The sequence below is a fragment of the Streptococcus oralis ATCC 35037 genome (assembly GCF_900637025.1).
Classification (GTDB): Bacteria; Bacillota; Bacilli; order Lactobacillales; family Streptococcaceae; genus Streptococcus; species Streptococcus oralis.
On record NZ_LR134336.1, the window covers coordinates 57672 to 114164 of the forward strand.

General features: G+C 40.7%; 62 protein-coding genes and 2 pseudogenes (1 of these 64 cut by a window edge). 47 read left to right on the forward strand and 17 right to left on the reverse strand.

Features of this window, described 5'->3' with window-relative positions; genetic code table 11:
- Positions 1-155: 155 nt before the first annotated feature.
- From EL140_RS00280 to EL140_RS00350, 15 genes are all read left to right on the forward strand, one after another.
- The gene (locus EL140_RS00280; protein ID WP_000196629.1) at positions 156-1943 is read left to right on the forward strand and encodes a glycoside hydrolase family 35 protein; all 1788 of its coding nucleotides are present in this window, start codon (positions 156-158) and stop codon (positions 1941-1943) included.
- Positions 1940-2416: a PTS sugar transporter subunit IIB gene (locus EL140_RS00285; RefSeq protein ID WP_000156968.1), complete on the forward strand. Its 477-nt coding sequence runs from the start codon at positions 1940-1942 to the stop codon at positions 2414-2416. Before EL140_RS00280 ends, EL140_RS00285 begins: the two co-directional genes overlap by 4 nt.
- 26 nt (positions 2417-2442) lie before the next feature.
- Complete coding sequence (locus tag EL140_RS00290) at positions 2443-3348, forward strand: PTS mannose/fructose/sorbose/N-acetylgalactosamine transporter subunit IIC (RefSeq protein WP_000616991.1); 906 nt, start codon at positions 2443-2445, stop codon at positions 3346-3348.
- Entirely contained in the window at positions 3335-4156 is an 822-nt protein-coding gene (locus EL140_RS00295; protein WP_000185287.1) for a PTS system mannose/fructose/sorbose family transporter subunit IID, read from the forward strand. Before EL140_RS00290 ends, EL140_RS00295 begins: the two co-directional genes overlap by 14 nt.
- A gap of 3 nt (positions 4157-4159) precedes the next feature.
- Entirely contained in the window at positions 4160-4564 is a 405-nt protein-coding gene (locus EL140_RS00300) for a PTS sugar transporter subunit IIA (RefSeq protein ID WP_000045700.1), read from the forward strand.
- Positions 4565-4668: 104 nt separating this feature from the next.
- The gene (locus EL140_RS00305) at positions 4669-5835 is read left to right on the forward strand and encodes an SIS domain-containing protein (protein ID WP_000936006.1); all 1167 of its coding nucleotides are present in this window, start codon (positions 4669-4671) and stop codon (positions 5833-5835) included.
- 10 nt (positions 5836-5845) lie between these two features.
- Positions 5846-6841, forward strand: a complete 996-nt coding sequence (lacD, locus tag EL140_RS00310; protein ID WP_002875405.1) for a tagatose-bisphosphate aldolase — start codon at positions 5846-5848, stop codon at positions 6839-6841.
- Between the two features lie 145 nt (positions 6842-6986).
- Entirely contained in the window at positions 6987-8024 is a 1038-nt protein-coding gene (locus tag EL140_RS00315) for an aldose epimerase family protein (protein WP_000649402.1), read from the forward strand.
- 110 nt (positions 8025-8134) lie between these two features.
- Positions 8135-8989: a VOC family protein gene (locus EL140_RS00320; RefSeq protein ID WP_000220449.1), complete on the forward strand. Its 855-nt coding sequence runs from the start codon at positions 8135-8137 to the stop codon at positions 8987-8989.
- A gap of 313 nt (positions 8990-9302) precedes the next feature.
- Entirely contained in the window at positions 9303-9875 is a 573-nt protein-coding gene (locus EL140_RS00325; RefSeq protein ID WP_000381574.1) for a hypothetical protein, read from the forward strand.
- 1 nt (position 9876) lies between these two features.
- Entirely contained in the window at positions 9877-10539 is a 663-nt protein-coding gene (locus EL140_RS00330; RefSeq protein WP_001226095.1) for a hypothetical protein, read from the forward strand.
- A 121-nt stretch (positions 10540-10660) separates the two neighbouring features.
- Positions 10661-11332, forward strand: a complete 672-nt coding sequence (locus EL140_RS00335; protein ID WP_001226099.1) for a hypothetical protein — start codon at positions 10661-10663, stop codon at positions 11330-11332.
- A 2-nt stretch (positions 11333-11334) separates the two neighbouring features.
- On the forward strand, positions 11335-11991 hold the full coding sequence (locus tag EL140_RS00340; RefSeq protein WP_002875406.1) for a hypothetical protein: 657 nt from the start codon (positions 11335-11337) through the stop codon (positions 11989-11991).
- A 76-nt stretch (positions 11992-12067) separates the two neighbouring features.
- Positions 12068-12625: a DUF3592 domain-containing protein gene (locus EL140_RS00345; RefSeq protein ID WP_001031653.1), complete on the forward strand. Its 558-nt coding sequence runs from the start codon at positions 12068-12070 to the stop codon at positions 12623-12625.
- Between the two features lie 199 nt (positions 12626-12824).
- Positions 12825-13082, forward strand: a complete 258-nt coding sequence (locus EL140_RS00350) for a metal-sensitive transcriptional regulator (RefSeq protein ID WP_000185160.1) — start codon at positions 12825-12827, stop codon at positions 13080-13082.
- A gap of 221 nt (positions 13083-13303) precedes the next feature.
- On the opposite strand, the gene EL140_RS00355 is transcribed toward EL140_RS00350, so the two are convergent.
- From EL140_RS00355 to EL140_RS00365, 3 genes and pseudogenes are all read right to left on the reverse strand, one after another.
- The gene (locus EL140_RS00355) at positions 13304-13600 is read right to left on the reverse strand and encodes a rhodanese-like domain-containing protein (protein ID WP_000450169.1); all 297 of its coding nucleotides are present in this window, start codon (positions 13598-13600) and stop codon (positions 13304-13306) included.
- Positions 13575-13940, reverse strand: a pseudogene (locus EL140_RS09690) (rhodanese-like domain-containing protein); the annotation flags it as partial. The pseudogene EL140_RS09690 and the gene EL140_RS00355, both read right to left, overlap by 26 nt.
- 9 nt (positions 13941-13949) lie before the next feature.
- Positions 13950-14255, reverse strand: coding sequence for a rhodanese-like domain-containing protein (locus EL140_RS00365; RefSeq protein ID WP_000468863.1), 306 nt, complete (start codon positions 14253-14255; stop codon positions 13950-13952).
- A gap of 174 nt (positions 14256-14429) precedes the next feature.
- Here EL140_RS00365 and EL140_RS00370 point away from each other — a divergent pair, with 174 nt between their 5' ends.
- The gene (locus EL140_RS00370; RefSeq protein ID WP_000200258.1) at positions 14430-14993 is read left to right on the forward strand and encodes a sugar O-acetyltransferase; all 564 of its coding nucleotides are present in this window, start codon (positions 14430-14432) and stop codon (positions 14991-14993) included.
- A 272-nt stretch (positions 14994-15265) separates the two neighbouring features.
- Positions 15266-16501 carry a carbohydrate-binding domain-containing protein gene (locus tag EL140_RS00375; protein WP_000837422.1) on the forward strand — a complete coding sequence of 412 codons (1236 nt, stop codon included), beginning with the start codon at positions 15266-15268 and terminating at the stop codon, positions 16499-16501.
- A 61-nt stretch (positions 16502-16562) separates the two neighbouring features.
- Here EL140_RS00375 and EL140_RS09785 read toward each other — a convergent pair.
- Positions 16563-16706: pseudogene (locus EL140_RS09785) on the reverse strand (low temperature requirement protein A); the annotation flags it as partial.
- A gap of 222 nt (positions 16707-16928) precedes the next feature.
- Here EL140_RS09785 and EL140_RS00385 point away from each other — a divergent pair.
- The 16 genes from EL140_RS00385 (at position 16929) to EL140_RS00465 (ending at position 29868) form a co-directional block, all read left to right on the forward strand.
- Positions 16929-17645, forward strand: a complete 717-nt coding sequence (locus tag EL140_RS00385) for an ABC transporter ATP-binding protein (protein WP_000854375.1) — start codon at positions 16929-16931, stop codon at positions 17643-17645.
- A 1-nt stretch (position 17646) separates the two neighbouring features.
- Positions 17647-18729, forward strand: coding sequence for an ABC transporter permease (locus EL140_RS00390; protein WP_001259059.1), 1083 nt, complete (start codon positions 17647-17649; stop codon positions 18727-18729).
- Positions 18730-18768: 39 nt separating this feature from the next.
- On the forward strand, positions 18769-19392 hold the full coding sequence (locus EL140_RS00395) for a TetR/AcrR family transcriptional regulator (protein ID WP_000361924.1): 624 nt from the start codon (positions 18769-18771) through the stop codon (positions 19390-19392).
- 284 nt (positions 19393-19676) lie between these two features.
- The gene (locus EL140_RS00405) at positions 19677-20441 is read left to right on the forward strand and encodes a nucleoside phosphorylase (protein WP_000615012.1); all 765 of its coding nucleotides are present in this window, start codon (positions 19677-19679) and stop codon (positions 20439-20441) included.
- A 33-nt stretch (positions 20442-20474) separates the two neighbouring features.
- On the forward strand, positions 20475-21854 hold the full coding sequence (locus EL140_RS00410; RefSeq protein ID WP_000897934.1) for a TrkH family potassium uptake protein: 1380 nt from the start codon (positions 20475-20477) through the stop codon (positions 21852-21854).
- 13 nt (positions 21855-21867) lie between these two features.
- Positions 21868-22533 carry a potassium channel family protein gene (locus EL140_RS00415; RefSeq protein WP_001283880.1) on the forward strand — a complete coding sequence of 222 codons (666 nt, stop codon included), beginning with the start codon at positions 21868-21870 and terminating at the stop codon, positions 22531-22533.
- Between the two features lie 154 nt (positions 22534-22687).
- Positions 22688-24775, forward strand: coding sequence for an SSURE domain-containing protein (locus tag EL140_RS00420; protein WP_000671342.1), 2088 nt, complete (start codon positions 22688-22690; stop codon positions 24773-24775).
- A gap of 80 nt (positions 24776-24855) precedes the next feature.
- Entirely contained in the window at positions 24856-25554 is a 699-nt protein-coding gene (locus tag EL140_RS00425) for a response regulator transcription factor (RefSeq protein ID WP_000751225.1), read from the forward strand.
- Positions 25551-26585 carry a sensor histidine kinase gene (locus tag EL140_RS00430; protein ID WP_000769390.1) on the forward strand — a complete coding sequence of 345 codons (1035 nt, stop codon included), beginning with the start codon at positions 25551-25553 and terminating at the stop codon, positions 26583-26585. Before EL140_RS00425 ends, EL140_RS00430 begins: the two co-directional genes overlap by 4 nt.
- 202 nt (positions 26586-26787) lie before the next feature.
- The gene (gene rpsD, locus EL140_RS00435) at positions 26788-27399 is read left to right on the forward strand and encodes a 30S ribosomal protein S4 (RefSeq protein WP_000092756.1); all 612 of its coding nucleotides are present in this window, start codon (positions 26788-26790) and stop codon (positions 27397-27399) included.
- An 823-nt stretch (positions 27400-28222) separates the two neighbouring features.
- Complete coding sequence (locus EL140_RS00440; protein ID WP_000780389.1) at positions 28223-28405, forward strand: hypothetical protein; 183 nt, start codon at positions 28223-28225, stop codon at positions 28403-28405.
- Between the two features lie 75 nt (positions 28406-28480).
- Positions 28481-28696 (forward strand): hypothetical protein, encoded by a 216-nt coding sequence (locus EL140_RS00445; RefSeq protein WP_000089901.1) that lies wholly within the window; start codon positions 28481-28483, stop codon positions 28694-28696.
- Positions 28697-28768: 72 nt separating this feature from the next.
- Positions 28769-28996 (forward strand): hypothetical protein, encoded by a 228-nt coding sequence (locus EL140_RS00450; RefSeq protein WP_009013763.1) that lies wholly within the window; start codon positions 28769-28771, stop codon positions 28994-28996.
- Between the two features lie 113 nt (positions 28997-29109).
- Positions 29110-29397 carry a hypothetical protein gene (locus EL140_RS00455; protein ID WP_000542380.1) on the forward strand — a complete coding sequence of 96 codons (288 nt, stop codon included), beginning with the start codon at positions 29110-29112 and terminating at the stop codon, positions 29395-29397.
- The gene (locus EL140_RS00460; RefSeq protein ID WP_000177340.1) at positions 29398-29589 is read left to right on the forward strand and encodes a hypothetical protein; all 192 of its coding nucleotides are present in this window, start codon (positions 29398-29400) and stop codon (positions 29587-29589) included.
- A 66-nt stretch (positions 29590-29655) separates the two neighbouring features.
- Positions 29656-29868 (forward strand): hypothetical protein, encoded by a 213-nt coding sequence (locus EL140_RS00465; RefSeq protein WP_000710706.1) that lies wholly within the window; start codon positions 29656-29658, stop codon positions 29866-29868.
- A 506-nt stretch (positions 29869-30374) separates the two neighbouring features.
- On the opposite strand, the gene EL140_RS00470 is transcribed toward EL140_RS00465, so the two are convergent.
- The 3 genes from EL140_RS00470 to rpmF form a co-directional block, all read right to left on the reverse strand.
- A complete protein-coding gene (locus EL140_RS00470; RefSeq protein WP_000814951.1) occupies positions 30375-31271 on the reverse strand; it encodes a hypothetical protein in 897 nt (298 codons plus the stop codon).
- 561 nt (positions 31272-31832) lie between these two features.
- A complete protein-coding gene (rpmG, locus tag EL140_RS00475; RefSeq protein WP_001265622.1) occupies positions 31833-31982 on the reverse strand; it encodes a 50S ribosomal protein L33 in 150 nt (49 codons plus the stop codon).
- 15 nt (positions 31983-31997) lie between these two features.
- Positions 31998-32180: a 50S ribosomal protein L32 gene (gene rpmF / locus EL140_RS00480; protein WP_000290417.1), complete on the reverse strand. Its 183-nt coding sequence runs from the start codon at positions 32178-32180 to the stop codon at positions 31998-32000.
- A gap of 230 nt (positions 32181-32410) precedes the next feature.
- Between rpmF and ilvD the strand changes: the two genes are divergently transcribed.
- Positions 32411-34114, forward strand: a complete 1704-nt coding sequence (gene ilvD / locus EL140_RS00485; protein WP_000137340.1) for a dihydroxy-acid dehydratase — start codon at positions 32411-32413, stop codon at positions 34112-34114.
- A gap of 60 nt (positions 34115-34174) precedes the next feature.
- Here ilvD and EL140_RS00490 read toward each other — a convergent pair whose 3' ends face one another.
- Positions 34175-34516: a metal-sulfur cluster assembly factor gene (locus EL140_RS00490; protein ID WP_001206380.1), complete on the reverse strand. Its 342-nt coding sequence runs from the start codon at positions 34514-34516 to the stop codon at positions 34175-34177.
- Between the two features lie 167 nt (positions 34517-34683).
- Here EL140_RS00490 and hisS point away from each other — a divergent pair, with 167 nt between their 5' ends.
- The 9 genes from hisS to EL140_RS00535 all read left to right on the forward strand — a co-directional run bounded on the left by hisS (position 34684) and on the right by EL140_RS00535 (position 41302).
- Positions 34684-35964, forward strand: coding sequence for a histidine--tRNA ligase (hisS, locus tag EL140_RS00495; protein WP_000775843.1), 1281 nt, complete (start codon positions 34684-34686; stop codon positions 35962-35964).
- A 146-nt stretch (positions 35965-36110) separates the two neighbouring features.
- Positions 36111-36314, forward strand: a complete 204-nt coding sequence (locus EL140_RS00500) for a helix-turn-helix transcriptional regulator (RefSeq protein WP_000916944.1) — start codon at positions 36111-36113, stop codon at positions 36312-36314.
- Entirely contained in the window at positions 36314-36517 is a 204-nt protein-coding gene (locus EL140_RS00505; RefSeq protein WP_001046121.1) for a hypothetical protein, read from the forward strand. The genes EL140_RS00500 and EL140_RS00505 overlap by 1 nt, the downstream gene beginning before the upstream one ends.
- Complete coding sequence (locus tag EL140_RS00510; RefSeq protein ID WP_000657659.1) at positions 36514-36864, forward strand: PspC domain-containing protein; 351 nt, start codon at positions 36514-36516, stop codon at positions 36862-36864. The genes EL140_RS00505 and EL140_RS00510 overlap by 4 nt, the downstream gene beginning before the upstream one ends.
- A gap of 14 nt (positions 36865-36878) precedes the next feature.
- A complete protein-coding gene (locus tag EL140_RS00515) occupies positions 36879-37580 on the forward strand; it encodes a DUF3169 family protein (RefSeq protein WP_000414264.1) in 702 nt (233 codons plus the stop codon).
- A gap of 9 nt (positions 37581-37589) precedes the next feature.
- Positions 37590-38231, forward strand: coding sequence for a CPBP family intramembrane glutamic endopeptidase (locus tag EL140_RS00520; RefSeq protein ID WP_000698074.1), 642 nt, complete (start codon positions 37590-37592; stop codon positions 38229-38231).
- An 18-nt stretch (positions 38232-38249) separates the two neighbouring features.
- A complete protein-coding gene (locus EL140_RS00525) occupies positions 38250-38468 on the forward strand; it encodes a hypothetical protein (RefSeq protein WP_000832198.1) in 219 nt (72 codons plus the stop codon).
- Between the two features lie 151 nt (positions 38469-38619).
- Positions 38620-40383, forward strand: a complete 1764-nt coding sequence (gene aspS / locus EL140_RS00530; protein WP_000830919.1) for an aspartate--tRNA ligase — start codon at positions 38620-38622, stop codon at positions 40381-40383.
- Positions 40361-41302 (forward strand): YitT family protein, encoded by a 942-nt coding sequence (locus EL140_RS00535; protein WP_000806296.1) that lies wholly within the window; start codon positions 40361-40363, stop codon positions 41300-41302. The genes aspS and EL140_RS00535 overlap by 23 nt, the downstream gene beginning before the upstream one ends.
- 76 nt (positions 41303-41378) lie before the next feature.
- Here EL140_RS00535 and EL140_RS00540 read toward each other — a convergent pair whose 3' ends face one another.
- The 8 genes from EL140_RS00540 to EL140_RS00575 form a co-directional block, all read right to left on the reverse strand.
- Positions 41379-41900, reverse strand: a complete 522-nt coding sequence (locus tag EL140_RS00540) for an ATP-binding protein (protein ID WP_000875131.1) — start codon at positions 41898-41900, stop codon at positions 41379-41381.
- 1 nt (position 41901) lies between these two features.
- Positions 41902-42285, reverse strand: coding sequence for an ASCH domain-containing protein (locus EL140_RS00545; protein ID WP_000645808.1), 384 nt, complete (start codon positions 42283-42285; stop codon positions 41902-41904).
- The gene (locus EL140_RS00550) at positions 42263-43306 is read right to left on the reverse strand and encodes a hypothetical protein (protein WP_000426609.1); all 1044 of its coding nucleotides are present in this window, start codon (positions 43304-43306) and stop codon (positions 42263-42265) included. Before EL140_RS00550 ends, EL140_RS00545 begins: the two co-directional genes overlap by 23 nt.
- A gap of 222 nt (positions 43307-43528) precedes the next feature.
- Complete coding sequence (locus EL140_RS00555) at positions 43529-44515, reverse strand: LacI family DNA-binding transcriptional regulator (protein ID WP_001145430.1); 987 nt, start codon at positions 44513-44515, stop codon at positions 43529-43531.
- A gap of 9 nt (positions 44516-44524) precedes the next feature.
- Entirely contained in the window at positions 44525-45325 is an 801-nt protein-coding gene (locus EL140_RS00560) for a DUF1189 domain-containing protein (RefSeq protein WP_000938236.1), read from the reverse strand.
- 180 nt (positions 45326-45505) lie between these two features.
- Entirely contained in the window at positions 45506-46348 is an 843-nt protein-coding gene (locus EL140_RS00565) for a sugar ABC transporter permease (RefSeq protein WP_001065654.1), read from the reverse strand.
- Position 46349: 1 nt separating this feature from the next.
- The gene (locus tag EL140_RS00570; protein ID WP_000431414.1) at positions 46350-47642 is read right to left on the reverse strand and encodes a carbohydrate ABC transporter permease; all 1293 of its coding nucleotides are present in this window, start codon (positions 47640-47642) and stop codon (positions 46350-46352) included.
- A 126-nt stretch (positions 47643-47768) separates the two neighbouring features.
- A complete protein-coding gene (locus tag EL140_RS00575; RefSeq protein WP_000095463.1) occupies positions 47769-49040 on the reverse strand; it encodes an extracellular solute-binding protein in 1272 nt (423 codons plus the stop codon).
- A 474-nt stretch (positions 49041-49514) separates the two neighbouring features.
- Here EL140_RS00575 and malQ point away from each other — a divergent pair, with 474 nt between their 5' ends.
- The gene (gene malQ / locus EL140_RS00580) at positions 49515-51032 is read left to right on the forward strand and encodes a 4-alpha-glucanotransferase (RefSeq protein WP_000747314.1); all 1518 of its coding nucleotides are present in this window, start codon (positions 49515-49517) and stop codon (positions 51030-51032) included.
- 24 nt (positions 51033-51056) lie between these two features.
- On the forward strand, positions 51057-53315 hold the full coding sequence (gene glgP / locus EL140_RS00585) for a glycogen/starch/alpha-glucan family phosphorylase (RefSeq protein WP_000937156.1): 2259 nt from the start codon (positions 51057-51059) through the stop codon (positions 53313-53315).
- A gap of 62 nt (positions 53316-53377) precedes the next feature.
- Here the strand turns inward: glgP and EL140_RS00590 are convergent, their stop codons facing one another.
- Complete coding sequence (locus tag EL140_RS00590; RefSeq protein ID WP_001095540.1) at positions 53378-54226, reverse strand: putative RNA methyltransferase; 849 nt, start codon at positions 54224-54226, stop codon at positions 53378-53380.
- A 151-nt stretch (positions 54227-54377) separates the two neighbouring features.
- On the opposite strand from EL140_RS00590, the gene EL140_RS00595 reads away from it, so the two are divergent.
- Both EL140_RS00595 and EL140_RS00600 read left to right on the forward strand, forming a co-directional pair.
- Positions 54378-54656: a DUF6110 family protein gene (locus EL140_RS00595; protein ID WP_000910905.1), complete on the forward strand. Its 279-nt coding sequence runs from the start codon at positions 54378-54380 to the stop codon at positions 54654-54656.
- 1 nt (position 54657) lies between these two features.
- Positions 54658-56493, forward strand: partial view of a heavy metal translocating P-type ATPase gene (locus tag EL140_RS00600; RefSeq protein WP_000008773.1) — the 5' portion only. Its footprint extends 225 nt past the window's final position; only the first 1836 of its 2061 coding nucleotides appear in the window; the start codon lies at positions 54658-54660; its stop codon lies off the right edge, out of view.

Genomic DNA, 56493 nt, shown 5'->3' on the forward strand with positions numbered 1-56493 from the left:
TCATGCTATTTTTAGATAATTTCGGTAAACGGTAAGTAAAAAAATAGAAAAATTTTAAATAATTTTCTAAAACCTATTGACAAATGCAAAAGATTTGATTATAGTTAATATTATAATAAATGAAAGCGCAAACTTAATTCGTCAGAGGTAATAACATGACCAGATTTAAAATTGAGGACGATTTCTATTTAGACAGAAAACCGTTCAAGATTTTGTCCGGCGCCATTCATTATTTTAGGATTCCAGCAGAGGATTGGTATCATTCTCTCTATAACTTAAAGGCACTTGGCTTTAATACAGTCGAGACCTATGTGGCTTGGAATTTACACGAACCTGTTGAAGGGGAGTTTGATTTTGAAGGTGCCAGAAATTTGGAGAGATTTCTTCAAATTGCACAAGATCTAGGTCTCTATGCCATTGTACGCCCGTCTCCATTTATCTGTGCGGAATGGGAATTTGGTGGCTTGCCGGCTTGGCTCTTGACAAAGGACATGCGAATTCGCTCGTCCGACCCGGCCTACATCGAGGCTGTTGCTCGCTATTATGACCAATTATTGCCAAGGCTTGTGCCTCGCTTGTTGGATAATGGTGGAAACATTCTTATGATGCAAGTCGAAAATGAATATGGCTCTTATGGAGAAGATAAGTCTTATCTACGAGCAATTCGGAAATTGATGGAAGACCGAGGGATTGATTGCCCACTCTTTACTTCAGATGGCCCATGGAGGGCTACTCTGAAAGCCGGAACCTTGATCGAAGACGATCTCTTTGTGACAGGAAACTTCGGTTCTAAAGCTCCGTACAACTTTTCACAGATGCAGGAATTCTTTGATGAGCATGGCAAGAAATGGCCCCTCATGTGTATGGAATTCTGGGATGGTTGGTTCAACCGTTGGAAAGAACCCATCATCACTCGTGATCCTAAAGAATTGGCAGAAGCTGTTCGAGAGGTATTGGAGCAAGGCTCTATCAACCTTTACATGTTCCATGGTGGTACAAACTTTGGTTTCATGAATGGTTGCTCGGCTCGAGGAACTCTGGATTTGCCGCAAGTCACATCTTACGACTATGATGCCCTTCTCGATGAAGAAGGAAATCCAACTGCTAAATACTTAGCAGTCAAGAAGATGATGGCAACCCACTTCCCAGAGTATCCACAGTTGGAACCACTCTATAAGGAAAGCATGGAGATAGGGTCCATTCCATTGGTCGAAAAAGTTTCCTTGTTTGAAACCCTGGATAATCTCTCTAGTCCTACTGAAAGCCTCTATCCAAAAGCGATGGAAGAACTTGGTCAAAGTTATGGCTACCTTCTCTACCGCACGGAGGCAAGTTGGGATGCAGAAGAGGAACGTCTCCGTATCATCGATGGACGTGACCGAGCTCAACTCTTTGTAGATGGTCAATGGATTGCTACTCAATACCAGACAGAGATTGGCGAAGACATCTACTGTCAAGGCAACCGAGAAGGCTTTTCAGAGATTGACATCTTGATTGAAAATATGGGGCGTGTCAACTACGGACATAAGTTTTTGGCAGATACGCAGCGTAAAGGAATTCGAACAGGTGTCTGCAAGGATCTACATTTCTTACTGAATTGGAAACAATATCCACTGCCACTGGATAATCCTGAGAAGATTGATTTTTCAAAAGGATGGACAGAAGGACAACCAGCCTTTTACGCTTTCGACTTTACTGTTGAAGAGCCGAAGGATACCTACTTAGACTTGTCTGAGTTTGGTAAGGGAGTTGCCTTTGTCAACGGGCGTCACCTAGGGCGTTTCTGGAACGTCGGCCCGACCCTCTCACTTTATATCCCTCATAGTTATCTCAAGGAAGGTGCTAACCGCATCATCATCTTTGAAACTGAGGGCGAATATAAAGAAGAGATTCATTTAACTCGTAAACCTACACTAAAACACATAAAGGGGGAAAACTTATGACAATTGTAGGATGCCGTATCGATGGACGTTTGATCCACGGTCAAGTAGCCAATCTTTGGGCTGGAAAACTAAATGTTTCACGCATTATGGTTGTAGACGACGAAGTTGTTAACAACGATATTGAAAAGAGTGGTTTGAAACTTGCGACACCACCAGGTGTGAAACTCAGTATCTTGCCAGTTGAGAAAGCAGCAGCAAATATCCTTGCTGGTAAATACGATAGCCAACGTCTCTTTATCGTTGCACGTAAACCAGACCGTTTCCTTGGTTTGGTCGAAGCAGGTGTTCCGCTTGAAACACTCAACGTCGGCAATATGTCTCAAACACCAGAAACTCGCTCTATCACACGTTCTATCAACGTGGTAGACAAGGATGTGGAAGACTTCCACAAACTAGCAGAAAAAGGTGTGAAACTCACTGCTCAAATGGTTCCAAATGATCCAGTTTCAGACTTTTTGAGCTTATTAAAATAGGAAAAAATTTTTAGGAGGTCATTGTTATGATACAATGGTGGCAAATTTTACTTCTCACTTTGTACTCAGCTTATCAAATCTGTGATGAGTTGACAATCGTTTCATCTGCAGGTTCCCCTGTATTCGCTGGTTTCATTACCGGTTTGATCATGGGAGATGTGACAACTGGTTTGTTTATCGGTGGTAGCTTGCAGTTGTTCGTTCTTGGGGTTGGTACCTTCGGTGGTGCTTCTCGTATCGACGCAACTTCTGGTGCAGTTCTTGCAACAGCATTCTCTATCTCTCAAGGTATTGATACAGATCTTGCGATTACAACAATCGCTGTACCAGTAGCAGCACTTTTGACATACTTCGACGTTCTTGGACGTATGACAACTACTTTCTTTGCACACCGTATTGATGCTGCGATCGAACGCTTTGACTACAAAGGTATCGAACGCAACTACCTACTTGGTGCGCTTCCATGGGCTCTTTCACGTGCCCTTCCAGTATTCTTCGCTCTTGCTTTTGGTGGTGCTTTCGTACAATCAGTAGTAGACCTTGTTAAAGAATACCAATGGGTTGCAGACGGTTTGACACTTGCAGGTCGTATGCTTCCAGGTCTTGGATTTGCAATCTTGCTTCGTTACCTTCCAGTTAAACGTAACCTTCACTACCTTGCAATGGGATTCGGTTTGACAGCTATGTTGACTGTTCTTTACTCATATGTAACAGGTCTTGGTGGCGCTGTTGCGGGTATCCTTGGTACTCTTCCTGCTGATGTTGCTGAAAAGATTGGCTTTGCTAACAACTTCAAAGGTTTGTCTATGATCGGTATCTCTATCGTAGGTATCTTCCTTGCAGTTGTTCACTTTAAGAACAGCCAAAAAGTAGCTGTAGCAGCACCTTCTACACCATCAGAAAGTGGGGAAATCGAAGATGACGAATTCTAATTACAAACTTACAAAAGAAGATTTTAATCAAATCAACAAACGTAGCTTGTTTACTTTCCAATTAGGTTGGAACTATGAACGTATGCAAGCTTCTGGTTACCTTTACATGATCTTGCCTCAATTGCGTAAAATGTATGGGGATGGAACTCCTGAATTGAAAGAAATGATGAAAGTTCATACTCAATTCTTCAATACTTCACCATTCTTCCACACTATTATCGCTGGTTTTGACCTTGCCATGGAAGAAAAAGATGGTGTGGGTTCAAAAGATGCCGTTAACGGTATCAAGACAGGTTTGATGGGACCATTCGCTCCTCTTGGAGATACAATCTTTGGTTCACTTGTACCTGCTATCATGGGATCTATCGCAGCAACTATGGCTATCGCTGGCCAACCATGGGGTATCTTCCTTTGGATCGCAGTTGCAGTTGCTTATGACATCTTCCGTTGGAAACAATTGGAATTTGCCTACAAAGAAGGGGTTAACCTTATCAACAACATGCAAAGTACCTTGACAGCTTTGATTGACGCTGCATCTGTACTTGGTGTCTTCATGATGGGTGCTCTTGTAGCAACAATGATCAACTTTGAGATTTCTTACAAATTGCCAATCGGTGAAAAGATGATTGACTTCCAAGACATCTTGAACTCAATCTTCCCACGCTTGCTTCCAGCAATCTTTACTGCCTTTATCTTCTGGTTGCTTGGTAAGAAAGGTATGAACTCTACTAAAGCGATCGGTATCATTATCGTTCTTGCAGTAGGTCTTTCATTCATCGGTAAATTCTTGCTTGGAATGGGCGCATAATTTATGAGTAAATCATTAATTTTGGTGAGTCATGGTCGTTTCTGTGAAGAACTTAAAGGTAGCACAGAAATGATCATGGGTCCACAGGACAACATTCATGCAGTGGCTCTTCTTCCAGAAGATGGTCCAGAAGAATTTACTGCAAAATTTGAAGCTGCTATCGAAGGGTTGGATGATTTCCTAGTCTTTGCGGACCTTCTCGGCGGAACACCTTGTAACGTGGTAAGCCGTTTGATTATGGAAGGCCGCGACATTGAACTCTACGCAGGGATGAATCTTCCAATGGTGATTGAATTTATCAATGCAAGCCTTACAGGTGCAGATGCGGATTATAAGAGCCGTGCTGCAGAAAGCATCGTAAAAGTCAATGATTTGTTAGCGGGCTTCGATGATGACGAAGATGAATAAGATGTGACTTAGAGCATCTTATATAGAATATACATGGGAATGGGAGTCACTCCCATTCCCATATTTTCAATAGGAATGAAACAACAATAGATTAGAGGAACTCTATGCTAAATTACACAAAAGAAGAATTACTTGAACTGGGTGCAGAAATCACGACTCGTGAAATCTACCAACAGCCTGATGTATGGAAAGAGGCTTTTGAAGCTTATCAAGCGAAACGAGAAGAAATTGCAGCCTTCCTACAAGGAATTGCTGATAAACATGACTATATCAAGGTTATCTTGACGGGTGCTGGTACTTCTGCTTATGTGGGAGATACCTTGGTACCATACTTTAAGGAAGTCTATGATGAACGCAAATGGAATTTCAATGCTATTGCGACAACAGATATCGTTGCCAATCCAGAAACTTATTTGAAAAAAGATGTGGCGACTGTCCTTGTTTCCTTTGCTCGTAGTGGGAATTCACCTGAAAGTGTGGCGACGGTTGATTTGGCCAAAGCCTTGGTTGATGACCTCTATCAAGTGACCATTACATGTGCTGCAGATGGTAAATTGGCTCTTCAAGCTCATGGCGATGACCGCAATCTTTTGCTCTTGCAACCAGCTGCCTCTAATGATGCTGGATTTGCCATGACTTCTAGCTTTACATCTATGATGTTGACAGCACTCTTGGTTTTTGATCCTACAGAATTTGCTGTGAAAGCTGAACGTTTTGAAGTTGTGTCTAGTCTTGCCCGTAAAGTTCTAGACAATGCAGAAGATGTCAAAGAGCTGGTTGACCTTGACTTTAACCGTGTTATCTACCTGGGCGCTGGTCCTTTCTTTGGACTTGCTCATGAAGCTCAGCTCAAGATTTTGGAACTAACAGCTGGTCAGGTGGCGACTATGTATGAAAGCCCAGTCGGCTTCCGTCACGGTCCAAAATCTCTTATCAACGAAGATACAGTTGTTTTGATCTTTGGTACAACGACAGACTACACTCGCAAGTACGATTTGGACTTGGTTCGTGAAGTGGCTGGTGATCAGATTGCTCGTCGTGTTGTGCTCTTGAGTGATCAAGCCTTTGGTCTTGAAAATGTCAAAGAAGTAGCACTTGGTTGTGGCGGTGTCTTGAACGATATTTACCGTGTCTTCCCTTACATCGTTTATGCCCAACTCTTTGCCCTATTGACTTCACTCAAGGTAGAAAATAAACCAGATACACCGTCTCCTACTGGCACTGTAAACCGTGTGGTACAAGGTGTGATCATTCATGACTATCAAAAATAAGGAAGTGTCTATGAGTAAATTACAATTAAGTCCCAATAAAGTAGCTTGCTTGCAAAAACTCTCTGACGAGAACGGCATTATCTCAGCTCTTGCCTTTGACCAACGTGGCGCTTTGAAACGCCTCATGGCTCAATACCAAACAGAGGAACCAACAGTAGCTCAAATGGAAGAACTTAAAGTATTGGTTGCAGATGAATTGACAAAATACGCATCCTCTATGCTTCTAGACCCAGAGTATGGTCTTCCAGCTACAAAAGCGCTTGATCCAAATGCTGGTCTTCTCCTTGCTTATGAGAAAACGGGTTATGACACAACAAGCACCAAACGCTTGCCTGACTGCTTGGATGTTTGGTCTGCCAAACGCATCAAGGAACAAGGTGCAGATGCTGTCAAGTTCTTGCTTTACTATGACGTAGATAGCTCTGACGAACTCAACCAACAAAAACAAGCCTACATCGAACGCATCGGTTCAGAGTGTGTGGCGGAAGACATTCCGTTCTTCCTTGAAATCCTCGCTTACGATGAAAAAATAGCTGATGCAGGTTCAGCAGAATACGCAAAAGTGAAACCACACAAGGTTATCGGTGCTATGAAAGTCTTCTCAGACCCACGCTTCAACATCGATGTTTTGAAAGTGGAAGTTCCAGTCAATGTCAAATACGTTGAAGGCTTTGGTGATGGAGAAATCGTGCATACTCGTGAAGAAGCGGCAGCCTTCTTCAAAGCTCAAGATGAAGCAACTAACTTGCCATACATCTACTTGAGTGCAGGTGTGTCAGCGAAACTCTTCCAAGAAACACTTGTCTTTGCCCACGAATCAGGCGCAAACTTCAACGGCGTTCTTTGTGGCCGTGCTACATGGGCTGGATCAGTTGAAGCCTACATCAAAGATGGTGAAGCAGCAGCTCGTGAATGGTTGCGTACAACTGGATTTGAGAACATTGACGAACTCAACAAGGTTCTTCAAACAACAGCGACTTCATGGAAAGAACGTGTGGAAGCATAAAACAAGTATAGAAGAATCCCTTTTTGTTAAGCAAATACTTAAGGTTTTGTGACAAAGGATTCTGAAAATAAAACTACAACCATAGATGGTGCATACACTCTCTATGGTTTGTTTACTTAAGAGAAATGGATCAAAGGAGAGAAGAATGAAAGCATACACAGAGCGTGTATTTGGAAATCATGAGGGTAAGGATGTCTTGGCCTATCGCTTTGAGACTGACGGCGGCTACCAGCTTGAAGTTATGACTTATGGTGCGACCATTTTGCGCTATGTCACACCTGACAAGGTTGGAAATTTTGCCAATGTGATCTTGGGCTTTGATAATTTTGATAGCTATGTAGGCAATAGTCCCAAGCATGGAGCAAGTGTAGGTCCTGTAGCAGGCCGTATTGCAGGTGCGACATTTGAACTCAATGGTCAGACCTACAATCTTGAAGTCAACAACGCTAGCAACTGTAACCACAGTGGTTCAACAGGTTGGGATTCGAGTTTGTTTGAATTGATCGAGGTTAGCGACCATGGCTTGACCCTCTACACAGAGCGTACAGACGGGACAGGAGGATTTCCTGGTAATCTCAAGATTTGGATTAGCTACCACTTGGAAGAAACTGGTGCCTACGAAGTCAGCTATAAGGTGACAACAGATCAGGATACGCTTGTCAATCCAACTAATCACAGCTACTTCAACTTGTCTGGTGATTTCACGCAGACAGTTGACCGCCATGTCTTCCAGCTAAATACGGAGGGCATTTGCCCAATCGCTCCGGACGGTGTTCCAGCTAAGACTCCAGATGCTGATCGTGATGTGGTGAAACACATCTACAATGGTGCTTTGCTCAAGGATATCTTTGCGGAGGACGATGAGCAAATCCAGCTTGTATCTGGTTTGGATCACCCATTTGCTCTTCCTGCCGGTCATGACAATGCTGGTTTCCTTTATGACCAAAACTCAGGTCGTTTCCTGCTGTTCAAGACAGAGGCCCCTTGCTTTGTGGTCTACACAGCAAACTTTGTGGATGAGAGTGTCATCATAGGAGACCAACCAATGGTACAGCACAATGGGATTGCCCTTGAAGCGCAGGCTTTACCAGATGCCATTCATAGCGACCTCAAAGACCAAGTCATTCTCAAAGCAGGGGAAACTTTCACCAGCAAAACTCGTTACGAGCTTGTTGTCAAATAAAAAGAAGAGCTGGTTTCCAGCTCTTTTGAGTTGTCTTCGTTGACATTTTATCTCAATAGTGTATAATTGATGTAATTAATAAAGTTACAACAAACAAAAGGAGACACCCTATGACTTATGCATACCAAAGCCACATTTACCTAGCGGAGGCGGTTTTAAATGTCAAGGATTTGACGAGTCAAACGGCTTTTTATCACCAAATTATTGGCTTGGAGATTTTATCCCAAACAGAGACAGAAGCGATTTTGGGACTTGGTCGAAAAGCCTTGGTTCACTTGATTCAGGCAGAAAAGTCTGGCGAAGTAAGGGAGCATTATGGGCTCTACCATCTGGCGATTCTGTTGCCGACACGAAAAGCCTTGGCAGATGTCTTGAAACACCTAAGTGATTTGCGGATTCCTCTGGTCGGGGGTGCAGATCATGGATACAGTGAGGCTATTTATCTAGAGGATTTGGAAGGAAATGGCATTGAACTCTACCGTGATAAGCCAGTGTCTTCATGGGATATTCTAGAAGACGGCCGCATTATCGGTGTGACCGAGGCTCTTGCGGCACAGGACATCTATGAATTAGGGGAAAAGGTAGATCCCTTTATCCTAGCTGAAGGGACGAGAATGGGGCATATCCATCTATCGGTTAAGGATAGTCACGCAGCAAGTCAGTTCTATCAAAAGGTGTTAGGACTAGAGGATAAATTTAGCATTCCTAGTGCTAGTTGGATAGCGGCTGGTCAGTACCATCACCACCTGGCTGTCAACGAATGGGCTGGAAAGGGGCTAGCTCCGCGTGAGCAAGGCTTGCCAGGCTTGGCCTACTATGTCCTTGAGGTCGAAAGCAAGGAAGAACTCTTGGACATCGTTCAGCAAGCACAAGAGCTAGAAGCACCGATCAAGTGGTTACATTCGAGTGAGTTGAATCTTATAGACCCAGACGGCATTGTGACCCGCATTCGCTTGGCACGATGAAACGAGGAAAACACATTATTTATTTTAGAGACATAGGAAAAGGCGGACAAGCTCGCATTCTGTTTTTAGAATGCGGACTTGTCCGCTTTTTTATGAAATGACGAATCATTTCTTGTCTTTAGCAATGGTATCTGCCGGGGATATTTCCCCTTTTCTGGGGGGTTCATGCTATAATACTAATAAACTTTTCTTTCTCTAGGAAGGAAAATGCTAAAAATCAGCTAGAATGCTGGCAATCGTCGTCACGATGCTTTTAAGAGAAAGTAGAACTTTGTTTGAACATCCGTATTGAGTTTAGGAGACGGGAAATAAGATGGACACAAGTGTAAAAAATTTAATCAGTATGGGCCCTCTGGAGGACTCTTTTATCTATTACGATCTGAAGAATCAAGTATTCTACGGTGTAAAACAAGGCATGAATTATTCAGCTATTGCAGCCCCTATTGCAATCTATTCCTTGCAACGGCTGTCAAAGTTGCTCAACCAAACCTTTGGAGATGTCTCATCCCCTCTTAATCTAATCTTCTTTATCTTGATGTCGCTGTTTTTAGTTTTTGGGACCATTCTCCTTGCCAAGTCTACCCGACGTAACATGAAGACAGATAGATTTAGAAAAGTCCGGCTGACAAAAGCCAATATCAAAACACTTAGGAGAAAATCAAGGGCGTTGACAGTAGTTGGCTACATTTTTGTTTTAATAACGATTTTTTCAGCCTATCGTTATCTGGCTGTTTCTGATTTTCAATTTTTAATTATGTACATGTTAGGGATTGGTATTCTTACATATATAGTTTATGATTTTCGGATGAAAACGCGCAAACGACTGTTCAAGGAGCTGATGGAGACATTACAGGACGGTAGCCGAGGGAAAGAGGGAGAAATGTAAGATGAGAAAAATAATCTTTATTGGACAGAGCGGTGATGAAGCTGTCTACTATAACACAAGAACAAAAGAGGCTCTGGTAGCCGATAAGAGCGCCTTATTAAATACAGAAGGAGCTAGGAAGACCAATAAGGCTATTATTCCTTTGATATTACTTTTTGCGTTATTTGGTGGAGGTGTTGGACTTGCTATTTTTTCCTTTACTTCTCCATTTAGATTAAACGAGAGGATGATTCCAATCATTTTACTAGCCATATTTTTAGTTTTTGTTGGAAGTATTTATATGTTGGAAAAAGCATTGTATAAAAATGTTCGTTCCACAGTTTTGGCAAACGAAGAACAATTTAAAGCTGCAGTGAATGGAAATTTATTTTGGGAAGGATTTTCCGATAAGAAAGCAACATTAGGTAAAATTTTCTTTTTCTCGTTTGTTATCTTGGTTCTTCTGTTTTGTTTAGGAATTGTAAGTTTATTTGGAATACCAGGAATGCTTATTCCTTATTATAACCATGAGTGGTTTGATCTTTCATTATTATTTTCACCAGTGGCAGGGGTACTTCCAGCAGTGGTCGTAATTGCTCTATTTCAAAATAACCCAATCCGCTGGCTCTTAGCCGTACGAAAGTATGAACAGAGGAAAGTGATATTTAGGGAAGAGAAGAACTAGAAACACGAGAGAAACGCTATTACCATTACCAGTGGTTGGTGATGGTGATGTTTTATCAACAACCTATGATAAAATTGAAGTTTCTGATTATAGTGATTAGTGAAAACTGTGGTGATTTTATATGAGAAAAATAATTTTTATTGGACAGAGCGGTGATAAGGCCGTTTACTATAATACGCGAACAAAAGAGGCTCTTGTAGCAGATAAGAGTGCATTGTTAAATACAGAAGGGGCTAGGAGATCGAATAGGGGGATTGCTCCTTTAATTGCTATATTCTCTTTGTTAGGTTTACTCGGAGGATTTGTTGCAATACCAATTTTCTCAGGCCTTCGTTATAATAGCGGGATGGTTCCTATTTTTATTCTTTGTCTTTCCTTTATCCTATTTGGATTTATATGGATGATGGAAGTCGCCTTATATAAAGGAGTGAAACGAGTCCAAGGAGCAACAAAGAAAGAGTTTAAAGAAGCAGTTTATTCAAATTTGTTCTGGGAAAATTTTAGTGAGAAAAAAGCGACGTTTGCGAAAATGTTGGCTTTTATGATTGTCATGCTACTAGTTTTTATGACTACTATAGTAATATTTGCTGCTGCAATTCCGGGCACTATTGACTCATTCAATAAGCAAGAGGCATTTGATATACAAATCTTTTTCTCGCCTTTAGCAGGTCTCTTTCCTGCCTTGTTGTACCTTTTCTTATTCCAAAACAACCCTATCCGCTGGTTCTTAGCTGTGCGAAAATATGAACAGGGGAAAGTGATATTTAATGAAGAAATAGAAAAGAGAGGATGATAATGTCACAAGAGAGATATTTGCAGATCAAAAAAGAGCATCAAGTTCGTAAGTTTGTGGGGCGTTTCCTCTTCATCCTTCTCGCTATCCTCGATGTTCTACTGGTATCAAGTCATTCCAATTATGTCCCGCTTGTAACGGTGGCTATGGTAACGATTGTGCCTTTTAATCATTATCTACTTGGTCCTCTTAGGAGACAGAAAAAAGCCATAGAAAAAGAGCATCCAGAATGGAAAATACTCAGTACAAAGGGAGTAAAGGTTCCCTCGGCTGAAGCTAATAAAAGAACTTTTGCTGGCATTGGGATCTTGATGGCCTTGCTGTTGTCTTTTGGGCTATTCTATAAACCTGTGAAACAGCCGAACGACCAAGTAAACAAGCCACCTAAGCTTGATTTTAACACGCCTGGAACGTCCAAGTCTTCTGAGTCGTCCAGTTCCTCTAAGACCAAAGAATCCAGTTCCTCAGAGTCGAAATCCTCGTCTTCGACTGAACAAAGTTCTAAAACCGAAAGTTCAGGAACAAAGCCGTCAAAAAGCGAATCCAATAATCCTTATTACCAGATTCCAGGACTTACTGACGAACAGGTGAGAGATATCATATCAAAATCGGTGAAAGATTTGAGAGAAAAACAGTCAAAAGAAAAATCCGAAGAGTAGACTCGAGGGCATCGATGTCCTTTCTGGATGAGTTAGTTTTAAGATTTTACTGTATAAAATAACAGGAGGAGTTCATATGAATAAAGAAGTAATTGGTTTGATAGTTGGGACAATCGTCATCTTCCTATCTTTTGTATTTGTGTGTGGGACCTTTCTCTATCTCTATCTTCGAGATCAGAAGTTGGTCCGTCTTGCCAAGTCATCCGTACAGGGAACGGTTATCGGCTATAGCCGTTTTCGTGAGGGGTATCCACCTATCGTCGAATACACGGTGGATGGGATTGCTTATAAGAAAACCTTGCAGTATTTTATGTTTAAAACGGTCACAATTCCGTGGGGGACTACTAAATTTTTAAAGGACTATACAAGAGAAGATATGCTAGCGCCTTCGATCACTCGCTACAGCAACTCCTTTGTTTCCTTCAAACGCTTGATGCAGACCCATTTCCCCCTTCATTCGGAACTGACGGTCTGGTATGATCCAGACAAGCCGACCAGGGCCTATGTCGAACGTTACAGCGGAATGGACAAGTTTTACAAGTGGTTTGGTATCGGATTTGGGCTGGCTCTAGTTCTGGTCTATGGGATAGTGATCCTAGCCTTTTTGTCCAATTTGTCCAAGATATACGCATAAAGGTCAGTTGGTTGAAAGGAAACGTGACTTCCCATCGAGCTTTAAGAAGGACAGAGTTTCTTTTCCATTTCCATGCTTATCAATCTTTTCTATCTGATACAGAGGAGAGGTTGCCTCCTACAAATACAGACAGGAAGTGAATTTTGACAAAGACCCTTATTCGAGATATAATGAAGAAAAAGTGACCAAGGATAAATTAATGACAAACTCAAAGTACATCACACGTCTGAAACGTTCAGAGGGCCAGTTGCGTGGGATTCAAAAGATGATTGAAGAAGATCGTGACTGCGCAGATATTGTTACGCAGTTGACAGCAGTGAAATCTAGCGTTGAGCGCGTGATTGAGATGATCATTACTGAAAATCTCACAGGCTGTATCAACCAACCACTAGACGACCCTGAGGCTCAAAAGGAACGCCTAGAAAAGGCCATCCGATACCTGATTAAGCGGAAATAAACTAATTTGCTATTGATAAACAATGCAGACAAAGGTATTTAAGTCTATTTCGATAAAGAAATCATGTCAGACAAACGGATGAGTTCCCCCAATACCAATGAGCAACCTCTTTTTAGATACCGTCAATGTGTTTCGTTTTTTAGAAGCGACGGGCTACGAGCCCTATATCAGTGGGTTGCAGAAATGAAAAAACCGATTAAGTTCCTTAATCGGTTTTTTGCTTATTCTACTTGACCGGGCCAAGCATTCATACCACCTTCTACATTGATAACGGTGAGGCCTTGGGCGCTTAGAAATTCACAAGCAGATGCGGAACGGACTCCACCTTGACAGATGACATGATATTCCTGGTCAGGTTTGAGTTCTTTGTAACCTTGCTCCAAGGTACTTAACGGAAGATTTCTTGCTCCTGGTGCATGTCCTGCTTGGAATTCATGCACCTCACGTACATCGATAAGGTTTAGATTTTCATTTAGGTATTTTTCATAAAAGTCAGCCATGCTGATACTCGTTTCCATATTCGACTCCTTCTGGATTAGCCATTTTATATAGTGAATAAGCGCCATCAAGGTTTTGGACGGCAAATCCTGCCTGCTGGAGGATACGCTCTGTGATATAGTTGCGCAAAACGCTGTGGCAGCTAAGGATGTAGGCTTGGTTCTTGTCTGGTTCACCCAAGATCTCCCTTAGTTCATTTAGGGGTTATGGATGGTATCGACCTTGGGTAGCTCCCCTGAAATTCGCCACTTGTCCGCACATCTAGGGATTATTTGCCCTTAGTCAGATCGTCTTCGAGCGGACACCTTGGATATTGTCGCTCAGACCTTCGATAAGGTTCAAGGCTGTGTAGCCAATTATTTTATGCTTCTAGATGACCTTGCCTGTCCAAGCGCTCATACCGCCTCGAACATTGATGACATCGTAGCCTTTTTTCTTAAGCATTTTCGCAGCTAGTTTGCTTCGTACACCAGAGTGACAAATGACATAAAGTGTTTCTTTTGTCGCAGGTGTGTAAGAACCGATTTCCGTTAAAGGAACATTTTTGGCATTTTTGATATGACCTCTACGGAATTCCATAGGCGTCCGAACATCTAGTAGCTGAATCGGTTCTCTGAGTTTAGCTTCTAACTCGCTGGTAGAAATACTGTCAATTTTTGTAAATAAGTGAAACATAGGCACCTCCACATATACCCTTATGGGGTATATTAAACCATGAAGTCAATCTTTTGTCAAGCAAGTTGTTTTGACTTGGAGGGGATTGGTTTTGAGAGTCTAGAAAGCAGGCTATTCTTGACCTTTCAAAGGCTTTTTGATATGATGAGTCCAAAGTAAGTGTGAGGTGATAAGATGACCAGCGAATACCAGAAAATGATAGCAGGGGAGCCTTACCGTCCGTCGGATCCAGAGTTGCGGGTCTTGGCGCAGGCTTCTCGCCAAAAACAGGCTGCCTTTAACAAGGAAGAAGATCCCTTGAAGGGAGCAGATATTATCAAGACTTGGTTTGGCTCAACTGGACAAAATCTCTACGTCAATCCACGCTTGGTGGTCGATTATGGAGTCAATATCCATCTAGGGGAAAATTTTTATTCTAATTGGAATTTGACCATGCTGGATGTTTGTCCGATTCGCATCGGGAACAACGCTATGCTTGGCCCCAACTGTCAGTTTTTAACCCCACTCCATCCACTGGATCCGGATGAACGCAATTCAGGGGTCGAATATGGCAAGCCCATCACCATTGGAGATAATTTCTGGGCTGGAGGTGGCGTCATTGTTCTTCCTGGAGTGACACTGGGAAATAATGTCGTTGCAGGAGCAGGAGCCGTGATCACCAAGTCCTTCGGAGACAATGTCGTCCTAGCTGGCAATCCTGCGCGAGTTATCAAGGAAATTCCAGTAAAAGAAAACTAAAAAGAACAGCCGAGGCTGTTCTTTTTATGAGTTTAATTCTTATAAATTTTTCTTCTTTTTGGTTTTTTGGGTTAGAGTGACATCGCACTTGGGGATGTTGCTTTTAAAAACTATTAAATGCATTTTAGTACTCTCAAATTGTTTCTAGTAGCCCTTTCAAAAGAATACTGAGCGAAACTGAATTTAAGGAAACTTTCAGAAAAGTTTTAGTTTTGTTTCAGGAATCTTCTGTAGACTGTCTAGCTATATCATACGAAGGAGAGGAAAAAGGTATGAAATCAAAAAAATGGACCCTACTCGCAACGAGTTTAACGGCAATGGTGCTGATGGCAGCATGTGCCCAGTCAACAACTACATCCAATACCAATGCAACGACAAATAGTGCCACAACAACTGCAACAAAGACAAACCAATCATCCTATTTTACAGATAAGGACAATGATACCTCTTATGACGAAAGCACAGCTTCTAAAATTGAGCTATCTGGCTCATCTGCAAACGTCTCTGGAGATGGGGTGACAGTCTCTGAATCAACAGTGACCATCACAAAATCTGGAACCTATGTGATTTCAGGTCAGTCTGACGGAGTGCAGATCAAGATCGAGGCAGATAAGTCTGCAGATGTTCATCTAGTCCTAAAAGGTGCGACCATGACCAATACCAATGCAGCGATATCTGCGACATCAGCTGGCCATGTCTACTTGACTCTAGCAGAGGGAACCACCAACAGTCTCTCTGACTCAAGCTCTAACAGTGACGAAAAAGCAGATGCAGCTCTCTTTTCTAAGGTGGATTTGACCATCAACGGGAAAGGAACTCTCAATGTAGATGGCAAGAAGAACAATGGTATCAAGACCAACGACACCCTCCACATCACGGGTGGAACCTATAACATCACAGCAGTTGGCGATGCCTTTAATGTCAATGATGAACTCAACATCACTGGTACGACCATGACTATCGATGCCAAGGAAGATGGCGTAAAGGTGGACAATGACGAGGATACTTCAGTCGGAACCATGTACCTATCCAACAACAACATCACCGTCACAGCAGGAGATGATGGCATCCACGCATCAGGTGATTTGGTTATCGATAGTGGTACCTACACCGTCAAGAATTCGACAGAAGGACTTGAAGGTAAGTCAATCACTATCAACGGTGGGGACATTAGCATCTATTCGACAGATGATGGGGTTAATGCAGCCAACAAAAATGCCCAACAGAGTGAAATCTTCTTCACCATGAACGGTGGGAACCTGACAGTAGAAGTCGGTCAAGGAGACACAGACCCAATCGACTCAAACGGCAATATCACAGTTACAGGCGGAACCATTAAAATGACTGGTCAAACAGGTTTTGACTTTGATGGAACAGCGACCTACACAGGTGGAGATATCTATCTCAACGGTGAAAAACAAACGGAAATTGTCAACTCTATGCCTGGAGGTGGTGGACCAAATGGAGGCCCTCAAGGTGGCGGTCCAGCCCCTGGTGGACAAGGATAAAAAAGAATCTCCTTTCTCGAAAGAGAAGGGAGAGTTTTTGTGTTTGAGAGATGGATTGTGGCTAAAACAACTCCCAATTAGGTCTTGAAAATTTTTTAGTCTGTTTCATATAAAAATGAGTAAAATGAATTTCCATAGCTAAGGTTATCAAGGTTGCTATTGTGATGACAGTAGTAGGATTGGCTGAGAAAAGTAGAGGAAGAATAGGCCTTTAAAAAGTGGACAGGAAAGACCATTTCGGAGTATCGTGAAGAGATTTAGAAACAGCTCTAAAAGCAATAGCTATCCATTATAAGCATCAGATATTAATGTCTGGTGCTCTATTTTTTAAAGAATTCAGATTTTTTCTTGACAAGTGAGTAAACACTCACTATAATAGCTCTTGTGATTTAAAAAAGTGAGTAATCACTCACCAAGGAGGAAGTAAATGAAAACATTACTACATTTACAAGATTTAGTAAAATCTTTTGACCATCAAATAGTTCTGAATCATGTCAGCTTTGAATTGCAGCCAGGAGAAATTATAGGATTAATTGGTCCGTCTGGTGCTGGTAAATCAACTATGATTAAGACTACGTTAGGAATGGAAAAGGCTGATGGAGGCGTAGCTTTAGTGTTAAATCACACTATGCCCAATCGCCATATTTTAGGAGATATTGGCTATATGGCCCAATCAGATGCTTTATACGAGTCCTTGTCAGGCCAAGAAAATCTGGAATTTTTTGGTCAGCTAAAGGGGCTTTCTAAAAAAGACCTAAAGGCGGAAATTGCTTATATAGCTCAAGTAGTAGATCTGACAGACTACTTAAACAAGGCGGTATCTGGTTATTCTGGAGGAATGAAACGGCGTTTGTCACTGGCTATCGCGCTTTTAGGAAATCCTCAACTCTTGATTTTGGACGAACCGACAGTTGGAATTGACCCTTCTCTTCGAAAGAAAATCTGGAAAGAATTATTCGCGCTTAGAGACAATGGTGTTGGGATATTAGTTACTACCCATGTTATGGATGAAGCAGAGTTGACGGATAAGGTCGGCTTATTATTAGGCGGAAAAATCATTGCTTTTGATACACCGCAACACTTAAAAGAAAGTTATCAAGTTTCAAGTATTGAAGAAGTATTTTTAAAAGCAGAAGGTGAGTAAAATGAGAACAATAGCGATTGCAAAAAAAGTCATCAAAGAATTACTTCGTGACAAACGAACTCTATCCCTGATGTTTATAGCACCTGTTTTTATCATGTGGTTGATGAACCTCATGTTTTCAGCTAGTACAACCGTGAATGTCAAGTTAGCAACACAAGATCTACCAACTGGTTTGGTAACGAAAATGGATGAGCTCGATCATGTGGACGTCGAGACTTATCAAGACTTAGATCAGGCTAAAAAAGCTCTAGCTGACGAGAAAGTAGATGCAGTCATATCGTATAAAGATGGTGAGTATCAGGTCGACTACGCAAATACGGATGCTTCTAAAACAACTATGACACGACAAGTGTTACGAACGAGTATCGCCAGTGAAGGCACCGATCAGTTAGTATCTCGTGTTAAACAAGCTCTTCCACAATTGGACTCGGACGCAAAAACACCAGAAATCAAGGAGTCTTACCAGTATGGAGATGAAAATACAAGCTTCTTTACCAGCATGATTCCGGTTTTGATAGGTTTTGTAGTTTTCTTCTTTGTCTTTTTGATTTCAGGTATGGCGCTTTTGAAAGAGCGCACCAGTGGAACACTAGAACGTTTGTTAGCAACACCAGTGAAACGATCTGAAATCGTCTATGGCTATATGTTGTCTTACGGTATTATTGCGATTTTTCAAACGGCAGTTGTCGTTTTAGCAGCAATTTGGCTACTAGATGTAGAAGTTGTAGGAAGTATTTTAAATGTTATAATAGTTAATGTGGTACTGGCTCTTGTAGCACTAGCTTTTGGAATTCTCTTGTCTACTTTAGCAAAATCAGAATTCCAAATGATGCAATTTATTCCTCTCGTGATTATGCCCCAACTTTTTTTCTCAGGAATTATTCCATTGTCATCCATGGGAGAATGGGCTCTAACTGTGGGGAAATTTTTGCCATTAACCTATTCTGGTGATGCAATAAGCCAGATTATTCTTTACGGGCACAATCTTGGTGATATTTTGTCAAATCTTGGTGTTTTAATGATTTTCTTGATCATTTTAACAATTCTTAATATTGTTGGATTGCGTCGTTATCGTAAAGTTTAGAAATCAACATAAATAATGCTAAAAAGGTGTGAAGATTAGATGGATAAGACTGTTTTTGAATCGTTTGAAGATTACTTAGAAGAAGCGAATTACCCTCAAGGAAAGAAAAAAATCATGCAGGCAGCAGTGGATCTCATATCAACCAGGAGTTACCATGGGACCTCAACTCTTCACATAGCTGAGCGTGCTGGACTAAGCCAGGCAACTTTGTTTAAGTATTTTAAGACGAAGGATGATTTACTGACGGCTATTTTACATCCTGTAGTCCCAGGCATTTTTGGTAGTTTTTTTGAGGAACTCTTAGCTTTTGAAACGACAGAAGAGAGGGTTCGTTATCTCGTCCATGATCGTATGAGCTATCTCAAAAAAAATCGTGCTTTGATGAAAATCATTCTGCAGGAGAGTTTTTCAAATAAAAAACTAAAAAATGAACAGATTTTTATCTGGAATGCTATTCAAGATAAACTTCGAGTGCTTCATAAGGAATTGCTAGCAGATCCACGTGTAAATCCAGAGTTAACGATTCCTCAAATGGTTCGTATTTGTGTTGGCCCGTTGTTGGCTTACTTCGCTCAGCTTTATATCGTTAGTGACAACGGAGAAATAAAGGAAGAAGATCTAGACTTATTAGAAAAACAGATTTTAGGTGGTTTGTGGAAATAGAGTAGGCCTAGACAAAATGGAGGCTAGATTCTATTGGTTTGGCTTCTTGTACAAGATAATATAAAAGGGTATACATTACCTGATGCAGATTTGTGCTTTTTTATTATTGAATTTGGTATTTTGGTGATAGTCCTCAATCACTTTGCCAAAACAGAAACCGACTTCTCCAGCGGTGCAACGATTTCTCAAGTGTATGGAAGAGGAGATTTCTGGACTGATAAAGACAACTCCTTGACACTCCGTCAGCTTTTGATACAATAGTACAAAATTAGAGGAGGTGGGTTATGATTCAGAAACATGCGATTCCCATTTTAGAGTTTGATGACAATCCCCAGGCGGTCCTTATGCCAATACATGAGGGGCTAGATTTAAAGTTGCCAAAGAAGTGCATCTATGCGTTTTTGGAGGAAGAGATTGACCGCTATGCTCAGGAAGTAGGTGCGGACTGCATTGGTGAGTTCGTTTCGGCCACCAAGACTTATCCAGTCTACGTCCTCAACTACAAGGGCGAGGAGATCTGTCTGGCTCAAGCGCCTGTTGGTTCTGCCCCAGCGGCCCAGTTTATGGATTGGTTGATTGGTTATGGTGTGGAGCAAATCATTTCCACTGGTACCTGTGGTGTCCTAGCCGATATAGAGGAAAATGCCTTTCTCGTCCCTGTTCGCGCTCTGCGAGATGAGGGGACCAGCTACCACTATGTAGCGCCTTCTCGTTATATGGAGATGCAGATTGAGGCTATCTCTGCCATTGAGCAAATTTTGGAGCAAAGAGGCATCCCTTACGAGGAAGTCATGACCTGGACGACAGATGGTTTTTACCGAGAGACGGCTGAAAAGGTTGCTTATCGTAAGGAAGAAGGCTGTGCTGTTGTGGAGATGGAGTGCTCTGCTCTTGCGGCAGTAGCTCAGCTACGTGGAGTTGTCTGGGGAGAACTGCTCTTTACTGCAGATTCCTTGGCAGATCTGGACAACTACGACAGTCGTGACTGGGATTCTGAAGCTTTTGACAAGGCACTCGAACTATGTCTTGCCATTGTGCACCACATGTGAGTGTTCTGACTGTTTTTATGGTAGAATGTAGCTATGTTATTCAAATCTTTTTTGGAAAAAATCAAGACGACGCTGTCTCGGTTATCGCCAGCCCGTCGCATCTTTTTAAGTTTTGCCTTAGTTATCTTACTGGGCTCGCTCCTTTTAAGCCTTCCCTTTGTGCAAGCAACAACGTCACAAGCGACCTACTTTGATCATCTCTTTACAACGGTGTCCATGGTCTGTGTGACAGGGCTCTTCACCCTGCCAGTGGCCTCTACTTATAATATCTGGGGACAGCTAATCTGTATGCTCTTAATCCAGATTGGCGGTTTGGGGCTCATGACCTTTATCGGAATCTTTTACATCCAAGGCAAGCAAAAGCTCAGCCTTCGTGGCCGGGAGACCATTCAAGAAAGTTTCAGTTATGGAGAAACTCAGTCCTTAAAGGACTTTATTCGCTCGATCTTTCTGACGACTTTTCTAGTGGAAGGGATCGGTGCCTTTCTCTTGAGTTTCCGCTTTATTCCTGAATTTGGCTGGGGGCGAGGGATTCTAACCTCTATCTTTTTGGCTGTTTCAGCTTTCTGTAATGCCGGATTTGATAATTTTGGAAGTACGAGTTTGGTAGCCTTTCAAACGGATCCCTTAATCAATCTAGTGATTGCAGGCTTGATTATCACAGGTGGTCTAGGATTTATGGTCTGGTTTGACCTAGCGACCCAGTTTGGGAAAAAGAAAAAACGCCGTCTGCGTTTCCATACCAAGTTGGTTCTCTTTTTAACGGCGGGAATTCTGCTCTTTGGAACCGTATCGACTTTGTTCATTGAGTGGAACAATCCTGGAACGATTGGAAATCTCAGCGCTCCAGAGAAATTGCTGGTTAGTTTCTTTCAGACCGTCAGCATGAGAACGGCAGGTTTTGCTTCCATTGACTACACCCAGGCTCGACCAGTTACCTTGTTCATCTATATCCTACAGATGTTTCTAGGAGGGGCGCCTGGAGGGACAGCAGGGGGGCTCAAGATTACGACCTTCTTTGTCTTGTTGGTCTTCGCTCGTAGCGAACTATTGGGCTTGCCTCATGCCAATGTGGCTCGGAGGACTATTGAACCCCGAACCGTGCAAAAATCTTTCAGTGTCTTTATTATCTTCTTGCTAACATTCTTGCTGGGCTTGATTCTGCTAGGGGTAACCGCAGAAGGAAATCCGCGCTTTATCTACCTCATGTTTGAGACCATTTCAGCCCTTGCGACAGTTGGGGTGACGGCAAATTTAACACCAGAGCTAGGCAAGATAGCCCTCAGCATCGTTATGTTGCTGATGTTTATCGGCCGTATTGGTCCCTTGACACTACTGGTCAGTGTAGCGGAATACCAGCCAGACAAGAAAGATACGATTCACTATATGAAGGCAGATATCACTATCGGATAAGAAAGGAAAAACGATGTCAGATCGGACAATTGGAATTTTAGGCTTGGGAATTTTTGGGAGCAGTGTTTTGGCTGCCCTAGCCAAGCATGACATGAATATCATTGCTATTGATGACCACGAGGAACGCATTAATCAATTTGAACCTGTGCTGGCGCGTGGGGTAGTTGGAGATATCACGGATGAAGAACTCCTTCTATCAGCGGGGATTGACACCTGTGATACCGTAGTTGTCGCAACGGGTGAAAATTTGGAGTCCAGTGTTCTCGCGGTCATGCACTGCAAGAGTCTAGGGGTGCCGACCGTTATTGCCAAGGTCAAAAGCCATACAGCTAAAAAGGTGTTGGAAAAAATCGGTGCGGACGCAGTTATCTCACCAGAATTTGAAATGGGGCGCTCATTAGCGCAGACCATCCTCTTTCATAACAGCGTGGATGTCTTTCAGCTGGACAAGAATGTATCGATTGTCGAGATGAAAATCCCCCAATCGTGGACTGGTAAAAGCCTCAGTCAGTTAGATTTACGTGGGCGATACAACCTCAATGTACTTGGTTTTCGTGCCTACGAAAATGCTCCTCTGGATGTCCAATTCGGACCTAATGACCTCTTGCAGGCAGATGCCTACATCATGGCCGTCATTAATAACCAACATCTGGACACCCTAGCTGAACTGAGTGAGTAGGAGAGGAAGGGTACTCTCTTTCCAAATAATTAACGAGTCAATATAAGTATTTTATAAGAGGGATTTAAGAAAAATTTTAACTTTTTCTTAATCCTTTTTAATTTTAGGAGATTATACTAGAGTCATAAAAAAAGAAAACTCTAAGGAGAATCCTATGAAATTCAATCCAAATCAGAGATATACTCGTTGGTCTATTCGCCGTCTCAGTGTCGGTGTTGCTTCAGTTGTTGTGGCTAGTGGCTTCTTTGTCCTAGTTGGTCAACCAAGTTCTGCGCGTGCTGATGTCGTCAATCCGACTCCTGCCCAAGTCGTGCCAGACGCTGCTTCGGTGAGTGAAAAGAGCGACTTACCAGCAGAGGTTCTCAAAAAAGCAGTCGATGTAGCTCTTCCTTCAGAACAGTCTGTTCCAACACCTAAAGCAAGTGTGGATACGACAAGCTCTTCAGAAAAAGTGGACGAAACTGCTAAAGAGCTGGCAGTAGCGCCAAAAGAAGAAGTGCAAGCACAACCTGACTCTAAGAAACAAACAGAAGATGCAGTTAAACCTGCGGAAAGTCCTGCGTCTACAGTTTCTGGACAAGACCGTGAAGCTAGTGAAGCTCAACCAGCGACCACTCCAGCAGAAGTTCAAAAAGGTGTGGCTGACAACACCAAAGACACAGTAGATGTCCCAGCCACTTACTTGGAAAAGGCTAACTTCCCAGGACCATTCACAGCTGGTGTCAACCAAGTCATTCCATATGAATTCTTCGCTGGTGATGGCATGTTGACTCGCCTTATCTTGAAAGCATCTGATAAGGCTCCATGGTCAGACAATGGTTCAGCTAAAAATCCCGCTCTCCCACCAGTAGAGAAATTGGGCAAAGGTCTTTACTTCTACGAAGTAGACTTGGCCGGCACCCAAGGTAAATCTGATAAAGAGCTGCTTGACTTGTTGAAACAAAACGGCACACATAGCTATAAAGCTACCATCAAAGTGTACGGTGCGAAAGATGGCAAACCTGACTTAACTAATCTGGTAGCGACTAAGGATTTAAATGTCAACTTGAATGGCTTGACCACACCAAATCAGGTTAAAGAATCTGTTGTTAACAATGTCAAAGACATGATTGATGTTCCAGCTAGCTACCTTGATAAGGCTAAGGTTCCTGGACCTTTCTTGGCTGGTGTCAACCAAGTTATTCCATACGAAGCTTTTGGTGGAGATGGTATGTTGACTCGCCTCTTGTTAAAAGCATCCGACAAAGCCCCATGGTCAGACAATGGAACGGCGAAAAATCCAGCTCTATTGCCGCTTGAAGGCTTGGCTAAAGGTCAATATTTCTACGAAGTGGATTTAGCAGGCACCCAAGGAAAATCAGATAAAGAGTTGCTTGACCTCTTGAAACAAAATGGTACACAAAGCTATAAAGCTACTATCAAAGTGTACGGTGCGAAAGACGGCAAGCCTGACTTAACTAATCTGGTAGCGACTAAAGATTTGACTGTTAATTTGAATGGCTTGACCACACCAAATCAGGTTAAAGACTCTGTTGTGAACAATGTCAAAGACATGATTGATGTTCCAGCTAGCTACCTTGACAAAGCAAATGTTCCAGGTCCATTCTTGGCAGGTGTCAACCAAGTTATTCCATACGAAGCTTTTGGTGGAGATGGTATGTTGACTCGCCTCTTGTTAAAAGCCTCAGACAAAGCCCCATGGTCAGACAACGGAACAGCTAAAAATCCTGCTCTATTGCCACTTGAAGGCTTGGCTAAAGGCCAATATTTCTACGAAGTGGATTTGAATGGAAATACGGTTGGCAAAGATGGTCAGGCCTTGCTGGAGCAACTTCGAGCTAACGGAACCCATACGTATCTAGCTACTGTTAAAGTCTATGGCGCTAAAGACGGCAAGCCTGATTTGACCAATCTGATTGCTACTCGTCAAGTAACGATTCAGCTTCGTGGAAAAGAAATGGCGACAATACCATCTCAACAAGGTCAGATGAATACGAAGCCTTCTGAAACAGGCTCTACAGATACGACTGAGGGTATGATGGGTACAAATCACCATATGTCAGATATGAAAGTAGATCAACCAGCTTCTAGCCAAATGGCTAATATGATGAAAAAAGATGATAAAGCGATGCTACCAAATACTGGGGAAGCTAAAACAGCTACAGCTGGCCTTGGAATCTTTGGTCTAGCCTTGGCAGGTCTTGTTGGACTTTTGGGTTTAACAACCAAACGAGAAGATTAAGATTCAAATCACTTAAACATTAGGGAAAATAGTGTTATACTAAAGCAAGTATAACACTGTTTTTATCGAAGGAGTGTCAGATGAAAAAGACAATTTTGCTGGTTGATGATGAGATAGATATTCTAGATATTCAAAACCGCTATCTTATACAGGCAGGTTACGATGTTTTGGTCGCCCACGATGGTAAGGAGGGATTAGAACTTTTCAGAAAAAAATCTATCGACCTCATTATCACAGATATCATGATGCCCAATATGGACGGTTATGATTTTATCAGTGAAGTTCAGTATATCGCTCCGGATCAACCCTTCCTCTTTACAACTGCTAAGACAAGCGAACAGGATAAGATTTATGGATTAAGTTTGGGGGCAGATGATTTTATAGTCAAACCCTTTAGCCCACGCGAATTGGTTTTAAGAGTGAATAATATCTTGCGTCGCCTTAGCCGTGGAGGAGAGACAGAACAGATCGAGTTTGGTGACTTGGTAATCAATCATGTGACTCATGAGGTTCGCATTGGGGAGCAACCTTTGGAATTGACAGTAAAATCCTTTGAACTTCTATGGGTATTAGCCAGCAATCCCGAGAGAGTCTTTTCAAAGACGGAACTTTACGAGAAAGTATGGCAAGAGGACTATGTGGATGATACCAATACACTCAATGTTCATATCCATGCTTTGAGGCAAGAGTTGACCAAGTATACAAATTCAAATGCTCCTGCTATCAAAACTGTCTGGGGTTTGGGCTATAAGATGGAAAGACCAAGAGGTAGAAAATGAAATTAAAAAACTATATTTTAGTGGGGTATCTAGTGTCGACTCTACTAACGATTTTGGTCGTTTTCTGGGCAGTCCAACGAATGTTGATTGAGAAAAGTGAAGTTTACTTTCTAGTTGGAATGACCTTGATTGCTAGTTTCATTGGCGCTGCAGTGAGCATCTTTCTTTTGTCGCCTGTGTTCTCTTCTTTGAAACATTTGAAAAAACAAGCTCAGGATATAGCAAGCAAGGATTTCAGCACAGAAATCGAAACCAAAGGCCCATTAGAATTTCAAGAGCTGGGCCAGGCTTTTAATGACATGTCCCACAATTTGCAAGCTACCTTTCAATCACTTGATGAGAGCGAGCAAGAAAAGAGAATGATGATTGCGCAGCTCTCTCACGATATTAAAACTCCCATTACCTCCATTCAGGTTACTGTGGAGGGAATTCTAGATGGAGTGATTAAGGAAGAGGAGCGGCTCCACTACTTAGCCACGATTGGTCGGCAAACTGAGCGTCTAAACAAGCTAGTAGAGGAATTGGATGTTTTGACTCTGAACACACAACCTCAAGATACTGCTGATGAAGAAGTCGAAGAGGTCTTTTTAGATCAATTGCTGATTGAGTCAATGAGTGAATTCCAACTCCAGATTGAACAAGAGGAGCGAGATGTTTACATTCAAGTGTCACCTGAGTCTGCGAAAATCAAGAGCCATTCTGACAAACTTTCTCGCATTCTGGTCAATTTGCTAAACAATGCCTTTAAATATTCAGAACCAGGAACCAGAATCGAGGTTCTTGCCCAATTAACAGAACAAGAGCTGACAATCAGTGTGAAAGACGAGGGTCAGGGGATCCTTCCTGAAAATTTGGAAAAGATCTTTAAACGACTTTATCGTGTAGAAACTTCGCGCAATATGAAGACGGGTGGGCATGGCTTAGGTCTTGCGATTGCACGCGAACTAGCCCATCAGCTTGGTGGCGAAATCACAGCAGAAAGTCAGTACGGCTTAGGAAGCAAGTTTACATTCAGCCTTAGTTTGAAATAAAGGCGTAAAATCCCTTTACAAATCTAGCTTTTCATGGTACAATAGCCTTTGTGTGAAATAGCAGCAGGAAAGCATGAAGCTCGTCAACAGGTGTCTTATGACAAGTAACCTTGGCTGTTTAGGCGAAGGGCATCTGCACGAATCAGGGCTTTCTAAGTGACTATTTCCACCGAAATATTATTTATATCAGGAGGACATACACATGTCACGTTATACAGGACCATCTTGGAAACAAGCTCGTCGCCTTGGCCTTTCACTTACAGGTACAGGTAAAGAATTGGCACGTCGTAACTACGTACCAGGACAACACGGACCAAACAACCGTTCTAAATTGTCAGAATACGGTTTGCAATTGGCTGAAAAACAAAAACTTCGTTTCACTTACGGTGTAGGTGAAAAACAATTCCGTAACTTGTTCGTACAAGCTACAAAAATCAAAGGCGGAATTCTAGGTTTCAACTTCATGCTTCTTTTGGAACGTCGTTTGGATAACGTTGTTTACCGTCTTGGCCTTGCGACTACTCGTCGTCAAGCTCGTCAATTCGTAAACCATGGTCACATCCTTGTTGACGGAAAACGCGTTGATATCCCATCATACCGCGTAACTCCAGGTCAAGTGATCTCAGTTCGTGAAAAATCATTGAAAGTTCCAGCAATCCTTGAAGCAGTAGAAGCTACTCTTGGACGCCCAGCATTCGTATCATTCGACGCTGAAAAATTGGAAGGTTCATTGACTCGCTTGCCAGAACGCGACGAAATCAACCCAGAAATCAACGAAGCACTTGTCGTTGAATTCTACAACAAAATGTTGTAATATTTTATTGAATAAGATAGGCTATAAAGCCTTGAAATTAAGCACTTTAGGCCTCTATCCTAGAGTGCTTTTTTTGATTTTACTACCCTTTTAGTTACCCATAACTAATTTTAGGTATAGTAATAGGGTAGCCCCAAAATGGGGCACCCTTATTATTTATAAATTGCTGATGGCTGCCTCAAAGATTGAGACGGCTTTTTTTGTGTTCTCTTTTTAGAGGCAAAAAAGAAGCATGACTCTCCCACAGCTATAGAGCTTTTGGGCGGGAAAACCATGCTTCTTTCTTGACTTAATTATACATCTTCTTGATTTTGAAATCAAATAAAGGTGACCCACCGCCTCCACAGTAAGCTGTTTCATGGGCGTTAGACCACCTTTACCTTAAGCTAATTATAACTCAAAAAAATTTCTAGTACAAGTATAATCCAAGGTTAGCAATTATAAAAATAGAGGTGTCCCACCTCCTACCGCATAATAATCTGTTTCAAGGGGAGATGGAAAACCTCTATCCGTTAATTTAATTATAGACTAAAAAACTAATTGACGCAAGAATATTTAAAGCCCACCCTTTGATGATAGTCGGGATGACAAAAGGAACTGACTTAGGCACCAACCTAGAATAGATCATTGGGAGCCAAACCAGTTCCTTTATTTAAGTATACAATATGTTTACAAGAAAACAAAGTAGTAAGTTATTCTAATGGAGTATCTGTAGTACTTTAGCAAACAAGGTGTGCTATAATGCTTTTAACAGGAACTAAAAGCCATTAGTAAATAACTAATATTGGGTCATATTGTTCCGATATTAGAGAGAAGGAACTTAATGAAATTATGGGAATATGTTGATAAAAATGTTCGCCTTATTTTAGAAGACGGGACCTCCATCAAGGGCAGGGTGGTTGATTGGTTTGACGGTTATGATTTAGATGGTCCTGACGAAATAGTCATAGGTGATCGCTCATATCCTGAAGATATTATCAAGAAAATCAAAATGATTAGTGCTTAGTTCAACCTAGGCGATTTTATCGACTAACTATAAAAAGTATAAGAACTATCGAAAAAATAGCAGAGAGGAAAATAAATGAGTAGGCAACTATGGAACCACCTACGATCAAGAGTTCAGGTAGTCACTAATGACGGCAAGATAATCAAGGGACGTGTCATAGACTTTGTTGACGAAATGGACAATGATGAGCAAGATGAAATCACTATCCTCATTGACAATCCTAGTCCAGATGAAGCTACCGAAATTTCTCTCTTTGAGAGTGAGATTGTCTCGATTAAAACAATCTCATAGGACTTAGAATAATCTAGGTGCTTTTACCTGCCTTATTTGAAAGAAAACACTATGGAAAAAGATTTAGTTTATATGGCAATATTAGATGATTTACAAGAGTTATATGACAATGGTTGGGACGCCTCTTTTGATTATAATGGTCAAGTATGTGGGATTTTTCCTAATTCTGTTCATGATATTGTAGTGGTGATTGGAGATAAGGAATACCAGGTATCATCATTCATTGATCTGATTTCTCTAAAAATTGACGATAACACTTTAGTAGAAATTATGGATGGAATTGAAGTGCAGTATTATTAAAATAAAAATCATCTTTGATGAATGAACTGCACCCCAAAAATTAGATTTTGTCTGTTAAATTTTTGGAACGTAGCTCAATATGCTACAACGTTCTTATTAGGAGGGGATGGGTAATGGGTTATAGTCAACAAGTATTAGACATGCTCCAGCAAGCAGTCAGTGGTCAGATTGATAATTTTTGGGATTTTTCCTTTACGTTTAACGCTCTTTTTGGAGAAGATGCGGAATTTTCCGAGGCTTGGGATAATGAAAACTCTGAAATGTTTGACGCTCTCAATGACTTTGAGTTGATGATATTTTTAGAGGAACATGATCCAAGCGACAAACAAGGTTTTATCGATTTCTTAACACCTTACTACGAAAAAGCAAAGCAATTAGCCAATATTGAAAGGAATATTTAAATGACACTCTGGAAATTTAACCGTACAGATGTAATTATCACGTTAAAAAATGGCGCGGTAGTTAGAGGATTTGTAGAAGACTATTGTGACGCCTCTGACAATGACGAGGAGATTGACTCCTTGCTGGTAGATGTTGATGGAACTCTTTATGAATATTTTGAAGATGAAATCGTCAGCATCATAGAAAGCTAGTAGTGGGAATAGAATCTAAGGAAAAAATCTTGTTTGTTGAGATTGTTTTAGTTGGGATGGTCCTATATGAAAAAGGATGAAATTAAAAAATATTTAGACAAAGATCTTGAATTTAATTATAATAGCCGAGGTGCTTGCTTTTTATCGAGTATATGTGTAGTTGGTTATGATTATGAAGGTCAGCAGTTTGATACAATTGATGAAGCTATGGAAGCTAAAGTATTTGACGGGAAAAGCTTAGTAGATATATGGGATGAAGTTTTTCCACAAGTTTTTTAAAATGAAAAGCACCTTTGATGAACTGCACCCCAAAAGTTAGATTTTTTCTGTCTAACTTTTGGGGTTCAGTTCAAATGTATGAGATATTTTTAGTTTTGATTTAATTTCGATATTTTTCCGGAAAATACATCTTTTTCGGAAAGTTGAGTAATGTAAAAAAATGTGTATAAAAACTTTAATTTAAGATTTTTAAAAATAGAGATATCGATTTTCTTTATCCTCTTAATTGTATAATAATTAAGAGATAGAGATATGTGATGAGGTAGAATTTTGGTCAGAAATAAAAACAATCGAAACAATAGGAATTTCTTATCTTGCTACATTCCTAAATAAAAATAATCGTCTTCAAATCTACCTTGATCAAAATAATAAAACTCCATTTTGATATAAAACGACTTTCAAAAACTCAAGACTTAAAATCGATAAAATAAATACAAAAATTATGACGTAGCTATTTTTGTAAGAAATTATTAGTTTTATGTAAGGTTAATTCTTGCTTATTTTCCTTAGTAACTATATTTTTTGTTATATGGCAAGGAGTCATTTATTATTTCATCGATAAATTTATAGTAGTAGGTTATTGTTATATCTTTGTCGTTCCAAAATTTATCGTAGTTATCTTTATTATAATATACTGCATAATCTTCTGAGTTGTCATACTTGTCTAAGTATTTCTTTGAATCTACTAATTTTGTACTAGACTTACCAACACTATAGTCTGTCGCATATACTTGAATCTTATTATAATCTCTGTTAAACGAGTTAGTATTTTCATCAAAAATTGTAAAAATGACAATATTCATCTTATCAAAGGCTGTATTATAATCCTTAGCATAGTCACTTAAATTCTTATCATGTATTCTGGATATAATATCCATTCCTAAGTTTGGTCCAAATTCAGCGTAATTATTATTAACGAAATAGTTATTAAAGGGATTACTCTCTTTATCCATCGTAATATTGCCAATTTTTCCTCTTGATTTCCCAGTTAGCTGAAATCTCATATCTAGACCCTCCATAGGGATATACTTACTATCACTAGAAAGATAATCATCAAAACGATCCCAATTCGAATCTTCAGACAAAACCATGTAAGATCGTATATACACGGTAGTATTTTTCATATCTGCGTCACTGTAGTTATAGATTGAAAATATATCGTCGTTTTTAGACCAACCTACAGGGTTATTTAACACAAAAGAATATTTCGGTTTATTTGTAAAATACTTATAAGCAGGTATTATTACCGTTGTTAAAATAGTAAGCACAGATGTAATTATTAACAAAATTCTTTCAAAAAATTTAAAACTAACATCATCAATTAATGTTAATTTATGTTTCCGTGGTGATTTCTTAGCATTTCTCATATTAGAGTACTGAAATGGGCTCTTAGTCTGTTTCATATTAGAATTCTCCGATGATTTTTAGAATGAAATAAAAAAATTTATTTCTTTTTGCTAAATTGTATAATTTAGATTAACTAATTGCAAGTAATATAATCTATTTAACTAAGAAGATAACTATATTTATGTCTTAATTTTTAACATCTACCTTTTTCTCTTAAACTATTACAAAAGCTGTCAGAATAAGTCTTGTAAGTGTGTAAATTAATTTTTACAGAACTAAATTATTCCCCTATTTAGAATCTATTAATTCATATTTTATGAAATTAATTAGTAGATATTGTTCTGAAAAGCCTTGATATTACGCCATTTTTAGTTCAACTGAAACCCATACTTTCAAAACCAGGTCTTACGATTTGTAAGTAAAAGAGCAAATAAAAAAGAGGAGCTTGACACTAAAGTTCCTCTTCTTTTTAAATAAACGAATCAGTTTCTTATTACATAAAAGGTAGTGAAAAAGGTAGTGATTCGATTGATTCATATCGCAATGTAGTGAAATTTCGAAATTCAAGAATTGCTTTAAATCAAGGTTTCTAAAGTCTACTGACGAGTAGTGAACCCTTATTTCACTTCTGTAAACACAACGTGTTTGCGAAGTTTTGGTGAGTATTTCTTCAATTGAAGACGGTCTGGAGTGTTACGTTTGTTTTTAGAAGTAAGGTACAAGCGTTCACCAGATTCTTTGTGTTCAAGTGTGATATTTACGCGCATGGTATCTCCCTTCTATTATTCAGCTGATGCAGCCTTAGCGATTTTACGTCCTTTGTAGTATCCTTTAAGTGATACGCGGTGAGAACGTGAGTAATCTCCAGTAGTTTCGTCAAAGTTTACAGATGGAGCTGTTACTTTGTAGTGTGTACGACGTTTGTTTTTCTTCGCTTTTGAAGTGCGACGTGCAGGTACTGCCATTTTGATTTCTCCTTTAGGTATTTAAATTCGATTCAATCTAGTGATTTTCATCAACTATACTAGGATAACACATTTTTTTTGTAAAGTAAAGTTACTTGACAAAAAAAGATGAAAAAATTAGAAGTCATTCAATCAAATTAATCGAAATTTTCTGAAAATTCAAGAATTTTCTTCTGTTCATTGCCTTTAAAATGTGCTATAATAGTAAAAACTGAAATGGGAGGGATAAGATGACTGAATTAGATAAACGTCACCGCAGTAGCATTTATGACAGCATGGTTAAATCACCAAACCGTGCTATGCTTCGTGCGACTGGTATGACAGATAAGGACTTTGAAACACCGATTGTGGGAGTGATTTCGACTTGGGCGGAAAATACACCATGTAACATTCACTTGCATGATTTCGGGAAATTAGCTAAAGAAGGTGTCAAATCTGCAGGTGCTTGGCCGGTACAGTTTGGAACCATTACCGTAGCGGACGGGATTGCCATGGGAACGCCTGGTATGCGTTTCTCTTTGACATCTCGTGATATCATTGCGGACTCTATTGAGGCTGCGATGGGTGGTCACAACGTGGATGCCTTTGTCGCTATCGGTGGCTGTGACAAGAACATGCCTGGTTCTATGATTGCCATTGCCAATATGGATATTCCAGCTATTTTCGCCTATGGTGGAACCATTGCACCGGGAAATCTTGATGGCAAAGACATTGACTTGGTTTCTGTCTTTGAGGGAATCGGAAAATGGAACCACGGTGACATGACAGCTGAGGACGTGAAACGTCTTGAATGTAATGCCTGTCCTGGCCCTGGTGGTTGTGGTGGTATGTACACAGCTAATACCATGGCGACTGCTATCGAAGTTCTAGGGATGAGCTTGCCAGGCTCTTCATCTCACCCAGCTGAATCAGCTGACAAGAAAGAAGATATCGAAGCAGCAGGACGTGCTGTTGTTAAGATGCTGGATCTTGGTCTCAAACCATCTGATATCTTGACTCGTGAAGCCTTTGAAGATGCCATCACTGTAACGATGGCTCTCGGTGGTTCTACAAATGCCACTCTTCACTTGCTTGCTATTGCCCATGCGGCTAATGTTGATTTGTCCCTTGAGGACTTCAATACGATCCAAGAACGTGTGCCTCACTTGGCCGACTTGAAACCTTCTGGTCAGTATGTCTTCCAAGACCTCTACGAAGTTGGTGGTGTGCCTGCAGTTATGAAGTACTTGTTAGCAAATGGATTCCTTCACGGAGACCGTATCACATGTACTGGTAAAACTGTCGCTGAAAACTTGGCTGATTTTGCAGACCTGACACCAGGTCAAAAAGTCATTATGCCACTTGAAAATCCAAAACGTGCGGACGGTCCATTGATCATCTTGAACGGTAATCTTGCTCCTGATGGTGCCGTTGCCAAGGTATCAGGTGTGAAAGTTCGTCGTCACGTTGGACCAGCTAAGGTCTTTGACTCAGAAGAAGATGCTATCCAAGCTGTCTTGTCAGATGAAATCGTTGATGGCGACGTTGTCGTTGTTCGTTTCGTCGGACCTAAAGGTGGTCCTGGTATGCCTGAGATGCTCTCACTTTCATCTATGATCGTTGGTAAAGGTCAAGGAGACAAGGTTGCCCTCTTGACAGACGGACGCTTCTCTGGTGGTACTTATGGTCTCGTTGTTGGACATATCGCACCTGAAGCTCAGGATGGTGGACCAATTGCCTACCTCCGCACAGGCGATATCGTCACAGTTGACCAAGATACTAAAGAAATTTCCATGGCTGTATCTGATGAAGAACTTGAAAAACGTAAGGCAGAAACAACCTTGCCACCACTCTATAGCCGTGGTGTCCTCGGTAAATATGCCCACATCGTATCATCCGCTTCTCGCGGAGCTGTGACAGACTTCTGGAATATGGACAAGTCAGGTAAAAAATAAACTCAAAAAGCAAGCCATTTTCGGCTTGCTTCTTTTTATCTTCAAAAGTGATTTGCCTCATTAACGAGGTGGCAGTCCAAGGGCAATACGGCCGTAGCGACTGATTCGTGTAATCTTCCAAGCGGGAGACCAGGTAACTTCAACCTTGACATCTTCGATACCCTCGATTTGTTTTAGACCTGCAACGATTTCGATAGGCAGGCTTTCGGCGCAATCGCAGGCGGTGTCAGTGAAGGTCATGACAATCTTGCAGAGACCCGTTTCATCCAGATTGATTTCATAAATCAGTCCTAGATTGTAAACATCCAATTCCACATCTGTATCAAAAACCTTCTCTAGTTTTTCGATAATTTGGTCTTGCAAGGCCAAAGCACGGTCATTGATTTTGATATCCTCTCTCATTACAGTCCCTCCACGTGATAAATATCCTCTATTTTCTCATAATTCTGACAATTTGGCAAGTTTTTGATGAATTTTCTGAAAAGACTCTCTTGCGATTTTCTCCTCTCACTGTTTTAATCCCTCTATTTATGGTAAAATAAGACTATTAAGTTTAAAGAGGATTCCCTATGAAATTACAAAAACCAAAAGGAACACAGGATATTCTACCTGCTGAGTCTGCCAAGTGGCAGTACGTTGAGGGCTTTGCCCGTGAGATTTTCAAGCGCTATAACTACGCAGAAGTGCGTACGCCTATTTTTGAGCATTACGAGGTTATCAGTCGCTCTGTCGGGGATACAACCGATATCGTAACCAAGGAAATGTACGATTTTTATGACAAGGGTGATCGCCATATTACCCTCCGTCCAGAAGGAACTGCGCCCGTTGTTCGTTCCTATGTGGAAAATAAACTCTTCGCCCCAGAAGTGCAAAAGCCAAGTAAGTTCTACTACATGGGCCCTATGTTCCGTTATGAGCGTCCACAGGCAGGTCGTTTGCGCCAGTTCCACCAGATTGGTGTTGAGTGTTTTGGCTCTAGCAATCCAGCTACCGATGTGGAAACCATCGCTATGGCAGCTCATTTCTTGAAAGAAATCGGTATCCAAGGTGTCAAATTGCATCTTAACACTCTTGGAAATCCTGAGAGTCGTGCGGCTTACCGTCAGGCCTTGATCGATTATTTGACACCGCTCAAGGAGACCTTGTCTAAGGATAGCCAACGTCGCTTGGAGGAGAATCCTCTCCGTGTCTTGGACTCTAAGGAAAAAGAAGACAAGGTGGCAGTGGAGAATGCACCTTCTATCTTGGACTTCCTTGATGCAGAAAGCCAAGCTCATTTTGATGCTGTGCGTCAGATGTTGGAAAATCTGGGTGTAGACTATATCATCGATACCAATATGGTACGTGGTTTGGACTACTACAATCACACCATTTTCGAGTTTATCACTGAGATTGAGGGCAATGACTTGACAGTCTGTGCGGGTGGTCGCTACGATGGTTTGGTTGCCTACTTTGGTGGTCCTGAGACTGCTGGATTTGGATTTGGTCTTGGTGTAGAACGTCTGCTTCTCATTCTTGAAAAGCAAGGAGTGTCTCTCCCTATCGAAAACGCTCTAGATGTTTATATCGCAGTCTTGGGTGAAGGAGCAAATGTTAAGGCCTTGGAATTGGTACAAGCCCTTCGCCAACAAGGATTCAAAGCAGAGCGTGACTACCTCAACCGGAAGCTTAAAGCTCAGTTCAAGTCAGCCGATGTCTTTGCGGCTAAGACTCTCATCACTCTCGGAGAGAGCGAAGTCGAAAGCGGACAAGTGACAGTTAAGAACAACCAAACTCGAGAAGAAGTTCAAGTGTCACTTGAGACCATCAGCCAAAACTTCTCAGAAATCTTTGAAAAACTAGGATTTTAATAGTAGAAAAACTGGTCAGGAACCATTCCTGACCTTTTTCTTTTGCAAAATGACAAAAATCTTAAACTTTTTGACAAATATGCTTGTCAAAAATAAAAAGATATGTTACAATGAAATCAAGATAAAGAACAAAGGAGAAAAAAGGCATGCTAAAAAATCGTCTAAAAGAGCTTCGGGCTCGCGATGGTCTGAATCAAACTGAGCTGGCCAAACTAGCTGGCGTGTCCAGGCAGACCATCAGTTTGCTAGAACGGGATGAGTACACGCCATCCATCGTCATTGCTTTAAAGATTGCTCAGATCTTTCATGAGCCGGTCGAGTCGGTCTTTCGCTTAGAGGAGGATGAGTGATGAACAAGTATAAAGTGATTTATTACGTTAGTATTCTTGTATTTATTGCAAATATCTTTGCTATGATTGGAAGCCTACTTGGTTGGTTTACGATTGTCGAAAGTAAATACCTCTTCTGGATTAATATAGTGCTACTATTAGTCTTTAGATGGGTAGAGAAAAAAATAAAGTTTAAAGAGCTCGTAAAAGGAGAAAAGTTATGAAAGAGTTTTTAGCAGGTTTTCAAGTCGATACTGAGAACAAAGCACTTGCAGGTGTTTGTGCAGGTTTAGGAAATTATTTTAATATTCAAGCCAATATCGTTCGTTTGGTGACAGTCTTGCTGTTTCTCTCTTCGACAGAGATTGGGATTATAACAGTAACTCTCTATGCCTATCTAGCAGGTTGGCTTGGCAATGAACCCTTGGGGGATGGAGCAAAAAAAGCTAGAAACCAAGCTATTCTCTTACTTGCTGTTTGTTTGATTTTGGTGTCACTTGGAACAGAAGGCTTGACAGCTATTTTTGAATCAGGGAAAGACTTTGGTCAATGGTTGTCTGGCTTGTTTTAGAAAGAGGTTAAAATATGGAAAAGAATCACATAATTTTTGCACTGAAACTTTTTATTATAGGAGCTTTATTAGGAATACTTGCCGGAGCTCTTGGAGTTAAACCTTTAGGTATTAGCCAAGAGCAAGTAATCCCTGTCTTGTTCTCAATCTTTTTTGGTCTAGGGCTGATTACGGCAATCCTAACATTTTATTTCACTAGAAAAAGTCATCAGGCTTATCAGAATTATCAACGAGAAGAAGAGGATGAAGGAAATGAGCAAGACTATCTTGCTATGTATCGTTTCTTGGATTATGGTACGGTAGCTTGGAATGTTTCTCAAATTAGTATGCTATTCTGTATGCTTTTAGACTTAGGAAGATTTGGCATATCAGCAACATCCTTACTTTTGATAGTTGTAAGTATTTGGTCGGGTGTTTACTGCCTCAAAATCACTAGCAAGATTCGTAACTATAAACTTTCTGTTATGGCCACACCCAAGGAAGTTTTGGACTACCTTGACACTTATGATGAGGGAGAAAAACAGGCCGAGATGGAAGAAGCTTACTTGATCTTGTTCAAGGTCAATCAACTCCTCATTCCTGGTATCTATATTGTCTTAGTAATTCTATCTATGGTATTAGGACAAGTACAGTTGGTTGCTCTGCTGGTAGCAGTTGTCATCCATTTGTACACGAATGTTGCACAGTTGCGTAAAACAAAACGTTATTTCAAATAGGAGAATCTTATGAAAATACTTAAAAATATTGGCTGGTATAGTCTTACTTTCTTATCCTTTATTATGATTTATAGTTTTATTCAGGGTGTAGGTGTGGCAGCGATGAAGTTGGGAGCACCTGACTACGTTTTTGTCCCGATATATGTCTTATTGGCAGGAATTTTTACCTTTGTTACCTACAGGTGGTATAAGACAGGAACCGTTACGATTGAAAAAACAGCCCTCAACAAATACATCTGGTTGCCTGCCTTGGTATGGGCCCTTGTCATTGTTGCAGAAAACTTTTTACCAAATGATCCGTCAGTCAATCAACAGTTGGTAGAAGAATTGACTCATAATCAACCTCTCTTCTCTTTCTTTATGGTGGTGGTCTTTGCGCCACTTACAGAAGAGTTAACCTTTAGAGGTATGCTGGCTCGCTATGTCTTCCCTCAACAGGATAATGTCAAGCAGACAGCTCTCTTTCTTCTTGTAAGTAGTATCATTTTTGCTCTTGTTCATTTCCCTGGCACTCCACAACAATTCCTAGTTTATGCTTCACTTGGCTTTAGCTTGGGATTGGCTTATATCAGCAAAGGTGGTCTAGCTTATAGTATAGCCCTACATGCTTTGAATAATTTAATCGCATTTTTAATGATAGTCATGCTATAATAGACTCAGGAGGAAGTCATGAAACGAGTGATATTATTAGCAGTGATTCAGGCAGTTGTTCTTTTCTTTATCATTGGAGTGCTTGCCTATGCTTTAAAAGGGGATTTCTTTTATAACTATCTAGCAGTTGTCTTTGCGCCTATTGCAGGTGTTTTGCGTTTTGCTTCGGCTTATGCGACGGAGATTGTTCTACCTAAAAAGGCAGCTGAGATTGCTGAAAAGCGTAAAAAAGGTTAAGAATCATAATCAGAGAATCCGATGACGTTTTCATCGGATTTTTTGTCTGTTTGTTTTGATTACTAAAGACAATCAAACTTTTCTGCTGATTTTCATGAAGTGCCTGCGCTTTTATGGTAAAATAGTAACAGAATAAAAGAGGAGAGAAAACATGAAACGTAGTATGTATGCTGGTCGTGTTCGTGAGGAACACATCGGACAAGAAATGACCTTGAAAGGATGGGTTGGTCGTCGTCGTGACCTAGGTGGTTTGATCTTTATCGACCTTCGTGACCGTGAAGGAATTATGCAGTTGGTTATCAACCCTGAAAAAGTATCTGCAGAGGTCATGGCAACAGCTGAAAGTCTTCGTAGCGAATTTGTCATCGAGGTGACTGGTCAGGTTGCTGCTCGTGAACAGGCAAATGATAAATTACCGACTGGTACGGTTGAGTTGAACGTGACAGCTCTGACAGTGCTTAATACAGCCAAAACAACGCCATTTGAGATTAAAGATGGGATTGAGGCCAACGACGACACACGTTTGCGTTACCGTTACCTTGACCTTCGTCGTCCAGAAATGCTAGAAAACCTTAAGCTTCGTGCCAAGGTGACCCACTCTATCCGTAATTACTTGGATGAGTTGGAATTTATCGATGTGGAGACGCCATTCCTTTCGAAATCAACGCCAGAAGGGGCGCGTGACTATTTGGTGCCATCTCGTGTCAATAAAGGGCATTTCTACGCTCTTCCTCAAAGTCCACAGATTACCAAGCAACTTTTGATGAATGCTGGTTTTGATCGTTACTACCAAATCGTCAAATGTTTCCGTGATGAGGACTTGCGTGGTGACCGTCAGCCTGAGTTTACCCAGGTCGACTTGGAAACATCATTCCTTACGGAGCAAGAGATCCAAGATATCACAGAAGGCTTGATTGCGCGCGTGATGAAAGAAACAAAAGGCATCGAAGTAACTCTTCCATTTCCTCGTATGAAGTATGATGACGCGATGGCTCTTTACGGTTCTGACAAACCTGATACTCGTTTTGATATGTTGCTTCAGGACTTGACAGAAGTGGTCAAGGGTGTTGATTTTAAAGTCTTCTCAGAAGCACCTGCTGTTAAAGCCATTGTGGTCAAAGGAGCTGCGGATAACTACTCACGTAAAGACATTGACAAGATGACTGAAGTAGCTAAACAGTACGGTGCTAAAGGTCTTGCTTGGGTCAAGGTTGTGGATGGAGAATTAAATGGACCAGTTGCCAAGTTCTTGACTGGTATCCAAGCAGAATTGACTGCAGCACTTGGTCTTGAAGATAAGGACTTGGTTCTCTTTGTGGCGGATACGCTTGAGGTAGCCAATGCAACACTTGGTGCCCTTCGTGGACGTATTGCCAAAGAGCTTGGCTTGATTGATAACGATAAATTCAATTTCCTTTGGGTAGTTGATTGGCCAATGTTTGAATGGTCTGAAGAAGAAGGTCGCTACATGAGCGCCCACCATCCATTTACTCTTCCACAGGAAGAAACAGCTCACGAATTAGAAGGTGATTTGGCTAAGGTTCGTGCCATTGCTTACGATATCGTCTTGAATGGTTATGAGCTTGGTGGTGGCAGTCTTCGTATCAACCAAAAAGACCTTCAAGAACGCATGTTTAAGGCTCTTGGTTTCTCAGCTGAAGAAGCAAATGACCAGTTTGGCTTCCTTCTTGAAGCTATGGACTATGGTTTCCCACCACACGGTGGTTTGGCTATCGGGCTTGACCGTTTTGTGATGCTCTTAGCAGGAGAAGAAAATATCCGTGAAGTCATTGCCTTTCCTAAGAACAATAAGGCAACCGACCCAATGACTCAAGCTCCATCAACAGTCGCTCTCAAACAACTAGAGGAACTCAGCTTACAAGTAGAAGAAGATGAAACAAGCAAAACGAATTAAGCGGTGGCGCTATTATCTGCGCCGCTTTGCTTATCAGATAAAAATCTTACGAGTTTTACAAAGTATCTCTCGGGAAAAATATGATGAGAAGGTATCAGCTTCTCTGGTTTATGGCTTTCTGTCAGCGGTAGCAGTCAATTTCTTTTTTCAACCAGGACACGTTTACTCCAGTGGCGCGACAGGTCTGGCACAGATTATCTCTGCCTTGAGTAATCACTGGTTTGGTTTTTATATTCCGATATCGCTAACCTTTTATGCTATCAATTTTCCGTTGATGATTTTGGCTTGGTATCAGATTGGGCATAAGTTTACAATCTTTACCTTTATCACAGTATCCATGAGTTCCCTCTTTATCCAGATTGTACCAGTTGTGACCTTGACAGAGGATCCCATTATCAATGCCCTTTTTGGGGGTGTTGTCATGGGCTTGGGGATTGGTTTTGCACTCCGTAACAATATTTCTAGCGGAGGTACAGATATCGTCAGTCTGACCATTCGTAAGAAGACAGGTAAGAATGTCGGTAGCATTTCTTTCCTGGTAAATGGAACCATCATGCTGATAGCAGGTCTAACCTTTGGTTGGAAATACGCCCTCTACTCTATGATTACCATCTTTGTATCGAGCCGTGTGACAGATGCGGTCTTTACCAAGCAAAAACGCATGCAGGCCATGATTGTGACCAATAACCCTGATAAGGTAATCGCAAAAATCCATAAAAAATTGCACCGCGGAGCAACCATGATCCACGATGCAGAAGGAACCTATAATCATGAGAGAAAAGCAGTCTTGATTACGGTTATCACACGAGCAGAGTTTAATGATTTTAAACACATCATGAAACAGGTCGATCCGACAGCCTTTGTCTCTGTATCCGAAAATGTCCACATCCTAGGACGATTTGTAGAAACAGACAATTAGACATGAAAAGACAGCACCCCATAAGTTAGATTTTTGTTTAACTTATGGGGTGCTGTTCATATTTCAAAATTTATCTCTAGACATTTAATAGATTTTTGAGTTCTCCTAATTTTAAATCACTATCATAAATAAAAATGGGGATATTTTTTAAACGAGAGAATTCCAAAGCTTGATTCTCCTCACTATCTTGAAAAGACTCAATCAATTCTTGTTCCCAGTACTGATTATCCCTTTTCTCTAATCTCTCTCGAATAATTACAGGATGCTCTTTCTTCAATATAATTTTACTGATTTCCAAGCCATCAAAAGTAGAAAAAGGCAATTCGACTATTTCCTTCGAATGATTCAAAAGGGTAAAATGTCCATCCAATATCACAACATCATTATCATTAAATGGATAGTTCGCTAATTCTTGTTTCCACAGTTCTTGATTGTTAGCAATATTTTTTGTGAACTTATCGGATGACTGTATTTTATTTCCTGCCTGACGAATTAAATTACTGATTGATAAAGCAACAAATTGCACATCCTTTTTCAGATTCTCTAACAAAGTGGTTTTACCAACTCCATGAACGCCCACTAATAAAATATATTTCAAACTAATACCTCCCTATATAACAAAAAGATTGAGGCGCCGCTTTTATTGTGGAATCAAATTCTGATAAATCAAGATGTTTTTTGTACTCTTTAAACATTTTAATCTGAATAGCAAAACCACTATCCCTATCTTTAAAGTACTCATAGAAAAATTCCTCAGAAATACCAGATAGATGCTTGGTATCATTCCATAATTTATCAATATTCTCTTCTAAAATAGTTTCGATTTCAAATTCTCCAACTACTTTACCGTATGGCTTCGTTGCATAAACTACGATTGAAGAAACATCTGGACGCTTAAAAACCTTTTTCCGATACTCGAACTTTTTTCTCCCTTCTATAATCTCTTCTACAAACTCTGGCTTAATCGATAATAAAGCTTTCATTTATTTCACCCATTTCTAAAACATGATAAAATTGATCTTCTGATAGCTCTACGCAGGTCCATCGTTGAGCATTAATCCCAATAATGTCTCTTAAGTCTCTCCGAATAATTCTTTTGTTCAAAGAGACATTATAAAGCATTTTTATAATATATTTAGGATATTGATTGTACCAAAACTTTTGCAGTTCTTCTTGACTAAAAATTGTCCCTTTACCACAATATTCTTGGAATTTATCAAAATTTTCAAAATCTGTTATCTGCCTAATCTCGCTAACAGTACATATTGTTGAAGCAACGGAGCTAAATTCTGCAGGTATGTCCCCTTCTGCTGTTCTATATATAACAATATGGTCCCCAGGTCGCATTTCAAGAACCTGTCTAGCAGCACTAATATAAATCTTTTCACTAGAATTTGTTACGGATAAGTCTTCAACATAGTGATGTCTCTCAGTACGTAATTGAGATTCTGGGAACATCTTTGTATGATACTGAGGAAATATAGAAAGCAAATATTTTTTAGTGGGAGATTGAAGTGACAAACGAGGAAAATCTTTATAGATATCATTAAGGACTGCTAAATCTTTAAAATAAACTAACTCTCCATTACTCTTTGTTCCCCATTTACGAAAACCAAATTTCTCAAAAAGATTAATTAAACCTATCTGTCTAGGAAACAAAGTAACATAAGTAAAATCATGATCATTATTCAACATTTTTCTTAAAATAATACTTAAGAAACGTTGACCTAGTACAGTGCCATGAGAAACAATTTTAAAGGTTCCAATTTTCAAACGGCGTCGCATATCAAAAGAAGGAGTAATACTGTCATCAGCCTCCTCTTCATCTTTAAGATACAAAAACCCCAATAATTGATTGTTAACCTCCAAAACATAGGCGTCTTCTCCACTTTTTCTACTAAGCCAAGAATTAAATCCAGGGTAATCATCCCTTAGAGAATCAAAAAAAGGATTTTCGAAATCAAGATTGCCAATCTTAACTTTTTGAATCACATCATTTTCCATAATCCGCCTCCAAAAATTGATATAACTCATTATACCATAACTTCACAATGCCCGTTAAAAAATAATGTTCATAATTAGAGTATTTATATCAATTATCAGCTTGGGAATGATTTTTAGTAGTATAATTTTGTATATGTCTTTCAATATTCAAATATCGCCCTATAAGTTAGGTGAAGAAAATCTAACTTATAGGGCGATATTTGAATTATTCGGGGCTGGTCTTTATTTTTCGATAATTTTGTGTCCAATCAACTGGCGGTAACAAATCTGTTTATTGTTTTTAGCATCGTTGATAATCTGGAGAATGGTTTCAAAGGAAACGCGCCCAAGTTCCAGACTATTGATATCCACATAAGCTACAAGATCAAGTCGAGGATTGACAGAGTCGAAACTCAAGACAGGAACAGTTAACTGATGCTTACTGATGTAGTCACAAACTCCTTCTGCAAGGAGACTATCGGTTGTGATAATAGCGTCAATCTGCGGATCGTGATTGAACAGAAGTTCACTGAACTGATATCCTTTTTCTTCTAGAAACTCGGTCGCAAAGTAGGTTAAGTTGGTATCCATCGGAAGTTGGTGTTGTTTGAGTGCGGACTCATAGCCAGTTAGACGATCTTGCGTTACGAAGAGTCGCTTTGTACCCCCGACAAAGGCAATTCGTTTGCATCCTTTTTTGATGAAATACTCTGTCGCATCAAAGCCAGCTTGTACATTGTCATTATCAACAAGAGGGATAAAGGGTGAAGTTGATTTTCCGAGAATGAGGAAAGGGAACTGCTCATCAGCTACTAGCTTGACCAGAGGGTCTTCTTCCTCAGCGTAGAGGAAAATCAAACCGTCAACACGCTTGCCATAAACCATCTGAGAAATCGCATTGAGACGTTCTTTCTCATCTTTCCCCGTTGCAATCTGAATAGCGTAGTGGTTTTCAGACGCGACTTGGGCGATCCCTCGAAGGACAGACGGGAAGAAAGGATTTTGGTAGAAGGCATCCGAGTCGTCAGGCAATACCAAACCGATAACCTGAGTATAGCTGCTAACTAGGCTACGAGCATTGAGATTGGGATGGTAGTTGAGTTCCTTCATTGCCTTGCGAACTCGTTTTTTGGTTTCATCACTAATCGTTGATTTGTTTTGAATAACGCGGGTTACAGTTGAAGGTGAGACACCTGCAGCCTTGGCCACATCTTTAATCGTAACGGGCATAAAAATCTCCTATTTATGATAATCTGGATCGCGGTAATGTGTTTTATAAAAGATGGTGACCAGATAAAGAATAAAAAGAATGTTTTGTACAGTGATAAGGGTTGTCATATTTTGACCAAAAAGTCCCAAAACAAGCGTAATCAAAGTTGGTAATCCTAAACAGTTCAAGATAAAATGGTAGCACTCTTTAAAGCTCCTAAATGAAAAGAGGCGTGATTTTTTGGTGATATAAAGGAGAAGACTAGCTCCAAGAGAGACAATGAAGAAATTCAATCCAAAGAGGAAGCTAGCACCAAGGACGAGAAAGAGACTGATATAGACACGGTTCTGTTGATACCAGTCTTTAGAAATAGCCTGGGTTAAAGCTTCCTTACTCTGGAAACTCTCCGTTTGAATGGCGTGGTAGCGAATGCGGGTCAGTTCCTTGCTTTCCTTGCTGATGATGAGTTCTTCAGTATCAAAATGAAGTTGCAAATCCTTTGGCAATTCCGTACTTGGACTTGGACCAATCAGAAGAGAAGCTTGCTGATTTTTAGTTCCAGCATAGCTCAGTTTTCCATCTACTATCTGCGCATTCTCCGACAAATCCATGATTGCTTCATCTGTCAGGGGTGTGTAGACATTATCGATAAAGGTATCCAGTGGATACGTTTCCTGTGAGCTGTTTTGGATGGCAATTGGAATCATAGACAAGCTGATGAGGAAAATGCTAGTAAAGAGGAGTTGAAACCAGTTGAGTCCAAAACGTTTTGACAGGGGCTTACGAAATCCCCAAATACTTGAAAAATATGAAAATGGATATGGAAGCATTTGTATCTTTCTAAAAGGTGTTTTCTATATGAGTATTATTATATAGAGAAATGTGCTTTATTTCAAGTCTAGTAGATAAATTGCTTACTGAAAAGCTGATTTTGCTACTATTTGCGGTCTTGTGTCTAATCTTTCAACTTTAGAAACAAGATCAAAATGAAAAAGGGTGGCGGGGATAGATTATCCCTTGTCGCCACCACTTGTAAGTCCTGAAACAAAGTTCTTTTGTAGGAAGAAGAAGAGAATACAGATTGGAAGGGCGATGAGGATAGCACCTGCTGAGAAGTAGGCAATCTTCAAGTTTTTCACATTGCTGACAAAGGTCTGTAGACCAACGGCAACTGTAAAGTATTCTTTCTCACGAAGCAAGAAACTAGAGAGGATATAGTCTCCGAAAGGTCCCATGAAGGCCCAGAGCGCTTGTACTGCAACCATTGGCCGAACAAGAGGGAGAACAATTTGCCAGAAGCGACGGAAGTGTCCTGCACCATCTAGCTTTGCTGATTCATCAAGAGACATCGGTACTGTGTCGAAGTAGCCTTTCATCAACCAAGCGTTCATTGGGATACCACCACCGACATATAGGAAGATGAGGAACCAGCTATGGTTAAGGGCATTCAACATAAGGGCCATAACGAAGAAGGCTGTCAAAGCGGCCATAGTTGGCACCATTTGGATGATCAAGAAGAAGACCAAACTTTGTTTACGAGCCAAGAAGTTGTAACGGCTGTAGGCATAACCAGCAAGTACGATGATACTTGTTTGAACAGCCATGGTAATCAAGGCGATAATCAAAGTGTTGAGGTACCAAGTGCCGTACAAGGTTTCAGTGAAGAGCCCTTGGAAGTTGGCAAAGCTAAAGTCGACGTTAGCATCTAGTTTAAAAGCTACGACGTTACCAGTCTTGAAGGCTGACATAATAGTAATCAAAAGTGGATAGATAATCACGATTGAAAGACCAATCAAGTAGAGGTAAGTGAGGGTTTGAGTCAGTCTACGTTTGAGTTTGATTGAGTTATTCATCTTAGACGTCCTCCATATCAAATGCGTGTAGTTTCTTGAATGCGATCATAGAGATAGAGATGACAATGATAGAGATGATCAAGGTAACAGCTGCCGCCATAGAGTATTGAGGAGATGTACCTGTTGTCAAACGATAAATCCATGAGATCAAGATATCAGTTGAACCGGCTCCACCACCAACGCTACCAGGACCTCCGCCGTTGAAGAGGTACATGATAGAGAAGTTGTTAAAGTTGAAGGTGTATTGGCTGATCAATGTTGGTGCTGCAACAGCCAAAATCATAGGGAAAGTGATGTTGCGGAATTTTTGCCAAGCATTGGCACCATCGATATAAGCCGCTTCGTAGAGGTCGTTAGGAATTGACTGCAAGATACCCAAAGTCAAAACGTAGATGTATGGGAATCCTAGCCAACCTTGCATCATAATCAAGGCAATCTTGGTCCAAGTTGGGTCTGTTTTCCAAGGGATAAGAGCACCGTCAAGGAAAGGAAGAACCTTAGCCAAGATAGGCAATACTTGAGTGTTGATCGCTCCGACACTATCGTTAAACATGTTTGAGAATGTCAAGATAGTGATGAAGGCTGGAACAGCCCAAGGAAGAAGGAAAATAACACCAAAGATACGTTTTCCTTTGATAAATGGTTGGTTAGCAATGATAGCGGTGAAGATACCAATCACAATCTGCAAAGTAGAAGCAGACAAGGCCCAGATGATGGTCCAAGAAAGAACCGCACCGAAGGCTGAACGGAAGGTACTTAAGCTCCAGATGTTTGTAAAGTTAGTCAAACCAACCCAGTCCAACAATTTGTTTGGTGGCAAGTGTTGGAAGTCATAGTTGGTAAAGGCAATCATCAAGGTTACGATAACTGGGAAGATAATCGCAAATGTCATAGCGACGTAAGATGGGATGATCAAGAGGTAAGGGAAACCATTCTCATAAATACCTTTGATCATGTCTTTAAAAGTACGTGGGACAGGAATTCCATTGTTAATACGTTTTGCGATTGTATGTGCATCTTTAATATTTGAGAAATAAAAGAGCACATAAACGACTACAAAGATTAAATGGAAGGCACCACGAATCAGCATAAAGAGGGAATTATCACGACCTGGCTTGTCACCAAGAGTGATCAAATTGTGCAATTCAGGGGCTGCAAGTGCTAGGAAATAAAGAACAAATACGATAGTTACACCAAGGAAGATAAAACCTTTTGCCTTTTGTTTATTGTAAATCTGTCCTAACCCAGGAATCACTGAAAGCAAGGCTGCTTTGCTAGGTTGTTGGTTTTCCATGAATACTCCTTTCATAGGATACGAGATTGAAGTTTGTCTCCAATCACTAGATAGGCAACTGCAATCATTCGTAAATTTATAAAATCAAAGGGGGATTTGTATTCTCCCCCCTTGTAACGAATTCAATTATTCACCAAATTTTTGTTTGATTGTTTCTTTGATCAATGTTACAGCATCGTTAGCAGCTGTCTTAGCATCTTTTTTACCACTTACAGCATCAAAGAGCATAGTTTTAGCTGGATCCCAAACTGCTGACATTTGAGAAATGTTTGGCATTGGTTGAGCGTTCTTGAACTGTTTGATAACAGCTGTTGTCAACTCATCGTTTTTACCTTCAGCGTATGAACGAGCTTCAGTGTTAGCTGGGATTTCGTTAGTTGCATCGTAGAATGCTTTTTGTTGTTCAGTTGAAACAAGGAAGTCTACAAATTTTTGTGCAGCTTCAAGGTTCTTAGTGCTTGATGGGATGATCCAAGCTTTACCACCACCGAATGGTGTGTATTCTTTACCATTTGGAAGAGTTGGAATAGTAGCAACACCGTAGTTTACTTTAGCATCTTTGAATGCTTGAGCTTTCCAAGGACCGTCGATGATAGCAGCTGTTTTACCTTCTTGGAATTGAGTTTGGATCAAGTTTGCAGCACCTTCAGTATCTTGCATACCTTTAGGCCATTTTTCATACCAAGATTTAGCGTAGTTGACACCAGTGATAGAACCGTCGTTTGCAAGACCGATGTCTTTAGCGTCTTTACCGTTTTGTCCGAATACGTAACCACCGTTACCAGCAAGAAGTCCATATGCGTAGTAGAAGTTTGTCCAGTCAGCTAGGAAGGCAGTAGTTTTGCCATCTTCACCAGCGAAAGCGTATTTGCTGTTTTTAGCAAGTTCTTCTAATTCAGCAAAAGTTTTTGGAGCTTCTTTTAGCAAGTCTTTGTTGTAGTACATAACAAGTGACTCAATAACGGCAGGAGCACCGTAAACTTTACCGTCAGCAGCTGTTACAAGAGATTTAGTCTTATCATCTGTTTTTGCACCATCGCTCAAAGTAACTTCTGAAAGTTGTCCGTCAGTACCAAGGCTACCTACGCGGTCGTATGGTGCCATCATAACGTCAGCAGCTTGACCTGATTGGTTGTCAAGAGAAAGTTTGTCAAGTCCACCAAGTTGGTCACCTGATTTGATGTTAACTTTTGTACCTGATTCTTTTTCATAAGCTGCAGCAACTTTTTCAGCGTAGGCTTTGTATTGGTCTTCAACGTAGAAAGTGATTTCTTTTGCTTCAGATGAGCTAGTATCAGCTGCTTTATCAGCAGTTTTGCTTCCGCAAGCTACCAAAAGTAAGCTAGCAAGAGTAGCAGTTCCGAGCACAGCAGCGCTCTTCATGAATTTAGATGACATAGTGTATTCCTCCTAAAGAATAACAAAAATAATTTAATGAGAAAACGCAAACGTTTTCTTTTACGAACTTAGTATAGCACAAATAGAAAACGGTTGCAAGCTTTTTTAGAAAAATTTTTAAAAAAATTTTAAGGTTTCAAACATTTGTTAAAGCCCATATATAGGAAAGAACTTAAAATGTTTGTTTTTTTTGAATTGAAAATATATTAGGAAAACGATTGCGTAAATTCGGCTCGGTTTTTCAGAAAATAGAGCAGATATTGAGAATGAATTATCTTAAATCAGAAAATCTTTAAAATTTTTTTCGCTTATTTCATAAAATATCAGTGGGAACAAGTTTTGTTTGATTAAAATAATTCAAAAAAAATTTTAAAAACGCTTGCATTTGTTTTTGAAATGCGTTATACTTAAATTAACGCAAACGTTTGCGCCTTAATTGCGCAACGTTTTATAACAAACACATGAGGTGCTATTATGAAAAAACGTCAAAGTGGTGTGTTGATGCACATCTCTTCTCTGCCAGGAGCATACGGGATTGGATCATTTGGGCAGACTGCCTATGATTTCGTTGATTTCTTGGTTCGTACGAAGCAACGTTACTGGCAAATCCTTCCTCTTGGGACAACAAGCTATGGAGATTCTCCATACCAATCATTCTCGGCCTTTGCTGGAAATACGCATTTTATCGACCTTGATATCTTAGTAGAGCAAGGCTTGCTCGAAGCTAGTGACCTTGAAGGTGTTGACTTTGGTAGCGATGCATCTGAAGTTGATTATGCGAAGATTTATTATGCACGTCGTCCGCTTTTAGAAAAAGCAGTTAAACGCTTCTTGGAAGTGGGAAATGTCAAAGATTTTGAGAAGTTTGCTAAAGACAACCAATCATGGCTTGAACTCTTCGCTGAGTATATAGCGATCAAAGAGCATTTTGACAATCTTGCTTGGACAGAATGGCCAGATGCAGACGCTCGTGCTCGTAAAGCTTCAGCGCTTGAAAGCTACCGTGAGAAATTGGCAGACAAGTTGGTTTACCACCGTGTGACTCAATACTTCTTCTTCCAACAATGGTTGAAATTGAAAGCTTACGCTAACGACAACCACATCGAAATCGTTGGGGACATGCCTATCTATGTAGCGGAAGATTCAAGCGACATGTGGGCAAATCCACACCTCTTCAAGACAGATGCCAATGGTAAAGCAACTTGCATCGCAGGATGCCCACCAGATGAGTTTTCTGCCACTGGTCAGCTTTGGGGGAACCCAATCTATGACTGGGAAGCAATGGACAAAGACGGTTACAAATGGTGGATTGAACGCTTGCGCGAAAGCTTCAAGATCTACGATATCGTTCGTATCGACCACTTCCGCGGTTTCGAATCTTACTGGGAAATTCCTGCTGGTTCCGATACAGCAGCACCTGGTAAATGGGTGAAAGGTCCAGGGTACAAACTCTTCGCAGCCGTTAAGGAAGAGCTTGGTGAGCTAAACATCATCGCAGAAGACCTTGGTTTCATGACAGATGAAGTCATTGAGTTGCGTGAACGCACTGGCTTCCCAGGGATGAAGATTCTTCAATTCGCCTTCAACCCAGAAGATGAAAGTATCGATAGCCCACACTTGGCACCTGCCAACTCTGTTATGTACACAGGAACACACGATAACAATACAGTCCTTGGTTGGTACCGTAATGAGATTGACGATCCAACTCGTGAATACATGGCTCGTTACACGAACCGTAAAGAGTATGAAACAGTGCCACACGCAATGCTTCGCACAGTATTTTCATCAGTTAGCTTCATGGCAATTGCAACTATGCAAGATTTGCTAGAACTAGATGAGTCAGCTCGTATGAACTTCCCATCTACTCTTGGCGGAAACTGGTCATGGCGTATGACAGCAGATCAATTGACACCAGCTGTTGAAGAAACTTTGCTTGACTTGACTACAATTTATCGCCGAATCAATGAAAATTTGGTAGAATTAAAGAAATAAGACAATATCAGGAGACACATAAACATGTTACCATTAAACGAATTTGTACAAAAACGTTACAATAAAACCATTGCAGAATGTAGCAATGAAGAGCTTTACCTTGCTCTTCTCAACTACAGCAAACTTGCAAGCAGCCAAAAACCAGTCAACACTGGTAAGAAAAAAGTTTACTACATCTCAGCTGAGTTCTTGATCGGTAAACTCTTGTCAAACAACTTGATTAACCTTGGTCTTTACGACGATGTGAAAAAAGAACTTGCTGCTGCAGGTAAAGAGTTGATCGAAATCGAAGAAGTAGAATTGGAACCATCACTTGGTAACGGTGGTTTGGGACGTTTGGCAGCCTGCTTTATCGACTCAATCGCTACACTTGGTTTGAATGGTGACGGTGTTGGTTTGAACTACCACTTCGGTCTTTTCCAACAAGTTCTTAAAAACAACCAACAAGAAACAATTCCTAACGCTTGGTTGACTGAGCAAAACTGGTTGGTTCGCTCAAGCCGTAGCTACCAAGTGCCATTTGCACACTTCACATTGACATCGACTCTTTACGATATCGATGTACCTGGTTACAAGATAGCTACTAAAAACCGCTTGCGTTTGTTTGACTTGGATTCAGTTGATTCTTCTATCATCGAAGATGGTATCAACTTTGACAAGACAGATATCGCTCGCAACTTGACACTCTTCCTTTACCCAGACGACAGCGACAAGCAAGGTGAATTGCTCCGTATCTTCCAACAATACTTCATGGTTTCAAACGGCGCGCAATTGATCATCGACGAAGCAATCGAAAAGGGAAGCAACTTGCACGACCTTGCGGACTACGCAGTTGTACAAATCAACGATACTCACCCATCAATGGTGATCCCTGAATTGATCCGTCTTTTGACTGAACGTGGTATCGAACTTGATGAAGCAATCTCTATCGTTCGTAGCATGACTGCCTACACGAACCACACAATCCTTGCTGAAGCCCTTGAAAAATGGCCTCTTGAATTCTTGGAAGAAGTGGTTCCTCACTTGGTACCAATCATCAAAGAATTGGACCGTCGTGTGAAAGCAGAATACAAAGATCCAGCTGTTCAAATCATTGATGAAAACGACCGCGTTCACATGGCTCACATGGATATCCACTACGGATATAGTGTTAACGGGGTAGCAGCACTCCACACTGAGATCTTGAAGAACTCAGAGTTGAAAGCTTTCTACGACATCTACCCAGAAAAATTCAACAACAAAACAAACGGTATTACATTCCGTCGTTGGCTCATGCATGCGAACCCAAGTTTGTCTCACTACTTGGATGAGATTATTGGAGAGGGTTGGCACCATGAAGCTGATGAGCTTGAAAAACTCTTGTCATACGAAGACAAGGCTGCTGTTAAAGAAAAATTGGAAAGCATCAAGGCTCACAACAAACGTAAATTGGCTCGTCACTTGAAAGAACACCAAGGTGTGGAAATCAATACAAACTCTATCTTTGATATCCAGATCAAACGTCTTCACGAGTACAAACGCCAACAAATGAACGCTTTGTATGTGATCCACAAATACCTTGATATCAAGGCTGGTAACATCCCTGCTCGTCCAATCACAGTCTTCTTTGGTGGTAAAGCGGCTCCTGCTTACACAATTGCCCAAGACATCATCCACTTGATCCTTTGCTTGTCAGAAGTGATTGCTAACGACCCAGCTGTAGCTCCACACTTGCAAGTGGTTATGGTTGAAAACTACAACGTTACTGCAGCAAGCTTCCTTATCCCAGCATGTGACATCTCAGAACAAATCTCACTTGCTTCTAAAGAAGCTTCAGGTACTGGTAACATGAAATTCATGTTGAACGGAGCTTTGACTCTTGGTACTATGGACGGTGCTAACGTGGAAATCGCTGAGTTGGTTGGCGACAACAACATCTACATCTTCGGTGAAGATTCAGAAACTGTTATCGACCTTTACGCAAAAGCAGCATACAAATCAAGCGAATTCTATGCTCGTGAAGCCATCAAACCATTGGTTGACTTCATCGTCAGCGACGCTGTTCTTGCAGTAGGTAAGAAAGAACGCTTGGAACGTCTCTACAACGAATTGATCACCAAAGACTGGTTCATGACTCTCCTTGACTTGGAAGACTACATTAAAGTCAAAGAGCAAATGCTTGCTGATTACGAAGACCGCGACGCATGGTTGGATAAAGTCATCGTTAACATTTCTAAAGCAGGATTCTTCTCATCTGACCGTACAATTGCTCAATACAACGAAGATATCTGGCACTTGAACTAATAATTACATAACTTAAACCCGTACCTTGAAGGTGCGGGTTTTGTCTTATCTGAAAGTTTTATTTACAGTGCTTTCCCAACTAGGATCTCTGCTTCGATGGTAATCTCAGTCAACTGACTCCAGTCAATCTTGGTTTGGTCAACGTGAAAGAGGAGAGGCGTCATGGCAAGCAGGGCTTGGCGTTGCTCAGCCGAGATAGGTTTTGTTAAGGAAGCAATCTGACTAGATTGGATGCTGAAATGTTCCTGGAAATGTTCCTTGATATCTTGGTTGGAATAATCCTTCTTTGTCAGCTGGTCCTGCACCATTTGACGGATTTCCTTGAGGTGATTTTCAGTCGGGATGACCTTGATCAAAATACCATCTTTGGATAAAACGCGACGGAATTCCCCATAGTTGGCAGGCGAAAAGATATCAAGCAGGATATCTATGCTGGCGTCTTTTATAGGGAGACGAGCCAGGTCACCGACAAACCAGTTGACCGCCCAGTTGGGTTCGCTCTTGGCAGCGATTTGAACGGAATCTTTTGAAATATCAAAGGCGTAGAAGGTCTTGTCAGGATGCCTTTCTTGGAGTTTACGAGAGTAGAATCCTTCGCCACAACCGATATCCAAGATAGTTTTGGCAGTTTCTAGGCTTGCAAGCAGGTCTGAGATGGTTTCTAAGATAGTCTGATAAAAGCCAGCTTCTAGGATTTCTTGGCGGTTTTGAAAGTTTTCCTTGTCGTAGTTGGCAGATTGCTTGATTTGAGGAGTCAGATTGACATAGCCGAATTTTGCCAAGTCAAAAGAATGGCGATTGCTACACTTGAGACTAGTTTCGACCAAGGTCAGATTTTCTTGGCAGATGGGGCAGGCAAAAGCGCTAGCAGTAGCGAAGCGCTGGAGTTTTGGTTTGAGGTTTGTATTCATAGTTTAAGTCTAGCAAAAGAGGCAAGCGAAAGCAAGTATAGGAGTATGTAGATATGAGATTCAATAGAAATAAATCCAATTCTTTAATCCATAGAATGGAATTGCTTTTATATCTAAATTGCTATATAATAATGATAAGGAGGAAACGACTATGTTAAAAGAAGTATTAACCATCGCAAAAGCTGCGAAAAAATCATCACTCTTTTTGGGTGGTGTAGCATTTGGCACTCTTGGTTTGAAAATCTTGGCAAGTAAAGAAGCTAAAAAAGGCTATTCTAAAGCTTTGGCTAAGGCTTACAAATTGAAAGACGAATTGGATGCATCTGTTTCTATTGTGAAACAACATGGAGACGATGTCTTGCAAGATGCCAAATATTTGTACGAGCAAGAGAAAAAAGAAGAGCAATTAGATAGCCTTATAGGAGAATAATATGTCTTTTAAAGTGCTACATAGAGGATACCAACATATCCGACTATCATCTTCTTTTTCACTCACCTTGGATATTCAAGACTATCTTCGTTCCTTGGCGAGAGATGAAAAGGGGATTGAGTCTATCCAGTTTTACATGGATCAACAGCACTTTACTCTACGCATAAAAGAAGGCTTTTCTGTATTAGATAATGCAGAAGCCTTTTTAAAAAGAATTGATAAAGGGAAAGTTTCTGAGTTGATGACTCTTCCCATTCGTAGAGAAGAGAGTGCTTATTCTATTGTTTCAGGTGCAGCGATTAAGCGTGTACTTTTTCGTAGTTTTGTGCCGTATCCTATTCGCTATATATGGACTTGTTATCAGGCTTTGGGTTATATTAGAGAAGCTTATCAAACACTAGCGCGTAAGGAACTAACGATGGAAGTCTTGGACTGTTCGGCGATTTTATTGTCCTTGTTTATGAACCAATCCAAGACAGCTAGCAATATCATGTTTATGCTTGATTTGGGGAATCATTTAGATCAGTGGTCTTTGAAAAAAACTGCAACAGATTTAGAACAGAGTCTTCTTGCAAAAGAGAACGACGTATTCTTAGTACAGGGCGATACGGTTGTTAGTATCAAGAGTTCCGATGTTCAAATAGGAGATGTCTTGGTCCTATCTCAAGGAAATGAAATTCTGTTTGATGGACAAGTAGTTTCAGGTTTAGGTATGGTCAACGAAAGTTCCTTGACGGGAGAGAGTTTTCCAGTTGAAAAAAGAGAGTCTGATTTGGTTTGTGCAAATACAGTATTAGAAACTGGAGAGTTACGCATTCGTGTAACCGATAATCAGATGAACAGCCGGATTTTACAACTGATTGAGTTAATGAAGAAATCTGAAGAAAACAAGAAAACGAAACAACGCTATTTCATCAAGATGGCGGATAAGGTCGTCAAATATAATTTCTTGGGGGCTGGGCTAACTTACCTATTAACAGGTTCTTTTTCTAAGGCTATTTCTTTCCTATTAGTCGATTTCTCCTGCGCTTTGAAAATCTCTACTCCTGTAGCTTATTTGACAGCTATCAAGGAGGGGTTGAACCGTGAAATGGTGATTAAGGATGGGGATGTTCTGGAGAAATATCTGGAAGTTGATACTTTCTTGTTTGATAAGACGGGAACAATCACAACTAGTTATCCTATAGTTGAAAAGGTGTTACCTTTTGGGGACTATAGTGAGGAAGATATTCTCAGAATCAGTGCCTGTCTTGAGGAACACATTTATCATCCTATTGCTAATGCCATCGTCAAGCAAGCTGAGATAGAGGGAATTGAACATGAGGAAATGCATGGGAAACTCCAATATATTGCAAGCAAGGGGATCAAATCTCATATAGATGGCCAACCAGTTCTTATTGGGAATTATGTCTTGATGCAGGATGAGCAGATTCATATCAGTTCAGAACAAAATGCTTTAATTGAAGAGTACAAGAGTCACTACAATCTCTTATTCTTGGCTTATCAGAATGAATTGATTGGAATGTTCTGCATTCATACTCCTTTGAGAAAAGAAGCAAAAGCAGCCTTGGAGAAACTTAAGGCACAAGGGAAAAAATTGATTCTGGCAACAGGGGACACCTTGGTTAGGACAGAGGAATTAGTCAAAGATTTGCCCTTTGATCAGGTCTATACAGACTTGAAACCTGATGGGAAATTTGAGTTAGTAGAGGAACTGCAGAAAGCAGGTCACACGATTTTGATGGTTGGAGATGGATTGAATGACTCAGCGGCTCTAACCCTATCAGATATCGGTGTGGTGATGAATGAGAGTGCAGATATTTCTAAGCAGATGAGC

What these genes read in the sequence shown, in the direction of transcription:
- EL140_RS00280 (WP_000196629.1), top strand. Translation starts at nt 156, where the DNA reads ATGACCAGATTTAAAATTGAGGACGATTTCTATTTAGACAGAAAACCG.
- EL140_RS00285 (WP_000156968.1), top strand. Translation starts at nt 1,940, where the DNA reads ATGACAATTGTAGGATGCCGTATCGATGGACGTTTGATCCACGGTCAA.
- EL140_RS00290 (WP_000616991.1), top strand. Translation starts at nt 2,443, where the DNA reads ATGATACAATGGTGGCAAATTTTACTTCTCACTTTGTACTCAGCTTAT.
- EL140_RS00295 (WP_000185287.1), top strand. Translation starts at nt 3,335, where the DNA reads ATGACGAATTCTAATTACAAACTTACAAAAGAAGATTTTAATCAAATC.
- EL140_RS00300 (WP_000045700.1), top strand. Translation starts at nt 4,160, where the DNA reads ATGAGTAAATCATTAATTTTGGTGAGTCATGGTCGTTTCTGTGAAGAA.
- EL140_RS00305 (WP_000936006.1), top strand. Translation starts at nt 4,669, where the DNA reads ATGCTAAATTACACAAAAGAAGAATTACTTGAACTGGGTGCAGAAATC.
- lacD (WP_002875405.1), top strand. Translation starts at nt 5,846, where the DNA reads ATGAGTAAATTACAATTAAGTCCCAATAAAGTAGCTTGCTTGCAAAAA.
- EL140_RS00315 (WP_000649402.1), top strand. Translation starts at nt 6,987, where the DNA reads ATGAAAGCATACACAGAGCGTGTATTTGGAAATCATGAGGGTAAGGAT.
- EL140_RS00320 (WP_000220449.1), top strand. Translation starts at nt 8,135, where the DNA reads ATGACTTATGCATACCAAAGCCACATTTACCTAGCGGAGGCGGTTTTA.
- EL140_RS00325 (WP_000381574.1), top strand. Translation starts at nt 9,303, where the DNA reads ATGGACACAAGTGTAAAAAATTTAATCAGTATGGGCCCTCTGGAGGAC.
- EL140_RS00330 (WP_001226095.1), top strand. Translation starts at nt 9,877, where the DNA reads ATGAGAAAAATAATCTTTATTGGACAGAGCGGTGATGAAGCTGTCTAC.
- EL140_RS00335 (WP_001226099.1), top strand. Translation starts at nt 10,661, where the DNA reads ATGAGAAAAATAATTTTTATTGGACAGAGCGGTGATAAGGCCGTTTAC.
- EL140_RS00340 (WP_002875406.1), top strand. Translation starts at nt 11,335, where the DNA reads ATGTCACAAGAGAGATATTTGCAGATCAAAAAAGAGCATCAAGTTCGT.
- EL140_RS00345 (WP_001031653.1), top strand. Translation starts at nt 12,068, where the DNA reads ATGAATAAAGAAGTAATTGGTTTGATAGTTGGGACAATCGTCATCTTC.
- EL140_RS00350 (WP_000185160.1), top strand. Translation starts at nt 12,825, where the DNA reads ATGACAAACTCAAAGTACATCACACGTCTGAAACGTTCAGAGGGCCAG.
- EL140_RS00355 (WP_000450169.1), bottom strand. Translation starts at nt 13,600, where the DNA reads ATGGAAACGAGTATCAGCATGGCTGACTTTTATGAAAAATACCTAAAT.
- EL140_RS00365 (WP_000468863.1), bottom strand. Translation starts at nt 14,255, where the DNA reads ATGTTTCACTTATTTACAAAAATTGACAGTATTTCTACCAGCGAGTTA.
- EL140_RS00370 (WP_000200258.1), top strand. Translation starts at nt 14,430, where the DNA reads ATGACCAGCGAATACCAGAAAATGATAGCAGGGGAGCCTTACCGTCCG.
- EL140_RS00375 (WP_000837422.1), top strand. Translation starts at nt 15,266, where the DNA reads ATGAAATCAAAAAAATGGACCCTACTCGCAACGAGTTTAACGGCAATG.
- EL140_RS00385 (WP_000854375.1), top strand. Translation starts at nt 16,929, where the DNA reads ATGAAAACATTACTACATTTACAAGATTTAGTAAAATCTTTTGACCAT.
- EL140_RS00390 (WP_001259059.1), top strand. Translation starts at nt 17,647, where the DNA reads ATGAGAACAATAGCGATTGCAAAAAAAGTCATCAAAGAATTACTTCGT.
- EL140_RS00395 (WP_000361924.1), top strand. Translation starts at nt 18,769, where the DNA reads ATGGATAAGACTGTTTTTGAATCGTTTGAAGATTACTTAGAAGAAGCG.
- EL140_RS00405 (WP_000615012.1), top strand. Translation starts at nt 19,677, where the DNA reads ATGATTCAGAAACATGCGATTCCCATTTTAGAGTTTGATGACAATCCC.
- EL140_RS00410 (WP_000897934.1), top strand. Translation starts at nt 20,475, where the DNA reads ATGTTATTCAAATCTTTTTTGGAAAAAATCAAGACGACGCTGTCTCGG.
- EL140_RS00415 (WP_001283880.1), top strand. Translation starts at nt 21,868, where the DNA reads ATGTCAGATCGGACAATTGGAATTTTAGGCTTGGGAATTTTTGGGAGC.
- EL140_RS00420 (WP_000671342.1), top strand. Translation starts at nt 22,688, where the DNA reads ATGAAATTCAATCCAAATCAGAGATATACTCGTTGGTCTATTCGCCGT.
- EL140_RS00425 (WP_000751225.1), top strand. Translation starts at nt 24,856, where the DNA reads ATGAAAAAGACAATTTTGCTGGTTGATGATGAGATAGATATTCTAGAT.
- EL140_RS00430 (WP_000769390.1), top strand. Translation starts at nt 25,551, where the DNA reads ATGAAATTAAAAAACTATATTTTAGTGGGGTATCTAGTGTCGACTCTA.
- rpsD (WP_000092756.1), top strand. Translation starts at nt 26,788, where the DNA reads ATGTCACGTTATACAGGACCATCTTGGAAACAAGCTCGTCGCCTTGGC.
- EL140_RS00440 (WP_000780389.1), top strand. Translation starts at nt 28,223, where the DNA reads ATGAAATTATGGGAATATGTTGATAAAAATGTTCGCCTTATTTTAGAA.
- EL140_RS00445 (WP_000089901.1), top strand. Translation starts at nt 28,481, where the DNA reads ATGAGTAGGCAACTATGGAACCACCTACGATCAAGAGTTCAGGTAGTC.
- EL140_RS00450 (WP_009013763.1), top strand. Translation starts at nt 28,769, where the DNA reads ATGGCAATATTAGATGATTTACAAGAGTTATATGACAATGGTTGGGAC.
- EL140_RS00455 (WP_000542380.1), top strand. Translation starts at nt 29,110, where the DNA reads ATGGGTTATAGTCAACAAGTATTAGACATGCTCCAGCAAGCAGTCAGT.
- EL140_RS00460 (WP_000177340.1), top strand. Translation starts at nt 29,398, where the DNA reads ATGACACTCTGGAAATTTAACCGTACAGATGTAATTATCACGTTAAAA.
- EL140_RS00465 (WP_000710706.1), top strand. Translation starts at nt 29,656, where the DNA reads ATGAAAAAGGATGAAATTAAAAAATATTTAGACAAAGATCTTGAATTT.
- EL140_RS00470 (WP_000814951.1), bottom strand. Translation starts at nt 31,271, where the DNA reads ATGAAACAGACTAAGAGCCCATTTCAGTACTCTAATATGAGAAATGCT.
- rpmG (WP_001265622.1), bottom strand. Translation starts at nt 31,982, where the DNA reads ATGCGCGTAAATATCACACTTGAACACAAAGAATCTGGTGAACGCTTG.
- rpmF (WP_000290417.1), bottom strand. Translation starts at nt 32,180, where the DNA reads ATGGCAGTACCTGCACGTCGCACTTCAAAAGCGAAGAAAAACAAACGT.
- ilvD (WP_000137340.1), top strand. Translation starts at nt 32,411, where the DNA reads ATGACTGAATTAGATAAACGTCACCGCAGTAGCATTTATGACAGCATG.
- EL140_RS00490 (WP_001206380.1), bottom strand. Translation starts at nt 34,516, where the DNA reads ATGAGAGAGGATATCAAAATCAATGACCGTGCTTTGGCCTTGCAAGAC.
- hisS (WP_000775843.1), top strand. Translation starts at nt 34,684, where the DNA reads ATGAAATTACAAAAACCAAAAGGAACACAGGATATTCTACCTGCTGAG.
- EL140_RS00500 (WP_000916944.1), top strand. Translation starts at nt 36,111, where the DNA reads ATGCTAAAAAATCGTCTAAAAGAGCTTCGGGCTCGCGATGGTCTGAAT.
- EL140_RS00505 (WP_001046121.1), top strand. Translation starts at nt 36,314, where the DNA reads ATGAACAAGTATAAAGTGATTTATTACGTTAGTATTCTTGTATTTATT.
- EL140_RS00510 (WP_000657659.1), top strand. Translation starts at nt 36,514, where the DNA reads ATGAAAGAGTTTTTAGCAGGTTTTCAAGTCGATACTGAGAACAAAGCA.
- EL140_RS00515 (WP_000414264.1), top strand. Translation starts at nt 36,879, where the DNA reads ATGGAAAAGAATCACATAATTTTTGCACTGAAACTTTTTATTATAGGA.
- EL140_RS00520 (WP_000698074.1), top strand. Translation starts at nt 37,590, where the DNA reads ATGAAAATACTTAAAAATATTGGCTGGTATAGTCTTACTTTCTTATCC.
- EL140_RS00525 (WP_000832198.1), top strand. Translation starts at nt 38,250, where the DNA reads ATGAAACGAGTGATATTATTAGCAGTGATTCAGGCAGTTGTTCTTTTC.
- aspS (WP_000830919.1), top strand. Translation starts at nt 38,620, where the DNA reads ATGAAACGTAGTATGTATGCTGGTCGTGTTCGTGAGGAACACATCGGA.
- EL140_RS00535 (WP_000806296.1), top strand. Translation starts at nt 40,361, where the DNA reads ATGAAACAAGCAAAACGAATTAAGCGGTGGCGCTATTATCTGCGCCGC.
- EL140_RS00545 (WP_000645808.1), bottom strand. Translation starts at nt 42,285, where the DNA reads ATGAAAGCTTTATTATCGATTAAGCCAGAGTTTGTAGAAGAGATTATA.
- EL140_RS00550 (WP_000426609.1), bottom strand. Translation starts at nt 43,306, where the DNA reads ATGGAAAATGATGTGATTCAAAAAGTTAAGATTGGCAATCTTGATTTC.
- EL140_RS00555 (WP_001145430.1), bottom strand. Translation starts at nt 44,515, where the DNA reads ATGCCCGTTACGATTAAAGATGTGGCCAAGGCTGCAGGTGTCTCACCT.
- EL140_RS00560 (WP_000938236.1), bottom strand. Translation starts at nt 45,325, where the DNA reads ATGCTTCCATATCCATTTTCATATTTTTCAAGTATTTGGGGATTTCGT.
- EL140_RS00565 (WP_001065654.1), bottom strand. Translation starts at nt 46,348, where the DNA reads ATGAATAACTCAATCAAACTCAAACGTAGACTGACTCAAACCCTCACT.
- EL140_RS00570 (WP_000431414.1), bottom strand. Translation starts at nt 47,642, where the DNA reads ATGGAAAACCAACAACCTAGCAAAGCAGCCTTGCTTTCAGTGATTCCT.
- EL140_RS00575 (WP_000095463.1), bottom strand. Translation starts at nt 49,040, where the DNA reads ATGTCATCTAAATTCATGAAGAGCGCTGCTGTGCTCGGAACTGCTACT.
- malQ (WP_000747314.1), top strand. Translation starts at nt 49,515, where the DNA reads ATGAAAAAACGTCAAAGTGGTGTGTTGATGCACATCTCTTCTCTGCCA.
- glgP (WP_000937156.1), top strand. Translation starts at nt 51,057, where the DNA reads ATGTTACCATTAAACGAATTTGTACAAAAACGTTACAATAAAACCATT.
- EL140_RS00590 (WP_001095540.1), bottom strand. Translation starts at nt 54,226, where the DNA reads ATGAATACAAACCTCAAACCAAAACTCCAGCGCTTCGCTACTGCTAGC.
- EL140_RS00595 (WP_000910905.1), top strand. Translation starts at nt 54,378, where the DNA reads ATGTTAAAAGAAGTATTAACCATCGCAAAAGCTGCGAAAAAATCATCA.